The sequence below is a fragment of the Paenibacillus sp. ATY16 genome (assembly GCF_003399985.2).
Classification (GTDB): domain Bacteria; phylum Bacillota; class Bacilli; order Paenibacillales; family Paenibacillaceae; genus Pristimantibacillus; species Pristimantibacillus glycanilyticus.
Map to the genome: position 1 here is coordinate 1 of NZ_NMOK02000026.1, position 55,544 is coordinate 55,544.

59 protein-coding genes and 15 tRNA genes (1 of these 74 running past the window's edge) are annotated in these 55,544 nt (G+C 49.5%); 57 read left to right on the forward strand and 17 right to left on the reverse strand.

The annotated features are described in order from the left end of the window. The first annotated feature begins 34 nt into the window (after positions 1-34). The 25 genes from CFI03_RS16655 (at position 35) to CFI03_RS16775 (ending at position 10,005) form a co-directional block, all read left to right on the forward strand. Positions 35-125, forward strand: a tRNA-Ser gene (locus CFI03_RS16655). A 39-nt stretch (positions 126-164) separates the two neighbouring features. Continuing rightward, positions 165-239: transfer RNA gene (locus tag CFI03_RS16660), tRNA-Glu, on the forward strand. Between the two features lie 81 nt (positions 240-320). Then, positions 321-396, forward strand: a tRNA-Val gene (locus tag CFI03_RS16665). A gap of 17 nt (positions 397-413) precedes the next feature. Then, a tRNA-Met gene (locus CFI03_RS16670) sits at positions 414-490 on the forward strand. Between the two features lie 34 nt (positions 491-524). Continuing rightward, positions 525-601, forward strand: a tRNA-Asp gene (locus CFI03_RS16675). Positions 602-616: 15 nt separating this feature from the next. Further along, positions 617-692, forward strand: a tRNA-Phe gene (locus tag CFI03_RS16680). Between the two features lie 26 nt (positions 693-718). Then, positions 719-794 (forward strand) — tRNA-Thr (locus CFI03_RS16685). Positions 795-801: 7 nt separating this feature from the next. Next, positions 802-885, forward strand: a tRNA-Tyr gene (locus CFI03_RS16690). Positions 886-888: 3 nt separating this feature from the next. Continuing rightward, a tRNA-Trp gene (locus CFI03_RS16695) sits at positions 889-962 on the forward strand. A gap of 22 nt (positions 963-984) precedes the next feature. Then, a tRNA-His gene (locus tag CFI03_RS16700) sits at positions 985-1,060 on the forward strand. A gap of 29 nt (positions 1,061-1,089) precedes the next feature. Continuing rightward, a tRNA-Gln gene (locus tag CFI03_RS16705) sits at positions 1,090-1,164 on the forward strand. 5 nt (positions 1,165-1,169) lie between these two features. Further along, positions 1,170-1,244: transfer RNA gene (locus CFI03_RS16710), tRNA-Gly, on the forward strand. Positions 1,245-1,252: 8 nt separating this feature from the next. Further along, a tRNA-Cys gene (locus tag CFI03_RS16715) sits at positions 1,253-1,326 on the forward strand. Between the two features lie 18 nt (positions 1,327-1,344). Next, a tRNA-Arg gene (locus tag CFI03_RS16720) sits at positions 1,345-1,421 on the forward strand. Between the two features lie 12 nt (positions 1,422-1,433). Next, positions 1,434-1,515: transfer RNA gene (locus CFI03_RS16725), tRNA-Leu, on the forward strand. A gap of 167 nt (positions 1,516-1,682) precedes the next feature. Then, entirely contained in the window at positions 1,683-3,143 is a 1,461-nt protein-coding gene (locus tag CFI03_RS16730; protein WP_248758091.1) for a spore germination protein, read from the forward strand. A gap of 33 nt (positions 3,144-3,176) precedes the next feature. After that, positions 3,177-4,379, forward strand: coding sequence for a Ger(x)C family spore germination protein (locus CFI03_RS16735; RefSeq protein ID WP_248758092.1), 1,203 nt, complete (start codon positions 3,177-3,179; stop codon positions 4,377-4,379). A 16-nt stretch (positions 4,380-4,395) separates the two neighbouring features. Continuing rightward, a complete protein-coding gene (locus CFI03_RS16740; protein ID WP_248758093.1) occupies positions 4,396-4,635 on the forward strand; it encodes a hypothetical protein in 240 nt (79 codons plus the stop codon). 6 nt (positions 4,636-4,641) lie between these two features. Further along, positions 4,642-5,745, forward strand: a complete 1,104-nt coding sequence (locus CFI03_RS16745; RefSeq protein WP_248758094.1) for a GerAB/ArcD/ProY family transporter — start codon at positions 4,642-4,644, stop codon at positions 5,743-5,745. A gap of 216 nt (positions 5,746-5,961) precedes the next feature. Continuing rightward, complete coding sequence (locus tag CFI03_RS16750; protein ID WP_248758095.1) at positions 5,962-6,261, forward strand: LiaF transmembrane domain-containing protein; 300 nt, start codon at positions 5,962-5,964, stop codon at positions 6,259-6,261. Between the two features lie 24 nt (positions 6,262-6,285). After that, complete coding sequence (locus CFI03_RS16755) at positions 6,286-6,972, forward strand: PspA/IM30 family protein (RefSeq protein WP_248758096.1); 687 nt, start codon at positions 6,286-6,288, stop codon at positions 6,970-6,972. Beyond that, on the forward strand, positions 6,960-7,454 hold the full coding sequence (locus CFI03_RS16760) for a PspC domain-containing protein (protein ID WP_248758097.1): 495 nt from the start codon (positions 6,960-6,962) through the stop codon (positions 7,452-7,454). Before CFI03_RS16755 ends, CFI03_RS16760 begins: the two co-directional genes overlap by 13 nt. Before the next feature lie 2 nt (positions 7,455-7,456). Next, positions 7,457-8,158, forward strand: coding sequence for a PspA/IM30 family protein (locus CFI03_RS16765; protein ID WP_248758098.1), 702 nt, complete (start codon positions 7,457-7,459; stop codon positions 8,156-8,158). Positions 8,159-8,288: 130 nt separating this feature from the next. Further along, on the forward strand, positions 8,289-9,302 hold the full coding sequence (locus CFI03_RS16770; protein ID WP_127491057.1) for a sensor histidine kinase: 1,014 nt from the start codon (positions 8,289-8,291) through the stop codon (positions 9,300-9,302). Positions 9,303-9,354: 52 nt separating this feature from the next. Further along, complete coding sequence (locus tag CFI03_RS16775) at positions 9,355-10,005, forward strand: response regulator (protein ID WP_041613999.1); 651 nt, start codon at positions 9,355-9,357, stop codon at positions 10,003-10,005. A 106-nt stretch (positions 10,006-10,111) separates the two neighbouring features. Here CFI03_RS16775 and CFI03_RS16780 read toward each other — a convergent pair whose 3' ends face one another. Both CFI03_RS16780 and CFI03_RS16785 read right to left on the reverse strand, forming a co-directional pair. Beyond that, positions 10,112-10,777, reverse strand: a complete 666-nt coding sequence (locus CFI03_RS16780; RefSeq protein ID WP_248758099.1) for a hypothetical protein — start codon at positions 10,775-10,777, stop codon at positions 10,112-10,114. A gap of 75 nt (positions 10,778-10,852) precedes the next feature. After that, on the reverse strand, positions 10,853-11,236 hold the full coding sequence (locus CFI03_RS16785) for a hypothetical protein (RefSeq protein ID WP_248758100.1): 384 nt from the start codon (positions 11,234-11,236) through the stop codon (positions 10,853-10,855). Positions 11,237-11,421: 185 nt separating this feature from the next. Between CFI03_RS16785 and CFI03_RS16790 the strand changes: the two genes are divergently transcribed. From CFI03_RS16790 to CFI03_RS16805, 4 genes are all read left to right on the forward strand, one after another. Beyond that, on the forward strand, positions 11,422-12,099 hold the full coding sequence (locus CFI03_RS16790) for a YwmB family TATA-box binding protein (RefSeq protein ID WP_248758101.1): 678 nt from the start codon (positions 11,422-11,424) through the stop codon (positions 12,097-12,099). Between the two features lie 123 nt (positions 12,100-12,222). Next, positions 12,223-13,767, forward strand: coding sequence for a glucose-6-phosphate dehydrogenase (gene zwf / locus CFI03_RS16795; RefSeq protein ID WP_248758102.1), 1,545 nt, complete (start codon positions 12,223-12,225; stop codon positions 13,765-13,767). A 39-nt stretch (positions 13,768-13,806) separates the two neighbouring features. Beyond that, entirely contained in the window at positions 13,807-14,433 is a 627-nt protein-coding gene (locus CFI03_RS16800; protein WP_248758103.1) for a cyclase family protein, read from the forward strand. Between the two features lie 42 nt (positions 14,434-14,475). Then, positions 14,476-16,065: a peptide chain release factor 3 gene (locus CFI03_RS16805; protein WP_248758104.1), complete on the forward strand. Its 1,590-nt coding sequence runs from the start codon at positions 14,476-14,478 to the stop codon at positions 16,063-16,065. Positions 16,066-16,128: 63 nt separating this feature from the next. Here the strand turns inward: CFI03_RS16805 and CFI03_RS16810 are convergent, their stop codons facing one another. Further along, a complete protein-coding gene (locus tag CFI03_RS16810; protein WP_127491044.1) occupies positions 16,129-16,515 on the reverse strand; it encodes a TM2 domain-containing protein in 387 nt (128 codons plus the stop codon). Positions 16,516-16,524: 9 nt separating this feature from the next. Further along, positions 16,525-16,866, reverse strand: a complete 342-nt coding sequence (locus CFI03_RS16815) for a TM2 domain-containing protein (protein WP_248758105.1) — start codon at positions 16,864-16,866, stop codon at positions 16,525-16,527. A gap of 217 nt (positions 16,867-17,083) precedes the next feature. Between CFI03_RS16815 and CFI03_RS16820 the strand changes: the two genes are divergently transcribed. The 5 genes from CFI03_RS16820 to CFI03_RS16840 all read left to right on the forward strand — a co-directional run bounded on the left by CFI03_RS16820 (position 17,084) and on the right by CFI03_RS16840 (position 22,429). Further along, a complete protein-coding gene (locus tag CFI03_RS16820; RefSeq protein WP_248758248.1) occupies positions 17,084-18,088 on the forward strand; it encodes a LacI family DNA-binding transcriptional regulator in 1,005 nt (334 codons plus the stop codon). Positions 18,089-18,118: 30 nt separating this feature from the next. Then, positions 18,119-19,288: a Gfo/Idh/MocA family protein gene (locus tag CFI03_RS16825; protein WP_127491037.1), complete on the forward strand. Its 1,170-nt coding sequence runs from the start codon at positions 18,119-18,121 to the stop codon at positions 19,286-19,288. A gap of 30 nt (positions 19,289-19,318) precedes the next feature. After that, positions 19,319-20,020 carry a ThuA domain-containing protein gene (locus CFI03_RS16830; protein ID WP_248758106.1) on the forward strand — a complete coding sequence of 234 codons (702 nt, stop codon included), beginning with the start codon at positions 19,319-19,321 and terminating at the stop codon, positions 20,018-20,020. Continuing rightward, positions 20,007-21,107, forward strand: coding sequence for a Gfo/Idh/MocA family protein (locus tag CFI03_RS16835; RefSeq protein ID WP_248758107.1), 1,101 nt, complete (start codon positions 20,007-20,009; stop codon positions 21,105-21,107). Before CFI03_RS16830 ends, CFI03_RS16835 begins: the two co-directional genes overlap by 14 nt. 125 nt (positions 21,108-21,232) lie before the next feature. Beyond that, entirely contained in the window at positions 21,233-22,429 is a 1,197-nt protein-coding gene (locus CFI03_RS16840) for an alpha-D-ribose 1-methylphosphonate 5-triphosphate diphosphatase (RefSeq protein WP_248758108.1), read from the forward strand. On the opposite strand, the gene sspI is transcribed toward CFI03_RS16840, so the two are convergent. Continuing rightward, the gene (sspI, locus tag CFI03_RS16845) at positions 22,426-22,653 is read right to left on the reverse strand and encodes a small acid-soluble spore protein SspI (RefSeq protein ID WP_248758109.1); all 228 of its coding nucleotides are present in this window, start codon (positions 22,651-22,653) and stop codon (positions 22,426-22,428) included. The two genes, CFI03_RS16840 and sspI, sit on opposite strands and share 4 nt — an antisense overlap. Positions 22,654-22,808: 155 nt before the next feature. Here sspI and CFI03_RS16850 point away from each other — a divergent pair, with 155 nt between their 5' ends. Continuing rightward, complete coding sequence (locus CFI03_RS16850; protein ID WP_248758110.1) at positions 22,809-23,474, forward strand: potassium channel family protein; 666 nt, start codon at positions 22,809-22,811, stop codon at positions 23,472-23,474. A gap of 8 nt (positions 23,475-23,482) precedes the next feature. Beyond that, on the forward strand, positions 23,483-24,277 hold the full coding sequence (locus CFI03_RS16855; RefSeq protein ID WP_248758111.1) for a TrmH family RNA methyltransferase: 795 nt from the start codon (positions 23,483-23,485) through the stop codon (positions 24,275-24,277). A gap of 85 nt (positions 24,278-24,362) precedes the next feature. On the opposite strand, the gene CFI03_RS16860 is transcribed toward CFI03_RS16855, so the two are convergent. Together CFI03_RS16860 and CFI03_RS16865 are read right to left on the reverse strand one after the other, a co-directional pair. Further along, positions 24,363-25,610, reverse strand: a complete 1,248-nt coding sequence (locus CFI03_RS16860; protein WP_248758112.1) for an MFS transporter — start codon at positions 25,608-25,610, stop codon at positions 24,363-24,365. A 68-nt stretch (positions 25,611-25,678) separates the two neighbouring features. Further along, positions 25,679-26,818: a winged helix-turn-helix domain-containing protein gene (locus CFI03_RS16865; protein ID WP_248758113.1), complete on the reverse strand. Its 1,140-nt coding sequence runs from the start codon at positions 26,816-26,818 to the stop codon at positions 25,679-25,681. Positions 26,819-27,104: 286 nt separating this feature from the next. Between CFI03_RS16865 and CFI03_RS16870 the strand changes: the two genes are divergently transcribed. From CFI03_RS16870 to CFI03_RS16900, 7 genes are all read left to right on the forward strand, one after another. Further along, on the forward strand, positions 27,105-27,770 hold the full coding sequence (locus tag CFI03_RS16870) for a Crp/Fnr family transcriptional regulator (RefSeq protein ID WP_248758114.1): 666 nt from the start codon (positions 27,105-27,107) through the stop codon (positions 27,768-27,770). 30 nt (positions 27,771-27,800) lie between these two features. After that, the gene (locus tag CFI03_RS16875) at positions 27,801-28,640 is read left to right on the forward strand and encodes an ABC transporter ATP-binding protein (RefSeq protein WP_248758115.1); all 840 of its coding nucleotides are present in this window, start codon (positions 27,801-27,803) and stop codon (positions 28,638-28,640) included. Then, the gene (locus tag CFI03_RS16880) at positions 28,573-29,337 is read left to right on the forward strand and encodes an ABC transporter permease (RefSeq protein WP_201006031.1); all 765 of its coding nucleotides are present in this window, start codon (positions 28,573-28,575) and stop codon (positions 29,335-29,337) included. The genes CFI03_RS16875 and CFI03_RS16880 overlap by 68 nt, the downstream gene beginning before the upstream one ends. Before the next feature lie 31 nt (positions 29,338-29,368). Continuing rightward, the gene (locus CFI03_RS16885) at positions 29,369-30,430 is read left to right on the forward strand and encodes an ABC transporter substrate-binding protein (protein WP_248758116.1); all 1,062 of its coding nucleotides are present in this window, start codon (positions 29,369-29,371) and stop codon (positions 30,428-30,430) included. A 22-nt stretch (positions 30,431-30,452) separates the two neighbouring features. After that, the gene (locus CFI03_RS16890) at positions 30,453-31,370 is read left to right on the forward strand and encodes an MBL fold metallo-hydrolase (RefSeq protein WP_248758117.1); all 918 of its coding nucleotides are present in this window, start codon (positions 30,453-30,455) and stop codon (positions 31,368-31,370) included. A gap of 78 nt (positions 31,371-31,448) precedes the next feature. Beyond that, on the forward strand, positions 31,449-31,673 hold the full coding sequence (locus CFI03_RS16895; protein WP_015842751.1) for an alpha/beta-type small acid-soluble spore protein: 225 nt from the start codon (positions 31,449-31,451) through the stop codon (positions 31,671-31,673). A 96-nt stretch (positions 31,674-31,769) separates the two neighbouring features. Further along, positions 31,770-32,645 (forward strand): ATP-dependent DNA ligase, encoded by an 876-nt coding sequence (locus CFI03_RS16900; RefSeq protein ID WP_248758118.1) that lies wholly within the window; start codon positions 31,770-31,772, stop codon positions 32,643-32,645. 41 nt (positions 32,646-32,686) lie between these two features. Here CFI03_RS16900 and CFI03_RS16905 read toward each other — a convergent pair whose 3' ends face one another. The 4 genes from CFI03_RS16905 to CFI03_RS16920 all read right to left on the reverse strand — a co-directional run bounded on the left by CFI03_RS16905 (position 32,687) and on the right by CFI03_RS16920 (position 37,884). Continuing rightward, the gene (locus CFI03_RS16905) at positions 32,687-33,214 is read right to left on the reverse strand and encodes a PspA/IM30 family protein (protein ID WP_248758119.1); all 528 of its coding nucleotides are present in this window, start codon (positions 33,212-33,214) and stop codon (positions 32,687-32,689) included. A gap of 26 nt (positions 33,215-33,240) precedes the next feature. Continuing rightward, a complete protein-coding gene (locus CFI03_RS16910) occupies positions 33,241-34,335 on the reverse strand; it encodes a hypothetical protein (RefSeq protein WP_248758120.1) in 1,095 nt (364 codons plus the stop codon). A 205-nt stretch (positions 34,336-34,540) separates the two neighbouring features. Continuing rightward, the gene (locus CFI03_RS16915) at positions 34,541-36,688 is read right to left on the reverse strand and encodes a heavy metal translocating P-type ATPase (RefSeq protein WP_248758121.1); all 2,148 of its coding nucleotides are present in this window, start codon (positions 36,686-36,688) and stop codon (positions 34,541-34,543) included. A 116-nt stretch (positions 36,689-36,804) separates the two neighbouring features. Then, a complete protein-coding gene (locus CFI03_RS16920) occupies positions 36,805-37,884 on the reverse strand; it encodes a copper resistance D family protein (protein ID WP_248758122.1) in 1,080 nt (359 codons plus the stop codon). Positions 37,885-38,046: 162 nt separating this feature from the next. Here CFI03_RS16920 and CFI03_RS16925 point away from each other — a divergent pair, with 162 nt between their 5' ends. From CFI03_RS16925 to CFI03_RS16950, 6 genes are all read left to right on the forward strand, one after another. Continuing rightward, entirely contained in the window at positions 38,047-38,415 is a 369-nt protein-coding gene (locus tag CFI03_RS16925) for an ArsR/SmtB family transcription factor (RefSeq protein ID WP_248758123.1), read from the forward strand. Between the two features lie 22 nt (positions 38,416-38,437). After that, positions 38,438-38,854, forward strand: a complete 417-nt coding sequence (locus CFI03_RS16930) for a YkvA family protein (RefSeq protein WP_248758249.1) — start codon at positions 38,438-38,440, stop codon at positions 38,852-38,854. 229 nt (positions 38,855-39,083) lie between these two features. Next, positions 39,084-40,010 (forward strand): thioredoxin-disulfide reductase, encoded by a 927-nt coding sequence (gene trxB, locus CFI03_RS16935; protein WP_481857692.1) that lies wholly within the window; start codon positions 39,084-39,086, stop codon positions 40,008-40,010. A gap of 60 nt (positions 40,011-40,070) precedes the next feature. Then, positions 40,071-40,592 carry a thiol peroxidase gene (gene tpx / locus CFI03_RS16940; RefSeq protein ID WP_201006043.1) on the forward strand — a complete coding sequence of 174 codons (522 nt, stop codon included), beginning with the start codon at positions 40,071-40,073 and terminating at the stop codon, positions 40,590-40,592. Positions 40,593-40,727: 135 nt separating this feature from the next. After that, complete coding sequence (locus CFI03_RS16945) at positions 40,728-41,186, forward strand: MarR family winged helix-turn-helix transcriptional regulator (RefSeq protein WP_248758125.1); 459 nt, start codon at positions 40,728-40,730, stop codon at positions 41,184-41,186. Positions 41,187-41,329: 143 nt separating this feature from the next. Next, a complete protein-coding gene (locus CFI03_RS16950; protein WP_248758126.1) occupies positions 41,330-41,836 on the forward strand; it encodes a P-loop nucleotide/nucleoside kinase family protein in 507 nt (168 codons plus the stop codon). Positions 41,837-41,866: 30 nt separating this feature from the next. On the opposite strand, the gene CFI03_RS16955 is transcribed toward CFI03_RS16950, so the two are convergent. The 4 genes from CFI03_RS16955 to CFI03_RS16970 form a co-directional block, all read right to left on the reverse strand. Further along, positions 41,867-42,688 carry a DUF2935 domain-containing protein gene (locus CFI03_RS16955; protein WP_248758127.1) on the reverse strand — a complete coding sequence of 274 codons (822 nt, stop codon included), beginning with the start codon at positions 42,686-42,688 and terminating at the stop codon, positions 41,867-41,869. Positions 42,689-42,813: 125 nt separating this feature from the next. Next, positions 42,814-43,461, reverse strand: a complete 648-nt coding sequence (locus tag CFI03_RS16960; RefSeq protein WP_248758128.1) for a glycosyltransferase — start codon at positions 43,459-43,461, stop codon at positions 42,814-42,816. Positions 43,462-43,591: 130 nt separating this feature from the next. After that, positions 43,592-44,260, reverse strand: a complete 669-nt coding sequence (locus CFI03_RS16965) for an S-layer homology domain-containing protein (protein WP_201006052.1) — start codon at positions 44,258-44,260, stop codon at positions 43,592-43,594. A gap of 138 nt (positions 44,261-44,398) precedes the next feature. Then, positions 44,399-44,968: a TetR/AcrR family transcriptional regulator gene (locus CFI03_RS16970; protein WP_248758129.1), complete on the reverse strand. Its 570-nt coding sequence runs from the start codon at positions 44,966-44,968 to the stop codon at positions 44,399-44,401. A gap of 161 nt (positions 44,969-45,129) precedes the next feature. Here CFI03_RS16970 and lpdA point away from each other — a divergent pair, with 161 nt between their 5' ends. Then, complete coding sequence (gene lpdA / locus CFI03_RS16975) at positions 45,130-46,512, forward strand: dihydrolipoyl dehydrogenase (protein ID WP_248758130.1); 1,383 nt, start codon at positions 45,130-45,132, stop codon at positions 46,510-46,512. A 122-nt stretch (positions 46,513-46,634) separates the two neighbouring features. On the opposite strand, the gene CFI03_RS16980 is transcribed toward lpdA, so the two are convergent. After that, positions 46,635-47,519: an AraC family transcriptional regulator gene (locus CFI03_RS16980; protein WP_248758131.1), complete on the reverse strand. Its 885-nt coding sequence runs from the start codon at positions 47,517-47,519 to the stop codon at positions 46,635-46,637. A gap of 148 nt (positions 47,520-47,667) precedes the next feature. Between CFI03_RS16980 and CFI03_RS16985 the strand changes: the two genes are divergently transcribed. From CFI03_RS16985 to CFI03_RS17005, 5 genes are all read left to right on the forward strand, one after another. Then, positions 47,668-48,585 carry a DMT family transporter gene (locus tag CFI03_RS16985; protein WP_248758132.1) on the forward strand — a complete coding sequence of 306 codons (918 nt, stop codon included), beginning with the start codon at positions 47,668-47,670 and terminating at the stop codon, positions 48,583-48,585. A 109-nt stretch (positions 48,586-48,694) separates the two neighbouring features. Beyond that, positions 48,695-49,213 carry a spermidine/spermine N(1)-acetyltransferase gene (gene paiA / locus CFI03_RS16990; RefSeq protein ID WP_248758133.1) on the forward strand — a complete coding sequence of 173 codons (519 nt, stop codon included), beginning with the start codon at positions 48,695-48,697 and terminating at the stop codon, positions 49,211-49,213. A gap of 165 nt (positions 49,214-49,378) precedes the next feature. Next, positions 49,379-51,550 (forward strand): alpha-glucan family phosphorylase, encoded by a 2,172-nt coding sequence (gene glgP / locus CFI03_RS16995; RefSeq protein WP_248758134.1) that lies wholly within the window; start codon positions 49,379-49,381, stop codon positions 51,548-51,550. 161 nt (positions 51,551-51,711) lie between these two features. Beyond that, the gene (locus tag CFI03_RS17000; protein ID WP_248758135.1) at positions 51,712-52,644 is read left to right on the forward strand and encodes a glycoside hydrolase family 43 protein; all 933 of its coding nucleotides are present in this window, start codon (positions 51,712-51,714) and stop codon (positions 52,642-52,644) included. A 124-nt stretch (positions 52,645-52,768) separates the two neighbouring features. Then, positions 52,769-53,332, forward strand: coding sequence for a hypothetical protein (locus tag CFI03_RS17005; RefSeq protein WP_248758136.1), 564 nt, complete (start codon positions 52,769-52,771; stop codon positions 53,330-53,332). 291 nt (positions 53,333-53,623) lie between these two features. Here the strand turns inward: CFI03_RS17005 and CFI03_RS17010 are convergent, their stop codons facing one another. Next, on the reverse strand, positions 53,624-54,058 hold the full coding sequence (locus CFI03_RS17010) for a DUF2663 family protein (RefSeq protein WP_248758137.1): 435 nt from the start codon (positions 54,056-54,058) through the stop codon (positions 53,624-53,626). Between the two features lie 122 nt (positions 54,059-54,180). On the opposite strand from CFI03_RS17010, the gene CFI03_RS17015 reads away from it, so the two are divergent. Both CFI03_RS17015 and CFI03_RS17020 read left to right on the forward strand, forming a co-directional pair. Beyond that, a complete protein-coding gene (locus CFI03_RS17015; RefSeq protein ID WP_015842777.1) occupies positions 54,181-54,414 on the forward strand; it encodes an HPr family phosphocarrier protein in 234 nt (77 codons plus the stop codon). 171 nt (positions 54,415-54,585) lie between these two features. Continuing rightward, positions 54,586-55,544 carry the 5' portion of a response regulator transcription factor gene (locus CFI03_RS17020; RefSeq protein WP_248758138.1) on the forward strand. 673 nt of this gene lie beyond the right edge of the window, so only the first 959 of its 1,632 coding nucleotides appear in the window; the start codon lies at positions 54,586-54,588; its stop codon lies beyond the right edge, outside the window.

A 55,544-nucleotide genomic window follows, 5' to 3' on the forward strand; every position in this document is an offset into this window, starting at 1 on the left:
GTCACAGGTTCGAGTCCTGTTCGGGGAGCCATATAGAGAGGTGTCCGAGTGGTCGAAGGAGCACGATTGGAAATCGTGTAGGCTCTAACCGGGTCTCGAGGGTTCGAATCCCTTCCTCTCTGCCATAATATTTCTTACATAGCTGTTTGCTACGTAATGAGCAAGGCCCGTTGGTCAAGGGGTTAAGACACCTCCCTTTCACGGAGGTAACAGGGGTTCGAATCCCCTACGGGTCACCATCTTTACAAAAAAAGAATCAAAAAAGTTCTTGCTAAGCTGACTTGAATGTGATATATTATAAAAGTCGCTCGAGAAAATATGGAGGCTTAGCTCAGCTGGGAGAGCATCTGCCTTACAAGCAGAGGGTCGGGGGTTCGATCCCCTCAGCCTCCACCATATATGTTTTAAAATGACGCGGGGTGGAGCAGCTCGGTAGCTCGTCGGGCTCATAACCCGAAGGCCGCAGGTTCAAATCCTGCCCCCGCAACCAAAACTTTATCTTCGGTTTTTACCGAGAACGATGTGGAGCTGTGGTGTAGAGGCCTAACATGCCTGCCTGTCACGCAGGAGACCGCGGGTTCGAATCCCGTCAGCTCCGCCATTTAATCAAACATCAGGCTCGGTAGCTCAGTTGGTAGAGCAGAGGACTGAAAATCCTCGTGTCGGCGGTTCGATTCCGTCCCGAGCCACCATGTTAGATGGTTGGAAAAGTTAATATGCCGGTGTAGCTCAGTTGGTAGAGCAACTGACTTGTAATCAGTAGGTCGTGGGTTCGACTCCTATCGCCGGCACCATTTCTACGGAGGGTTAGCGAAGTGGCCAAACGCGGGAGACTGTAAATCTCTTCCTAACGGTTCGGTGGTTCGAATCCATCACCCTCCACCATTTAGGGGCATAGTTTAAAGGTAGAACAAAGGTCTCCAAAACCTTTGGTGTGGGTTCAATTCCTGCTGCCCCTGCCAGATAATTATTATAGTGAGTATGGCGGTCGTGGCGAAGGGGTTAACGCACCGGTCTGTGGCTCCGGCATTCGTGGGTTCAAGTCCCATCGATCGCCCCATTTTCACTAAGGTTAAAAAAGTTTTTCGTTGGGGATTAGCCAAGCGGTAAGGCAACGGACTTTGACTCCGTCACTCCAAGGTTCGAATCCTTGATCCCCAGCCATTTATGCGGAAGTGGCTCAGCGGTAGAGCATCGCCTTGCCAAGGCGAGGGTCGCGGGTTCGATTCCCGTCTTCCGCTCCATTTTAGGTGGCGCCATAGCCAAGTGGTAAGGCAGAGCTCTGCAAAAGCTTTACCCCCAGTTCGAGTCTGGGTGGCGCCTCCACAATTATTTCAATAAAATGTGCCCTTAGCTCAGCTGGATAGAGCGTTTGACTACGAATCAAAAGGTCAGGAGTTCGAATCTCTTAGGGCACGCCATATTTACCAAATGCCGGTGTGGCGGAATGGCAGACGCGCGCGACTCAAAATCGTGAGGGAAACCGTGGAGGTTCGAGTCCTCTCACCGGCACCAAATATTGAAATGATTGCGCTGATTGTACTTTGTACAGTCAGCGTTTTTTGCATGTTTATGAACTTTACGAGCACCTGGCGGACTAACCTCCGATGGGTGCTTTTTGTTTATATCGATTGGCGTATGACCATACTGATAATTATCAAATACGGGTGATGTGATGCAGCATGAGTCAGATCGATATTGCAACGATTAAAGAAAAACTCGGTAACAGTAACGATATTATTTTTAAAGAATTCCAAATCGAATATGGTGGCAAGTCTCGAAAAGTGAATTTGTTTTATGCGGATGGACTAGTAAACACGGACTCTGTTCAGGATTTTATATTGGAGACTCTGATGGTGGAGTTTCCGAAGCTTAATACGAATCAGCATCCTTTTCTGGACTTGCTGACCGCGGGAGAAATAGAAGAAGTGGCATCGACGGATACGATGTACTATAACCTGTTTTCCGGCCATGTCATTCTTATATGGGACAGCAATAAAATATTGTCCATTGCTATGAATGGAATTAAAGACCGTGCGGTTTCAGAGGCCATGACGGAAACGGTAAGCCGCGGCCCCAAAGAGTCGTTTACGGAATCCATTCGCACAAATACGGCACTGGTCAGAAGGAAAATTAAGAATCCCGATTTGTGGCTTGAGAATATGAGAATCGGGAAAATGACCCAGACTAGTGTTTCCATTATGTATATAAAAGGTATTGTGAGCGATAAGATCTTGGAAGAGGTACGTAACCGATTATCCAGAATAGATATTGACGGGATTCTGGAAAGCGGCTATATCGAAGAGTTGATTCAGGATTCCGCTTATAGTCCATTTCCGACCATGTACAACTCCGAACGGCCGGATGTTATAGCTGCAGAACTTCTTGAAGGCAAAGTGGCGATATTAGTGGATGGAACGCCTCATGTGCTTGTGGTTCCCGCTTTGTTCATTTCCTTCATGCATTCTGCGGAGGATTACTACCAACGCGCCGATATCAGCTCGCTGATAAGGATTCTCCGCTTTGTAGGCATCTTTATCGCTCTGTTAGGGCCATCGCTTTATATAGCCATCACGACCTTTCACCAGGAAATGCTCCCTACACAACTGCTCATTGGACTTGCGGCCCAACGGGAAGGGATACCTTTTCCCGCATTTATCGAGGCGTTGATTATGGAGATTACGTTCGAGATCCTGCGTGAAGCCGGGGTTCGGATGCCTAGAACAATGGGTCAGGCTATTTCGATTGTCGGCACCTTGGTTATCGGACAGGCAGCTGTGGATGCGGGGATTGTTTCCGCTGCGATGGTAATAGTGGTATCCATCACGGCTATATCAAGCTTTGTTGTGCCGGCCATGAATATGTCCATTTCCATCCGGATGATCCGATTCGCGTTAATGGGGCTGGCTGCGTCCTTTGGTTTATACGGGATTATTCTAGGCATTTTTGCGCTCGTGCTTCATTTATGCAGTCTCCGTACCTTCGGAGTACCGTATATGAGTCCATTTGGACCGTTTATTGCCGAGGATACGAAGGATACCTTATTCCGGCTGCCGCACTGGGCCATGCGAAAACGGCTGCGTCTAATTAGTCAGAATAATATTACCCGAGGCAATAACAAGCCTCCCGGTCCGAAGCGTTAATCGAGAATAAAGGCAACGAGATGAGGAATTGCGATGATGATGCGGAGAATATTTGTTCCCTTATTGTTTGTTCTAATAGCGATGACGCTGACTGGCTGCTGGAATCGCCGCGAGCTTAATGATTTGGCTATTGCCGTGGCAATCGGAATCGATAAGGATGGGGAGAATCAATATCAGGTGTCGGTTCAGGTCGTTGACCCGGGAGAGGTTGCCGCAAACAACAGAACGATGACGCGGACTCCCGTTACATTTTACCAAGCGAGGGGACGAACCATATTTGAAGCCATACGCAAAATGACTACGGTATCGCCGAGACCTATATATTCTGCCCACCTTCGGATGTTAGTCATAGGCGAGGAGTTAGCCAAAGAAGGGATTGCGGATGCTCTTGAATACATGTCCAGATATTATGAGCATCGCACCGATTTCTACATCACCATTGCAAGAGAGACTACCGCAGCAAGCACGCTGAAAATATTAACCCATTTGGAAGCTATCCCTGCCAACCAGATGTATTCTTCTTTGCTTAACTCGCAGAAGCAATGGGCGCCAACCGCATCGATAACGCTGGATCAGCTCATTATGGATATCGTTAGAAAAGGCAAACAACCGGTTGTCACCGGACTCCGCCTCAGAGGTGACCGCGAAAAAGGCGAAAGCAGGGAAAATGTTGAAAAAATTGCTTCACCCGCACACCTGCAGTATTCGGGCATGGCTGTTTTTAACGAGGATAAGCTTGTTGGATGGTTGAATGAAGGAGAAAGCAGAGGCTACTCTTTTATTCACAACGATGTACATAATACGGTCGGGGTTCTTAATTGTCCCGAGGGCGGGAGAATGACAATTGAGGTCATTCGTTCGAAAACAACAACTAAAGCCAGGTTTGTAAACGGAGAACCGGAAATACATATAGGGATTCGTACCGAGGGCAGCATTGGCGAAGTGTTGTGTAAAATCGATCTGACTCAAAAGTCGTCTATTTATGAGTTGGAGCACAAAAGCGCGGAAGCGATACGGGGGTTTGTACAGAAAACAATCCATCAGGTTCAGGAAAAATACAAAGTGGATATATTTGGCTTTGGAGATGTCGTTCATCGCGCGAATCCTTCCTATTGGAAAAGCGTTGAAAATGATTGGGATACCGTCTTTCAGAAGATGCCGGTCAAGTTAGACGTTGTGGTAAATATCCGGCAGACCGGTACGGTTAGTAACTCGTTTATGCAAGAAATGAAGTAAGAAGGAATTAGCAACTATGATGAAATATATATGGCTATTCGCAGCCGCAGCTGTAATTATTCTGATTGAAGTGCCGTCATTGAGGAAGAGAAAGCTGAAGAAGGATCTTTGGGTATTCTTTTGCCTGCTGGGGTTAGGTATCGTGCTGGTGATTATGAGGTTCCTCAATTTACATATTCCTAATCCGGTAACTGGGATCGATTATATGCTGCGGCCCCTAGCCGAGGCGATTTTTCATAATTTAAGTGGGGGATGATGGGGAATGCTTGAGAAGGGAAAAATAAGTCACCGGCAGCTGACCGTTCTAACGCTTCTGTATACGATTGGCACCTCCATCCTGATCGTTCCTTCCATTATGGCCGTATTCTCCAAACAAGACGGCTGGATTGCATGCCTTATAGGAACAGCGGCCAATCTTCTAAGCATATTCATTTATAGCGCGCTGGCCAGCCGCTATCCCACATTAACGCTTGCGGAGTTTAGCGAGAAGATATTGGGGAAGTGGCTAGGAAAGGTTATTTCGTTGTTTTTCCTTTCTTTTATCTTTTTGTTGTCTTCTTTCCTGCTTCGCGTCGTAGGGAATTTCATGACGACCCATATTATGCCGAATACGCCAATCGAAATAACGATTATTTTATTCATGGCTGTGGTGGTTTACGCGGTTCGGCTTGGTATTGAAACAACGGCTAGGGCAGCAGAGATTTTCTTGCCGTTTGTAATCGCATTGTTTCTATTCCTTACTTTCTTCCTGTTGCCCCAGATTAGAATAGATCGGGCTGAGCCTGTTTTCGAGAATGGAATAAAACCAATCCTGCTAGGCGCGTTTTATTATTTTAATCTTCAAGAACAGGTTATTCTCATGATGCTGGTTCCTTATACGAACAGGCCGAAAAAAGCAAGAAGCGCCTTGCTGGTGGGAACCTTGCTAAGCAGCGTGGTTATTATCGTTAGCGTACTGCTGTCGACGCTGGTACTGGGTACCGAATTCACGCAGAGGAATATGTATGCCAGCTATACCCTGGCGAAGCAAATCAGCGTGGGGAACTTTCTACAGAGAGTAGAGGCAATGTTGGCGATTATATGGTTGATCACGATTTTTTTCAAGACAGTGATTTGCGTGTACGCCGTAACGCTTGGGACAGCCCAGACGCTGAGACTGAAGGACCCCCGTACGCTGACTCTGCCGTTTGCCCTGCTGCTTGTTTTCTTGTCTCTTCTTGTCTATGACAATATCGTTAGCTTTATTGCGTTTACGCCTAAGGTATTCTCCTTGTATGCGACTATCTTTATGGTAATCATCCCGGTCGGGCTGCTTGGCATAGATGCTCTCCGTTCCAGCTTCAAGCAGAACCAATCATCATCATGAGGTGCTGACTCTTGCATAGGGTAAAGCGCCTTTTTTGCGTTTTAGGACAGGATTCGACCCTTAAGGCGGAAGAGCCACTCGACCTAGGTCTAGCATAGAAACCGTCGGTGGTCCGTTTTAGAAAGTACGGATTCGATCTACAATAGGAACATAAGCAAGAGAGATTCACAAGAAGAGAAAAAACAAAGCAATCTTTGAGAGGCGGTGGAAGAAGCAATGGATGGTAAAAAAGCGTTAGGCTTATTGCTTGCAGTTGCAGGCGGTATCATGGTACTTAAATTCTTCGGCATCCATCTTGGTGCACTGGTAGGTACCCTGTTCGCAATCGTATTAATCGGACTTGGGGTAGTTGCCTGGAGGAGCAATAAAAAAATCATCGGCGGGATCGTTGGCGCAATCGGTATCTTGATGCTGCTGCCGGCATTGTCGAAACTGATTATGCTGGGTATTGCGGTCGTGCTGATCCTGTTCGGTATTTCGATGGTGAAAAACAATAACAACAATCGACATTTCTAATAAAAAAAGTTGGGAGGGCCATACATGAGCATTATGCGGCGAGTGCGCGACATTACAGTGGCAAGTTTAAATGAAAGACTGGAGAAAGCAGAAGATCCGGTTCGCCTGATTGACCAGTTCCTCTGGTCGACACGCGAAGAGATTATTCAAGCGGAACGGCTGCACCAGCAATATCTGGGACATAGCAATCATCTGAAAGCGCAATGGCTGCAAGCAGAGCAACAGAAGGAAAAACGCGAGCAGCAAGCGCTGACCGCTCTGAAAGCCGGTGAAGAGCAGCTTGCGCGAATCGCTCTCCACGAGAAGACGACAAGCGAGGAGCGCTCCAATCAATACCGCGAGCTGTATGAGCAAAGCCGTCAGAATACGGTGGACCTGGAAGATCAGCTTCGCGAAATGCGGAGCGAATACCAGCTCGTCTATGACAAACGCGAATATTACGCGGCAAGAATGGAGTCGCTCAGACTTCAGCAGCGTATGAATGCTCGTTACACGGAAGGCGGCCAAGCGGGCGGCATTCAGCCAGGCTCGATGTTCCGCAGACTGGAAGACCGGATCGGCGATATGGAGATGGAGGCAAAAAGCCTGCATGATCTCCGCCGAATGGGCAAAGAGTTCATCAGCGAAGCAGGCAATCAAGTGCAATCCGTTATCGAACGCGAGCTGCAGCAATTAAAGAAGAAGCTTGAGAAGGAAGGATGGTCGTCTTGAAAAAACTGTACCGGTCTACCCGCGACAAGAAGCTGTTTGGTCTTTGCGGCGGACTCGCGGAAATGATCAATGTAGATGCGACTCTTATCCGTATCCTGCTCATCGTCGTTACCATCTTTACAAGCGGATTCGCAATTCCTGTCTATATCATAGCCGGCCTTATCGTTCCTAAGGAACCAACGTTTTATAACGGTCACGGCTTTGGACCTGGCGGGTTTGGAGGCGGCTACGGCGGCAGCGGGTACGGCAACGGTTATAACGGCGGTCAAGGCGGCCAAGGCGGCTTCGGTTCCTCCTTCGGCGGACCATACAAGAACCCGCCGCAAGGGCAATGGGACAGCTTCTCGCAAGCACGTTCCAGCCAGCCAGGCTCGTCGTCGCAATTCGATAGCATGATGGATGATCTGGAGAAAAAAGCACTTCGTAAAGAAATCGAAGAATTACGCGCCAAATTGGCTAAATACGAGAAGGGAGAGATTTAACAATGGGAATCTTTAAAAGAATGAAGGATCTGACTAAGGCATCGGTGAATGAGGTATTGGATAAAATGGAAGATCCGGTAGTCATGCTGAATCAATATTTGCGCGACATGGAATCGGAAATTCATCAAGCGGAAGTAACGGTAGCGAAACAAATGGCGAACGAACGCCGTCTGAAACAACGTCTGGATGAAGCGGTACGCAGCATTGCCGACCGCGAGTCGAAGGCAGAAGCAGCGCTTCGCGCCGGCCAGGAAGAGTTCGCTCGCAAGCTGCTCGAAGAGAAGCTTTATTTCGACCAGAAGGTGAACGAATACAGCGATCTTCATGCGCAAGCGAAAACGCAAGCCGAAGAGCTGATGCAGCAATTGCACGGCATGAAGGATGAGTTCTACCAGCTTCGCAATAAACGCAATGAGCTGGCATCCCGCGCTCAAATCGCTAAAGCGCAAAAGCAAATGGCTCAAATTTCTTCGAACCATACGATCGACAGCGGTACGGCTTCGAGAGGCTTCTACCGTATGGAAGAGAAAATCATGCAGCTTGAAGCGGAAGCGGATGTTCTTCGCACTCCTTACTCGGCAGCATACAGCGGTACAAGCAACAACGCAGGCTCCTTTAGCGCCGCTGATATGGAGAAAAAGCTGAAGGTTGACGAGCAGCTTGAAGCTTTGAAAAGCAAGCTGAACAAACCGGAAGAAGTATAATTAACCAGAAGTATGCAATAACGGGAGAGCGGACCGGGTAACCGCAATTTCATTAAGCTTTAACTTAATGAAATTGCCGGGGGGACCGGTCTGCTCTTCCCTGCGTACGTATTTGAAGGAGTGGACCTGGATGGCTGAAGGACAAGCGAATGAGCATCATCGTGCGGAGAGGCCCAATAAAGAAGCAAGACGCAAAAATGTGACCGAGACCGTATTATGGCTCATTATTATCGTGAGTCTTGTCATCATTGTGCTGCAAGCGATTGGTTACGTGCGACTGTATACTTTCCAAGGCAAGTGGGCTATCTTAGGACTTACCGTAATCGGAGCAGCAATGGCGGCAGCAGCGATCGTTGGTTTTCTGCAGAATTCCAAGCTCAAGCAGGCCGTTGAACGGCTCAGCGAGCAGCAACGCAGACGCAGCTATCGGGTAACGCTGAATTCGGCGGAGGAGGAAGGCGGTGTTCCGGTGTCCGAACAGGAGCAAAGCGATGCGATCTGGACGGAGAAGGTCAAGTTCTCGGCTGTTATCGAGGAACGCCAGCGGCTTGCAAGAGAGCTGCATGACGCGGTCAGTCAGCAGCTGTTCGCGATCTCGATGACGGCGACGGCTGTCAGCCGTACGATTGAGCGGGACTGGGAGCGGGCGAAGAGACAGGTACAGCTCATCGAAGAGATGGCTTCCGTAGCGCAATCCGAGATGCGCGCCCTGCTGCTGCATTTAAGACCCGTTCATCTGGACGGCAAAAATCTGGCTGCCGCATTAACAGCGCTGGTGGACGAGCTTAAGCAGAAGGTTCCGATGACGATTGATTTGGACGTTGATGACTCGATTACGATGAAGCCCGGGGCCGAGGACCATTTGTTCCGGATCGCGCAAGAAGCCTTGTCAAATACCCTTCGGCACGCAAAAGCGGAAAGTATGGAAATTAAGCTGCATCGGAAAGGCCCCGAAGTACGTATGTTATTAAAAGATACCGGCATCGGGTTCGACCTGGAAGCGAAGAAGCAAACCTCTTACGGATTATTAACGATGGAAGAGCGTGTGAATGAGCTTGGCGGCTATTTACATATGATCTCGAGACCGGGAGAGGGAACAAGCATCGATATCCGGGTTCCGATTGACGGCGAGATAGAGAAGTAAGGACCATGTACATGTGAAGGAAGCGGTGAATAAGGTGGAACCGATCGAGCAACTGAATGAACGGATTAAAGTATTGTTAGTGGATGATCATGAAATGGTGCGTATCGGGCTTGCTGCGGTGCTCGATACGGAAGAAGGTATCGAAGTCGTAGGGGAAGCTAGCAACGGTTATGACGGAATTCGTCTGGCTCAGGCCTACAAGCCTGACATTGTGCTTATGGATCTTGTTATGGATGGCATGGATGGCGTGGAAACAACGCAAAAGCTGCTTGAGCTGTATCCGGAGTGCAAGGTTATCGTATTAACCAGCTTTATCGATGATAGCAAGCTGTATCCGGTTATTGAAGCGGGTGCGTTCAGCTACCTGCTCAAGACGGCGAGAGCAACGGAGATTGCGGATGCGATTCGCGCAGCGGCACGCGGACAGTCGGTATTGGAATCGCAGGTTGCCGCCAAGATGATGAACCGTCTCCGCAAGCCGAAGCAGCCGGTACAGGCCGCGCTTCATGATGATTTGACGGAGCGCGAGATGGACGTGCTGAAGCGGGTAGCGCAAGGAATGTCCAATCAGGAAATAGCGGACGAGCTGTTTATCGGCGTAAAGACCGTGAAGTTCCACATTACGAACATCTTTAACAAGCTTGACGTCGAGGACCGTACGCAAGCGGCGATTTATGCGCATAAGCAAGGGATTGCGGAGTAGAATGCATGGTTTTTATCAGATTGGGGCTGGCCTGAAGTTGAACTTTAGGAGAGCCCCTTTTTTCGTCTTACGGCTGGAGGGAAAGACCTGTGTTTGTTAAAATAAGTTAAAGGCGGCGGTTAAGAAGCATTCCGCTAGCAGGAAAAGGCCAATACGTTGCCATGGTATTGTAATAACAGCTGTAGGGCTGCAGAAGCGGCATATCCTTACGCAGCAAATCGAGCACTCTTGCAGAAAGAGGTTCTTCCAGCGCTTTGTGAAGAGAGGTGATCCAGCCTCTTGGACCCGTAAGCAGTTGAACGGACGATTCGACCTTGCAGGGGTCGGAGAGCTGGATCCGCCAGGTACCGTTCACAAGCATCAGTCCATATTCAACCGCAGCAGGATGGGACATTGCTTGCTCGATAGAGAGCTTAAGCCGCGGATGAAGGAAGGGTTCAGCCTCCTCGAGGAAAGCAAGCAGTCCGTTTACGGCTGCTGCTACCTTCAGTAGTTCTTCCTCAATGACGGACAACGTTGGATTTTGTTTGATTTTACGGGCAGAGAGCCGGATTATTAGCTGGGCTTGTCTGCTGTGCAGAAGCCATCCTGCCGCCGTTTCGGCAGCATGACGGTAAGGGACGCCCCAATCGAAGCTGTCAAATAGATCGGATCCGGGAGGCAGCCTTATCGGCTCTTCTTCACGGAATGTATTTTTGCCGTAAGGGCGAACCGGAGAAATGGCTTGAAGCCGATCGGTTTGCCTGGCAGGCGTAATAGACAACATTGGCATTTAGACTGCCTCCTTTTGCGTCTGGTATGACCAGCATAGTATGCTTTTGCGGCAAAGGCTGGCGAATGGTGTCTGTCAGAACAAAAGAAATAAGAAGGCAACAAGCGCAAAATCAAGCGTGATCAAATCGCGGAACGGATAGTATGGGCGAGGCTCGTAGTAGTAGGGGTCAAACGGATAGGATTGCGTCTGGACGGGTTGTTCCGGCTTGCTTGATTTGGCTTGCTGCTGGAATTTGGATTTCGAGTTTTTTTTGCTCTTTTTCGAAGAAGATTTATCCGGAATAGCCTCCGGTTCATCCGCATCGGAAACGTTAGGATCTCCATTAAGCGTAAGCTTTCCGCCCTTGCATTTGCTCAGCATGCCGATATGCCTCGATCCATCTTTCATAATGATATACACGGGCATTCCGCAATATCTCGACACGATATCTTCCTCGAGAGGATAAATCTGTTCCATTCAAGCTCCTCCTTATGTTTACTTGCATTAGGCTTTGCAACCAGTGTATTCACCCAGAGGCGAATAGGTATGGTTAAACACCTAGCAGTAATAAACGGTCAAGGGAGGTTATTGTCATCGCAGCGAATCGATTTGTTCAAACGACAGCCGAGCAGTCCAACCGGCGGAAAGCACGGCGAGCGGTTATGTTGGCAGCCGCTGTACTGGCGGTCGGTATCATCTGGGCAGTCTTCAATAGGGATGAGCTCCGTCCCGACGAGAATCCGGGAATCGTTGCCCATGATCTCGCTCTGTTATGGCAGTGGACGGACAAGCTCTACAGCAAAGGCGCGGCGAATGCGGAATGGACAATAAGATGGGATCTTGAAGGGGAAGCAGCTGACCTGGAGCAAGCGGAACAACAGCTTCAGGCGGATGAAAAAGGGCTGAAGCAGGGAACACTGTCCATATTCCCGCTAAACTCGGATCATCAAGCGTTGCTTGTATTTACGACCGCCCAAAAGGCGGACAAGGAGCAGCTGCTTGCCGTTGTAAACCGTACGGAAGCCATCTTAAAGAAAGAGGGCGTTTCCTACTCCGGAGGTATGACGGTTCGGGGCAAGACGGAATATAATAACGCAGCGGAACGTCTGGCCCAGGTCGCGGGCGGCAAGCGGGTTGACCGGTATAAGGACGAGAGCGGAACGGTCAGCGAAGCCTACTACTCGGAAAGGCTGTTCTCTTCGGTGGAAGCGGGAGCGGGGAAGAAGGCGAATCTGCAAATTGCCGAGCATCGGGAAACGGAGTCCGGGACGTTGTCTCTGATCGTCGGAACCCCGCTAATTACGGGAGATTACACCGTTTCCGAAGCAGGAAACGATTAGAAGAAATATGATGGCCAATTAGTTTTTTTTATGATTGGATGAATAGCAGTTTAAGGATTAATATGCTAAACTACATAAATAAAAATAAAAAAATATATGGAAAGAATGAGGGAACTAACTGAAATGAACGTTGAATCATCAAATGCGCAAGGCGCTATTTATTATATCTTCGGGGCGACAGGCGATTTGGCGAAGCGCAAGTTGTTTCCTGCCTTGTTCAGCTTATATAAAGAAGGAAAGCTGTCTGAAAATTTCGCCGTTGTAGGCCTCGCACGCAGAGAGCGTACTAACGAGCAGTTCCGCGCCGACCTGTATGAGTCGATCGTGGAATTCTGCCGTTACAAAGCAGATGACGTAGAGCTCTGGAACCGTTTTGCGGAGCACTTCGAATATATGCCGCTTGATATTAACAATGTGGAAGCATTCCGCGGTCTGGCAACTCTGTCCGATCAACTGGATGCCAAATTCAATATTCCGGGCAACCGTCTGTTCTATCTGGCGCTTGCACCGTCGCTGTTCGGCCCCGTATCGTTCAGCCTGCGCGACGGCGGGCTGCTCGAATCCAAGGGCTGGCACCGCGTCGTAATCGAGAAGCCGTTCGGCTATGATCTGGAATCGGCCCAAAAGCTGAATGACCAAATCACGCAAGTCTTCAAAGAAGAAGAAATTTACCGCATTGACCACTACCTCGGCAAAGAGATGGTGCAAAATATTCAAGTGATCCGTTTCGCGAATGCGTTTTTTGAGCCGCTCTGGAACAATAACCATATCGCAAACGTGCAAATCACGCTCTCCGAAACGGTTGGAGTAGAAGAACGCGGCGGTTATTACGACAAGTCTGGCGCCCTTCGCGACATGGGCCAAAACCATATGCTTCAAATGCTGACGATGATCGCAATGGAGCCGCCTAGCCGTCTGCATGGCGAAGATATCCGCGACGAGAAGGTTAAGGTGCTTCGCTCCCTTCGTCCGTACAAATCGAGCGACGAAGTGCGCAATCTGGTTGTACGCGGCCAATACAGCGAAGGTTCCCTCAATGGAAAAGAGCTTCCCGGTTACCGCCAAGAGGACTCGGTTGGGGAGAACTCTACAACGGAAACTTATTTTGCTGCCAAGCTGGCGGTTGACAACTTCCGCTGGGCGGGAGTACCGTTCTACATCCGTACAGGCAAACGCCTTCCGGTAAAAACAACGGAAGTGGTTATCGAGTTCAAATCGATGCCACAAAACGTATTGTTCGCGCAGCGTCATGACCTGCAGCCGAACCTGCTCGTTATCCGAGTTAACCCGATGGAAGGCATCTACATTAAAGTGAATGCCAAAACTCCAGGCGAAGACAATTCGGTGCAGCCCGTAAACATGGAATTCTGCCAAAGCTGCCAAATCGGCATTAATACGCCGGAAGCTTACGAGCGCCTGATTCATGATGCGGTACGCGGCGATTCGACGTACTTCACCCGCTGGGATGAGGTTGCGCAAGCTTGGGAATTCGTTGACCGCATTGCGGCCGCATGGCGTGAAGATTCGTCTGATCTGCAGCATTATCCTGCAGGCTCGTGGGGCCCTGAAAAGGTAGATCAGCTGCTTGCGCAAGACGGCTTCAAATGGTGGCCGGTTAACGGGCAAGAAGAAGACAATGTGATTTGGGTATCGAATAGCGGCAAATAATTTATTTCTAGCACACCGCTGACGGAGGGATATGCCTTTATGTTTAAGGTTTACGATATTTCGATGACAATCGAAAAGGGCATGCCGGTATGGGGCAACCATGAAGGCAAGCAGCCCGAAATCAACTCCCAGCCTACCTCTCCAGACGGCGTTAACGAATCGCGCATCGATATGGATGTCCATTGCGGCACCCATGTCGATGCGCCTCTGCATATGTTGCCGGAGGATGGCTCAACGATCGAAACAATTGGTCTCGAGGAGCTCGTCGGGAATGCCCGGGTTCTGGACTTCACGGACGTGAACGACAGTATCACAAGAGAAGACCTGGAGAAGCATGGCCTGCAAAAGGGCGAGTTCATTCTCGTAAAAACGAAGAACTCATTTACGGATTCCTTTGAATCCGATTTCGTATTCTTGCGGGAGGATGGCGCCCGTTACCTCGTTGAGGTAGGGGTTCGCGGGATTGGTACGGACGGACTTGGGATTGAACGCTCCCAGGCGGAGTATCCAACCCACCGGACATTGTTCCGCAACAATGTCATTATTGTAGAAGGGCTTCGCCTGAAGGAAGTGCCCCCTGGCTCTTATTTCATGGTGATTGCGCCTTTGAAATTGACCGGTATCGAAGCGGCGCCGGCACGCGCGCTGCTGATCGGGAATGGATAAAGGAGCGTTGCCTCGCGGTAACGCCATGAAGGGAAGACAAGCATGAGCCAAACGTTAAGTAATGAAATTACACAGGAAGTAGATAAGCGCCGTACCTTTGCGATTATCTCTCACCCTGACGCCGGTAAAACCACATTAACGGAGAAGCTCCTCTTATTCGGGGGAGCTATTCGTCTTGCAGGGTCGGTAAAAGCCCGCAAAGCGAGCCGCCACGCTACATCCGACTGGATGGAAATCGAGAAGCAGCGCGGTATCTCCGTTACGTCCAGCGTGATGCAGTTCGATTACCTGGGACATCGGGTCAACATTCTGGATACGCCCGGTCACCAGGATTTCTCCGAAGATACGTACCGTACGCTGACTGCAGCGGACAGCGCGGTCATGCTGATTGACGTTGCGAAAGGCGTCGAGGCCCAGACGATCAAGCTGTTCCAGGTCTGCCGCAAACGCGGTATTCCGATCTTCACCTTTATTAACAAGCTGGACCGCGAAGGCCAAAGCCCATTCGAGCTGATGGAAGAGCTGGAGCGGGTTCTCGGCATTCGTTCGGTGCCAATGAACTGGCCAATCGGCATGGGCCGCGAGCTGTGCGGCGTATACGACCGGATGAAAAATCAGGTTGAGCTGTTCCAAGGCAATGACCACAGCACGATCGAGGTTCGCAAAGTCGAGGATTACAATGATCCGGTTATCCGCGAAATGGCTGGCGACTACCTGCATGATCAGCTTATTCAGGACTTGGAGCTGCTTGACGTAGCGGGCGATCCGTTTGATTTCGATAAGGTTCGCGCTGGCGAATTGACACCGATCTTCTTCGGAAGCGCCGTGAACAACTTCGGCGTTCAAACCTTCCTGGAGAACTTCCTGGAGCTGGCTCCAAAGCCGGCTCCGCGGATGAGCACAAACGGCTCCGTTGACCCGACAAACGAGAAGTTCTCCGGTTACGTGTTCAAGATTCAAGCGAATATGAATCCGGCGCACCGCGACCGTATCGCTTTCCTTCGGATTTGCTCCGGTCGTTTCGAACGCGGCATGAGCGTCCGCCATGTCCGCGCGGGCAAAGACATTAAGCTGTCCCAGCCGCAGCAATTCCTGGCGCAGGACCGCGATATTGTCGAGACGGCTTATCCGGGCGATATTATCGGTCTGTTCGACCCGGGTATTTTCCGGATTGGCGATTCCTTGTCGCAAGGCTCCGAGGTCGTATTCGACGAGCTTCCAACGTTCTCTCCGGAGATCTTCGCCAAGGTTACCGTGAAGAACGCTTTGAAGCATAAGCAGTATCAGAAGGGGATAGACCAACTGACCGAGGAAGGCACCATTCAGGTATTCTACTCGGCAAGCGGCTTTGCTGACGAAACGATTCTTGGCGTAGTCGGCCACCTGCAGTTCGAGGTATTCGAGTACCGGATGAAGGGTGAATACGGCGTTGATATTCAGCTGCACCGTATGCCGTTCCAATTCGCGCGCTGGATCATTGACGATAAGATCGATCCTTCGAAGTTCCGGATCAACTCTACCCTTGTGAAGGACAAAAAAGGCAATTACGTTGTTCTCTTCGAGAATGAATATGCGATGCGCACCGCGATGGATAAGAATCCAACCATGAAATTTCTGGAGACTGCTCCATAAGCTTAAAACGAATAAGAAAATCCCCTGATCGGATGAGATCAGGGGATTTTTTGCATTGCGTTGCTATTGCCGGTATCGAATAATTTGCTCAATCAAATCCCGTTCGACTTCCTTGTTGTACGCTTTGACCATGCGGGAGATTAAGAAGAGATCCACGATAACCCAGATGAACAAGGCGGCAGCAGGAAGAGCGAATAGGATGGTGCTGATAATTAACAAAGCCTTTTGTTCAGCTGCGGAAGCAATACTGAGTAATATATAGGCTAGAGTTGCGATGAGGAAAAGAATCAGCTGGATAATGGCCGTTTTCTTGCGCTTCAGATAAAAGCGGTGTACGCCGAGGTGACCGCCAAGAAGCATCAGATAAGCGATAGCCGCCGATTTTTCGCTACTCCGCATCTCGGAGTTGAATACCATCAGTTCATTCAGCGTGAGGTCTTGCCGATTCATGATGACCTCCTAGAATGAGCCACCGTGAAAATGCTTGTGAGCCATAATTTCGTCAATAAGCTGGCCCTCGACTGCGCGGTTGCGGTCTCTCACCCATGTGTGCAGGAGGAAAGCATCCACGATCCACCAGATGGAAGTCACAATCAAGCCGATAACGGAAATGGAAAGAATAAGCTGTGCAATCGCGGAGCCTGTACGCCCGAGATAGAAGCGGTGACCGCCAAACATGCCGAGGAAATACCAGAGAACGTAAGCGATGACCATATTCTTGCCACGATCCTTCACCTCTTGCTCCAGCAGAAGTAGCTCCCTGGCGTCTAGTTGGCTTTTTTGCGCGATGTTAAATGACATGTATTGCTCCCCTTTATCTAAATTGTAGTCTACCAGCTAAAGTATAGGGGTTATGTAAAAATCATACAACCCAAATTTTCATAATAATAATGGAAATCTTTATTGGCTTATCCGGTTGACGGAATAGCGCTTTCATGACATAATGTACGCGTGTACATTACAGCTAAACAGCAGCAAAAGACTTAAGTAATACATGCAATAACGGGAGGCGCCGACTATCAGCAGGAAAGAAGTAGCGAAGCTGGCCGGTGTATCGGAAGCAACGGTATCCCGGGTACTTAACAATGTAGGGCCTATTAAGGAAGAGACACGAATTCGCGTGCTGGAGGCGGCCAAAGAGCTGGGGTATGTGCCTAATGCGCTTGCTCAGCGCTTTGCCAGGAGGAAAAGCGGGAACGTTGGCGTCATTCTGCCGTTTGTGCCGAAGGTTCATTTGTTCTCGACTTATTACTTTGCGGAAATATTAAGCGGGATCGGCGAGGCGGCGAAGGCCTGCAACTATGATCTGCTGCTAATCTTCCGGGAGCCGGACAGTCCGCGTGATTACGCAAAGCTGTTCCGGACGCAGAAGGTGGATGCCTGTATCGTGCTGGGCGCTCAAAATGTTGCCGAGGAACGAGCCGCGCTAGCCGAGCTTCAGGAGGAAGGTTATCCATTCTGCCTCGTGAACCAGCGGTTTGACGAGAAAGGATACCTGACCGTCGATGCGGACCATGAGTCGGGAAGCTACGAAGCGGTTCAGCATCTGATTGCAAACGGCTTCAAGCAGATTGCCTTCCTGAACGGGCCGGATGCTTTCTCGAGCAGCGGGGACAGGCTTGCCGGCTATAAGCGTGCGCTGGAGGAATCGGGGATCCGGCACGAGGATGAGCGGATATTCACCGGTAATTACAGCAGGAAGAGCGGGTATGAAGCGGCCTCACGGCTATCCGAGGGAATCAGGAGCAAGCGGATTGACGCTGTTTTCGCGGCTAATGACCGGATGGCGATTGGCTTGATGGACGGTCTTCGGGAGTACGGCATTGAAGCGGGCAAGGATATCGGCCTGATCGGTTACGATGATTCGGACAGCTCCAGAATCGTAACGCCGAAGCTGTCGACGGTATCGGTTCCTTTTTACGAGATGGGACGACGAGCCGCCATGAAGCTGCTGGCAGCGGAAACCGAAGAGCCGGGGAATACGATTCTTCCCGTTCAACTCATTAAGCGAGAAACAACCTAAAATACGTTATCGAGAGGCGGTAGTTTAAGAATGAGCAAACTTCGTGTCGGAATGGTTGGTTATAAATTTATGGGTAAGGCACACAGCAACGCGTACCGCGCGCTGCCGATGTTTTTCCCGGAAACCGCTGTACTGCCGGAAATGACCGCGATTTGCGGCCGTGATCCGGTAGGTCTCGAGAAGGCGCGGACGCAATTCGGCTGGCAGAGCGGCGAGACGGATTGGCGCAAGCTGGTCGCGCGCGAGGATATTGATCTGATCGACATTAATGCGCCAAGCGACGCTCATAAGGAGATTACGATTGCGGCTGCCGAAGCGGGCAAGCATCTGTTCTGCGAGAAACCGCTCGCGCTGACGCTGGAAGATGCGAACGAAATGCTGGCTGCTGCCGAGAAAGCAGGCGTGAAGCATATGGTTGGCTTTAACTACCGCTTTGCTCCGGCTGTCCAGTTGGCGAAAAAGCTGATCTCGGAAGGACGTATCGGTAAAATCCATCATTTCCGCGCCGTCTTCCTCCAGGACTGGATTCTTGATCCGGAGTTCCCGCTGGTATGGCGCCTGAAGAAGGAAATCGCCGGTTCCGGCTCGCATGGCGACCTTGGCGCGCACTTGATCGATATGGCCCGTTTCCTCGTTGGCGAGTTCCAGGAAGTTATCGGGATGGAAGAGACCTTCGTCAAGGAACGTCCGGTTTCCGAATCGATGACGGGCCTTAGCGCAACAAAAAGCGGCGCGGACGCGCCGCGCGGGGAAGTAACGGTTGACGATGCAACGCTGTTCCTGACAAGGTTCGAGAATGGCGCGCTGGGCAGCTTTGAAGCTACCCGCTTTGCGGCAGGACACCGTTGCACGAATGCGTTCGAGATTAACGGCAGCAAAGGCAGCATCAAATTCGACTTCGAACGGATGAACGAGCTTGAGGTTTACTTCACGGAGGATGCCGACGATGTGCAAGGCTTCCGCCGCGTACTCGCAACCGATGCTTCCCATGCTTACATGGATGCCTGGTGGCCAGCCGGTCATACCATCGGATACGAGCATACGTTCACTCATGAAGTGCATGAGCTGATGACGGCAATCGCGGAAGACCGCCAGCCGGTGCCGAACTTCCATGACGGCGTGAGATGCCAAGAGGTGCTTGTTGCGGTGGAACGCTCGATTGCGGAACGTCGCTGGGTTGCTTTGAAAGAGTTCCAATAATTCTGCGGGCAGAGGAGACTAACGAAGACGATGAGAAAAGCACTGATCGTATGGGGCGGCTGGGACGGTCATCAGCCGAAGGAAGTTGCGGGTATTTTTGAAGACGTGCTGGTGAAGGAAGGCTTCGAGGTTGAAGTATCGGATACGCTGGACGCGTTTGCGGACGTGGAAAAACTGAAGGGCCTCGATCTGATCGTACCGATCTGGACGATGGATAAGATTAAGCCGGAGTATGTGCAAAACGTATCGGAAGCCGTTCAAAGCGGCGTTGGCCTTGCCGGCTGTCATGGCGGCATGTGCGACGCTTTCCGGGAAAACGTAGACTGGCAGTTCATGACCGGCGGCCAATGGGTAGCGCATCCGGGCAATGACGGCACGGATTACGTCGTGAACATCAAGCATAGCTCCAGCCCGCTGACGGAAGGCATCGAGGACTTTGAAGTCAGCTCGGAGCAGTATTACCTGCATGTCGATCCGGCCGTTGAAGTACTCGCAACAACCCGGTTCCCGGTGACCGAAGGGCCTCACTCCCTGAACAAGGCAGTTGATATGCCGGTAGCCTGGACGAAGCGCTGGGGCGTTGGACGCGTCTATTATAACTCGCTTGGCCATCAAGCCAACATTATCGATATTCCCGTGGTCAAAGAAATGATGCGCCGGGGCTTCAACTGGTGCGCGGAAGGCAAAACGGCAGCGGTAAACGGAGGGACTCACGCTCATGCACAAGCTTAAGGTCGGCGTTATCGGAACAGGCAATATCAGCAGCGCGTATTTGAACAACGGCAAGAAATTCGATTCGATGGAAATTGTCGCTTGCGCGGATTTGGACGTAGACCGGGCGAAGGCGAAAGCCGAGGAATTCGGCATCCGGGGCTGCTCGGTGGAAGCGCTGCTCGCCGATCCGGAAATCGGTATGGTCATCAACCTGACGATTCCGCAGGCGCATGCGGCGGTATGCCTGCAGGCGCTTGAAGCCGGCAAGCATGTATACGTAGAGAAGCCATTTGCGGTTACCCGCGAAGAAGCGCAGGCCGTGCTTGAGCTTGCGGCACGCAAAGGGCTGCTTGTGGGCAGCGCGCCGGATACGTTCCTTGGCGGCGGTATTCAAACGAGCATCAAGCTGATCGAAGACGGCTGGATCGGTACGCCAATCGGCGCAACGGCCTTTATGATGTCGGGCGGTCATGAGACTTGGCATCCGGCACCGGAGTTTTATTATCAGAAAGGCGGCGGCCCGATGTTCGATATGGGTCCGTACTATCTGACGGCTATGGTAGCCATGCTTGGACCTATCAGCCGCGTAACCGGCATGGCCCGCGCTTCGTTCCCGGAACGGACGATTACAAGCCAGCCGAAGTTCGGTCAAAAAATTCAGGTTGAGGTTCCGACGCATGTCGCCGGCATTATCGAGTTTGCATCCGGTCCGATTGGAACGATTCTGCAAACCTTTGACGTGAGAGGCGGATCCACTTTGCCTCGAATCGAGGTATACGGATCTGCGGGAACGCTGCTTGTTCCGGATCCGAATACGTTTGGCGGTCCTATCCAATTCAAACGCGCGGGTTCGCACGAGTGGTCGGAGATTCCGCTCGTGTATCCGAACACGGATAACGTACGAGGCCTAGGCGCTGCCGATCTTGCGAAAGCGGCGCTTACCGGACGCAAGGCGCGTCCAAGCGGCGAGCTTGCTTATCACGTGCTGGAAGCGATGCATGGCTTCTTCGATGCGGCCGAGCAAGGCGCGCATTATATCATGAAGAGCAGCTGCGAGAAGCCGGCGCCGTTTACGCTTGGTCTTCAACCGAACAGCTTGGACTAATTTGTCAAATATAAGCCATTCTAGGTCGGCGGGTATCCCGCCGGCTTTTTTTCGATTAAACCCTCTTATGGCTGGAGTTAAATTATGGTATCTTTTGAGTAGAAGCCTGAAAGGGGTTATGCCTGATGACTGCTCAAACGCAGAATTGCGTGCTCATCCGTAATGGGATTGTTGTGCTTGAGGACCAGCTTGTCGCTTCAACTATCGTCGTCAAGGACGGTATCATTGACGCGCTTCTGACTGATGAAGAGGCTATTCGGCAGTATGAGCATAGCTGCGGAGATGAGGCGAATCGGATTGATGCAGCAGGGCGATATATTCTCCCCGGATTAATTGATATTCATAACGACGCGATAGAGAAAGAAGTGCAGCCACGGCCCAATACTTTATTTCCGCTCGAGATGTCGTTCCTGGAATTCGAACGCAAAATGCCGCTTCACGGCATTACAACGATGTACCATTCTTTGTCGCTTGGCGTTGGCTTAAGCTTGCGGGGGGATCATCTGTTGACCGGGATGGTTGAGTGTATTGACCAGTACAGGAGAGAGCGCTCGGTTATCCGGAACCGAATCCATTTGCGTTACGAAGTCTCTTACTTGGCGGGGTATCCAATCGTTGAGCAGTATATCAAAGACCGGAAGATTGACTATTTGTCCTTTATGGATCATTCCCCGGGCCAGGGACAATACAGGGCGCCGGGATCTTTTGAACGATATGTCATGAAAAATCAAGGGGTTGGCATCGAGGAAGTACAGGTTATCGTCGAAGAGCTGCTTTTGTGCAGAAACCAGATCGATTGGGAGAATCTCCGCGAGCTCAGCCGTTTGGCTGGACAGCAGGGTATTCGGCTTGCTTCCCATGACGATGATTCGGTTGAACAGGTGGAGCGTTCAAGAGGATTTGGCGTTTCGGTAACGGAATTCCCCATTAACATGGAAACCGCCCAATATGCCGCAAGATCGGGTCTTTTCGTATGCGTCGGCGCGCCGAATCTCGTTAGAGGAGGATCCCATGATCATAACCTGCGCGCATTGGATGTTATCAAGGAAGGCGAAGCCACTATTATTTGCTCCGATTATCATCCGTCTTCATTATTAAAGGCTATCTTTATGCTTGCAGAGCAGGAAGTGCTGGATTTGCCGGCGGCTGTTCGTTTGGGGACTCTTTACCCGGCGCAGGCGCTTGGCATTGCCGATCAATACGGCGCGATTGCGCCGGGTAAAGCCGCAGATTTAATTCTTGTTGATCAATACCAAGGCCATCCTTGGGTTACGCATACCATTGTCGGCGGTAAAACCGTCTATACAGCGGATGCGCGTTAGGTAGCAGCAGGCTTCAATTTCTGAAGCTTCGCATGCAGGGCATCAACAAGCTTTGACTGCTCCTCGGCGGATATTTCTTTCCAGATCAGCTCGAATAATACGCCAAGTCCGGGGAGCGTTTTTTCCTCATTGCCGACGGAGTCCTCGATAACGTCTTTCATTTGTTCTTTTGTGTTATTTCTGACGTTGTTGATAATGGCTTGACGCAAATCCAGATTAATCAATCGGATTCCCTCCAAGTCTTCATGAAATCGTGCTTCATTACTGTTTCCGAATCGGGCGATTTTCATCCGGGCGCGGTGGATATGCTATAATAATCAGGATTAGGCAATGTCGTAAACGCATCTTGCAGGCTTTGAAGGGAGTAGGATGAAACGAAATGGCCAAGAAACAATTTGCAGTTATCGGGATGGGGCGATTCGGCTCCAGTATCGCCAATTCGCTAACGGAAATGGGCTTTGAGGTGCTGGCTATCGATTCGAGCGAAGACAAAATCCAGGACGCCATTAATAAAGTTACCCATGCCGTATCCGCGGATTCAACGGATGAAGAGGCGCTTCGCTCGCTTGGCATCCGCAACTTCGATGTTGTCGTGGTGGCCATCGGGGAAGATATTCAGGCAAGCATTCTCACTACGCTGATTCTGAAGGATCTCGGCGTCAAAATGATTGTCGTCAAAGCGCAAAACGAATTGCATGGCAAAGTATTAACCAAGATCGGTGCGGATAAAGTGGTTTATCCGGAGCGGGATATGGGCATGCGCGTCGCCCATCATTTGATTTCCCCTAATATCCTGGAGTATATCGAGATCTCGGAGGATCACAGCATTATCGATCTGAAAGCGCCGGAAGCGATGATCGGGAAGAGCCTCAAGCAGCTGGACATCCGGGCGAAATTCAAATGCAACGTAATGGCGATCAAGACGAATGGACAAATGAACATCGCTCCTTATCCGGATGATCTAATCCGTCCGGAGGATGTCCTTGTTATCGTTGGAAGAAACGCTGATTTATCCAATTTGGAAATAGCTTATTCGGAAGGCTGATCGGAATTATGAGTCATTTATTATTAACCTCTATTCAAAATGAACGGGTGAAGCAGTGGGCTTCCTTGCTGGATAAAAAGTACCGGGACCGGACAAGCCTCTTCATTATTGAAGGCGTTCATCTGGTGCTGGAAGCCTTCAAATCCTCCGCTGCCGTGCAATGCGTCGTGTATAATACGGAGCGCGGCATTCCGCATGAGCTGGAGCAGCTTGCCCGGGAGGGCGGAACGGAATGGGTGCAGGCAACGCCGCAAGTCATGGCGAAATGCACGGGAACCGATACGCCGCCGCCGGTGTTCGCCGTACTGGAGAAGCTGAAGCGGGACGATACCGCCTTGTTCCGGAACAACAGCCTTGTTGTTGTCCTAGATGGGGTACGCGATCCGGGTAACGTTGGCACGATTATCCGCAGCGCGGATGCGGTTGGAGCGGATGCGGTTGTGCTGGGCAAAGGCAGCGTAGATCTGTATAATCCGAAGACGGTGCGTTCCACGATGGGCTCGCTATTCCATCTGCCGATTATTGAGGCGGATCTCGCGGAGCTGCTGCCCGAGGCGCAAAGCAAAGGAATCAAGCTTGTCGGGACAAGCCTGCAGGCGGCTCACACTTGCTATACATACGACTGGACGTCCGGCACCTGGCTTCTGATGGGCAATGAATCGGAAGGACTGTCCGATGCGGTACGGCAGACGGTTGACGAATCGGTTATTATTCCGATGCAAGGCGAAGCGGAATCGCTCAACGTCGCGATGGCTGCGACCGTGCTGTTGTACGAGGCTTTGAGACAGCGGAAATATAAATAGGTTATGAACATTCGAATTCGATAACGAGCAAGGAGGAGCTTTGCCCCTATAAGCCGGGGAAGGCTCCTCCTTGCTCGTTTTTTTGTTAAGCGTTGCTTGAAATCTCAGGCTTCATCGTATCTTTGTTCGACTTTCCCCATATCTGCCGACGCAGCATAATCCCGGCGATACCGATTATCCCCACCGCCAGCCCGACAAGCAAGAACGTGCGGCTTGCTCCCATTAGACCGATCAGCGCGCCGCCGCTGAGCGGAGCAATGACGAAGATGACGCTGCTCAAGGAGTCAAATATGCCGCTGACACGGCCAACGGCTTCGGGCGGCGTTTCCTTCTGCAGAATGTAGTTCATTCCCGAGGAGGTGAAGCCGGTACCGATCCCTCCGATAAAAAATACGAGCAGCATAAGCCACAGCGGACTGTCTTGACGGAAAGCGCCGGCTGCCGCGAACATCAGGCCGATCAGCGCCACGCCTCCACCAAGCAACCTGCCATACGCCGTAAGCTCCTGGTATCGGCGAAGCCACGTCACACTCGCAAGTCCGCCGGCGCCGATTGCCGTTACGAGCCAGCCCATCAAATCGGGCTGTTCCGGGGCAATCTCGCGGAAGAGGACGGCGAATTGGGCATCGATCATTTGGATGCCGGCCAGCCCGATTAAGCTGAAGAGAAGACTGATGCGCAAGATGCGGCTGTGCCATAGAAGGCGCCAACCATCGCGCCATTCGCCCCGCAGGCTCCCTTTCTTCCCGGTTGCGGAGGCGGCAGCCGGCATCCGCCCATCGACGGCGGGGACAAGAAGGAGCAAGAAGGCGGACACGACGTAGCAGACCGCGTTCACCGCCATGCTGACGGAAGGGGAAAATGCGGACGCCGCGGAGGCGCCAAGCAGAGGCCCTAGTATTTTGGACAGCTGGAAGACCGCTCCGTTAAGAGAGGTAGCCTGCAAGAGCTGATCCGGCGCAACAACGGCCCGAGTCATCGACTGTTGTGCGGGAAAGTGGAAGACGCGGGCGGTCGAGCGGATTGCGATCAATCCGAGAAGAACTCCCGCGTTAGGGGCGAAGATAAGCAGGACGGTTAATCCCGAGCGCAGAAGATCTGTGGCGATCATCAGGTTGCGTTTGTTCCAGCGGTCCGCCCAAATTCCTGCCAGTTGGCTGAACGCAATGCCTGGCACGGCAAAACATAGAGGCAGCAGCGCGATCGTCATCGCGTCCGCCTTCCAAATGAATCCGAGAAGAATCATGACAGCCATAAAGTCGAAATAATCGCCAAAAGCCGAAAGGCCGTAGGCGGCGAACATTTTCGCAAACGAGCGGTTTTTTCTTAACATTAGTAGGCTATCCCCCGTGAATGGAATCGTAATGATTCCAATGGTATCAGGGGAATGTCAGAGAATGATCAGAGATGCTTTTTAAGCAACTGCTCCGTTTGAGGCAGCAGCTCTTCAAAGCGGTAACGGACAGCAAGCTGGTCCCATTGCCGTTGGTAGGCTAGCCGATACGTTTCATCGCATTGGTGGATCGCGAGAAATCGCAGCAATGTACTTAAGCTAAAGAGAAGATGGGGAAGGAACTCCGTATGGCGGAGTGTCTGAAGCCCTTCATCCAGCGCAAGTCTCGCGGCCGGAATGCTGCTTCGCCGGTATAGGAGCATTGCCATGGCCACGAGATAAGCTCCCCGCTCGCGCTTGATCGGATGGCGCAGCAGCAGCTCGTCGCATTCGCGCAGCTTGGCATCCGCAGCCTCGAGCTTCCCCGTCCATATCGCCAGATACGTCTCCTTCAGCAGAAAGAGTGCCGTGAAGCTAGGGGAGTCGAGCCCTTCAATCTCCTGCCTGATTGTTTCAAGACCCTCCCGGGCAAGATCCGGCTTTCCGACTTCCGTATAGAGGAGAACGAGGCTGAGCTGCAAGTCATACCGCCATGCCAGTGCATTGGCGTTGTCTTGGGCAAGAAGCTTTTCGATATAAGGGAGCGTAGCTGCAGGCTCCGGTTGAATGATGGAGTGGATATACACGGCATACGTCAGCTTCTGCCAGAGGGAAACCCCGTCCGCTGTCAGGAGCCATTCGAAATCGCCGCGAATAAAACGCAGATAGGCGTCATTATAAGGGTCGCCTGGCAGGCTTAATACTTCACGGTTCTCCGATAGCAGCTGCATGGCCGCTCCCATGCCAAGGCTGTGATATCTGGAGAATAATCGCTTCACGTCCACCGCGAACTGTTCGTCAAAGCTTAGCGGGTTAACGTTCGGCTCCGGAGCGCGGCGCACGAGCTTGTAGCCCTGGCCCCGGACGGTTTCCACGCGCACCAGATGGCTCCAGCCGGCTAATTTTCTTCGGACGCGGTAGATATGGTCGTCTACGGTCCGGTCGGTTGGGGCTTCCATCGGCCAAACGGCATCAAGCAAGGCCTCGCGAGTAAACGAGCGTCCGGCATGCTCGTAAAGAAAGCGAAAGAGCGCAAACTCCTTCGGCAAGAAACTTACGCGCTCGCCCGCGTACGCGACTTGATAAGTATCCGGATTGAAATGAAACATGCGAAACTCCCTGCCCTTCCCCCTTGCGCTTGCAATACTTCTTTTCTTTGATGATGGCATGGCGGATCGTAGAAAGCAAGCGAACATCTTGATCTGCCAAACTTAGTTCAGACTTTTTCCGGGGCCTTTTACTCCCGATGGTTTTCTAAAATTTTGTTCGTTTTGTCGGATACCCGACATTTTTATAGCAGTGAAATATGTTATTATCCGTATATCACATGCGAAAAGTCGGATTAATTCTCATGCCTGATTCTAAAAGCTAACCGAATTCGAGGTGAATACGAATATGGATGAAATCGTCGCTGGCAAGGATTATCAGGAGAAGGACGACGTCAAGCAAACAATCCTGAGCGTGTTCCGCGAATACGGCACGGAGCGGACCTACAGCAAGCAAGAATTTATATTTCAGGAGCACGATCCGCCTTCGGCTGCTCATTACGTGGCATCGGGCCTTGTCAAAATCTCGCAAACCTCACAGGAGGGGCAAGGCATTACCTTATTCCTTCGTTACCCCGGCGAGATGTTCGGCAACGCGGAGCTGCTTACCCAGCTTGACCGCAGGCGTTACGCCCAGTGCTTGGCGGAAAGTCAAATCATGACGCTGGAATCGCAGCTGTATCAGGAGCTGGCTCGATCCAATGCTTCGTTCGCTTATGCGCTGGCCGTGATTACCGCGCGGAGGCTGCTGCAGACGCAAAATATGGTGGAAACGCTGATCAGTCGTCCGGTCGCTTGGCGGTTAGCTTGGTTCCTGATGCAGATGGGCAGGGAGCGCGAGGATCGGATTGAGGTGCAGCTTCAATTGAGCCACGAGGAAATTTCCTATGTGATCGGCTGCAGCAGGCAGACGGTAACCGAGATTTTGAACAAATGGCGGGACAGACAGCTCATTACTTACAGCAAAAAGAACATTATTATTCATCATCCAAGCCGATTCTTCTCGGTTATTTGATCTTAAACGGCTTGGAAGGAAGGGACCGGCATGATTGAAATTGAGAAGGTCAGTAAAGCATTCGAACAGAAGCAAAAAAAATCCTACCAGGTTCTCGATGACGTATCGTTCACGATTAAACAGGGGGAATTCGTCTCCCTGCTTGGTCCTTCTGGCTGCGGGAAATCGACGCTTCTAAATTTGATTGCCGGCTTCGAGAGGAGCTACTCCGGCATGATTCGAGTCAACGGAGAGCCTGTCAAGGGACCGGGTGCCGGCAAGGTCGTCGTGTTTCAGGAGCACGGCCTATTCCCGTGGATGAACGTTCTGGACAACGTGGCGTTTGGCTTGAAGCAGCAAGGCATACCCAAGAAAAAAAGATACGAGCGGGCTTTGGAGGGCATCAAATCGGTGCATCTCAGCAAATTCATAGACCGCTACCCGCATGAATTGTCAGGGGGCATGAAGCAGCGAGTTGCCATTGCGAGAGCGCTCGTTATGGAGCCGGACATCTTGCTGATGGATGAGCCGTTTGCGGCGCTTGACGAACAAACAAGGTATATTCTGCAAAAGGATCTGGAGGACATCTGGCTGAAAACGCGCAAAACCGTGCTGTTCATCACGCATAACATCAGGGAAGCCGTACTCTTGTCCGACCGCGTTCTCGTTATGGCGACGCAGCCCGGCCGGATCAAGAAGGAATTTGTTATTCAGGCGGCACGGCCGCATCAGGCGGGCGATCCGTTGATTCATCATTACGAGAACAAAATCATGGAGACGCTCACCGAGGAGCTGGAGAAGGTTGTAAGAGAGGAGATGGGCCATGACTATCGCTTGGAGAAGAACGCTATTCCTAGTCTTCCTGATCGCGATTTGGGAATTGGGATATAGGGTTTTCGATTGGGGCTGGAAATTTCCTTCTCCGCTCCAGACGGCGGAAGCCTTTGTTGACGGGTTTGCGAACGGCCATCTATTCGGCTCGATTCTAGCCAGTATGCGAAGACTGCTTATCTCCTTCGTCATCTCCATTCTCCTCGGCACCGGGCTTGGTTTCTTGTTCGCTCGCTTTCGGTTCCTGGACGAAACCTTCGGCTTCCTTGTAGTCGCCCTGCAGACCGTGCCAAGCATTGCCTGGCTGCCCTTCGCCATCATTTGGTTTGGACTAAACGACACCTCGGTCATTTTCATTACGGCCATTGGCGCAACCTGGACGATGTCGATGGCGAGCCGAACCGGCATTGCTCAAATTTCGAAAATTCATTTGCGGGCCGCCCGGATGATGGGCACAGGCAATGGGCTGAAGCTGTTCTATCAAGTAATGCTGCCGGCCGCTTTTCCCCATTTAATTACGGGTGTTCGCGTGGCATGGGCATTCGCCTGGCGCGCCCTGACGGCTGGGGAGCTGATTGGACGCGGACTAGGTCTCGGCCAGACCCTTCAAGACAGCCGGGACATCGGGGATACGGCAACCCTTCTATGCGTCGTCATTATCATAGCGCTTATTGGAACGATCTCCGACCATTTTTGTTTTAAGCGGCTGGAGGATGGCATTATGGTGCGCTTTGGTCTGCACGCGGCCAAAAATTAAAACATGATTTTTATGAATACGGGGGAGAACGATGAAGATTAGAATTGGTTTGAAACCAGGTACAAAAAGCATTCTGCTGGGAGCCGTGCTCCTGCTGACGAGCATGCTGGCTGCCTGCGGCTCGAACGGCGGCCAGGCTGCTTCTTCGGAGGGACAAGTTACCGTAAAAATCGGCCTTTTGAAAAACGTAACGCACGCTCCTGGCTTTGTGGCCCTTAAGAACGGATACTTCCAGGAGCAATTCGGCAAAAATGCGAAGATTGAAGTTACGGCCTTTGACAATGGCTCCGACTTCTCCACGGCTATCGCTACGAATCAGATCGATCTAGGCTACGTTGGGCCTGGCCCGGCTATCAATCAATATTTGAAAAGCAAAAACTTCCGAATCATCTCGGGCTCTAACAATGGCGGTGCGGTATTGATCGCGGGCAAGGACGCCGGCATCAAATCCGTTAAGGATCTTACCGGCAAGACGGTGTCGATTCCGACCAAAGGCAGCACGAACGAAATTTCCCTGCGCCTTCTGCTGCAGCAGGAAGGGCTCAAGGTTGCGACGGACAAATCAGGCGTTCAGATCATCACGCGCGCTCCAGCCGATACGCTTGTCGCTATGCGGCAAAAGGAGGTTGACGCGACTCTTATTCCGGAGCCATGGGGTACGCAGATGGTCGAAGAGGGAACCGGCGTGGTGCTGGTGGATTGGGATAAAATCCCTCCAAACGACGGCGATTATCCGCTCACCATCTTGATGGCCAGCGATAAATTTCTGAAGGAACATCGGGATTTGGCCAAGGGCGCCATTAAGGCCAATAAGCAGGGAATCGACTTTATTAACGAACACCCGGACGAAGCCTATACGCTTATTAGCGACGAGCTGAAAGAGCTAAGCGGTAAAGGCATGGATGCGAAGCTGATCAAGGCGGCGCTGGACCATTTGCATTTGACCGAGAACGTGGATCTGAACGTCATCAAGACGATGGCCAAGGTTTCGTTTGACGCGGGCTATTTGAAAGGCATAAAGGACGAGAGTCAGGTGGATCTGTCCCAATTCTACGATCCTTCGCTGCTGGATGAAGGGAAGAAAGGGAAGTAACGAAATAAGTGGAGGTATCGGTATGTTGATTCAAACGCAAGACAATATCGTTTCCGATTATCATGAGCGCATGAAGGTCGTACTACTCGGAACGGGGACGCCGCGCGCATTCGGAAACCGGGCTAAATCCTCCGTTGCGATTCTGGCAGGCAGCAAAGTGTTCGTCGTGGATTGCGGGGGGGCCGTCGTGGACCAGCTGATCAGAGCCGGCATCATGCCGCAGCGCGTATCGGATGTGCTGTTCACTCATCATCACAGCGATCATAACTCGGGCTTCTTCGACTTATTCATCTCCAGCTGGCGAACGCATGTTGTGCCGGGACGCGTGTTCGAAGGCAGGTCGGTGCCCATGAGCGTGTATGGACCAACAACAACGCGAGAGATTATCGGGAAGATGCGGGAATCCTTCGATTTCGACGCAAACCTGCGGATCCACTACAACTTGTCCGCGGAAGACGCTTCCAGGATTGAATATTTTGAAAACAATGAAGGTGTCGTCTACGACAAGGAAGGTATTCGGATTACCGCATTTGAAGTGGATCATAGGCCCGTCTATCCCGCGATTGCATACAAGGTTGAGTATAATGGCAAAGCGGTGGTTATCTCGGGCGATACGATACCGGTAGCGAATATGATCAAGTATAGCAAAGGAGCCGATCTGCTTATTCACGAGTCATACAATAAAACTTGGCTTGACGCTCTGATTGCGGAATTCCCGGAACAGGCACAGTCCTTAAGCAATCCGGCTAAGTATCATTCCACCACCTTGGAGGTGGCGGAGCTCGCGAGGCAGGCGGGCGTGCCCCATCTTGTGCTGACGCATCATATCCCGGCGCCTTTCCCAACGGAGGAAGCGGAAGCGGAATATACGCAGGGAATGCGGCAGATCTACCAAGGAACAATTACGATGGGCCGTGATTTGATGGCGTTTGAGTTATAAAAATATTTTTTATTCCAGGCGTATAATTTTCCAGTCATTCCACAAAATAACCTCACATCCAAGAAGGAGTTGACTATTATGGCTAACCAATCCAACAATTTAGTTGTACCGCAAGCGAAAGAAGCTTTGAACCGCATGAAATACGAAATTGCTACTGAGCATGGCATTCCGCTCTCCGAAGGTTACAACGGCAATCTGATGACTCGCGAAGCGGGCACGATTGGCGGCAACATTACGAGACGCCTTGTTCAAATGGCAGAACAGTCTTTAAGCGGAGCACAATTCTCCAATACAAGAAGATAGCAAGCAAAACAGTCATTCCCCTCCATCTTGCACATCACTTACCATCGGCTAGCGATCATGACGATGTTATAATGGTGAGATGAGAGGGGAATGTTTATGTTTATCTCACCTATGCAGCCTATGAAAGCTGAGGAACCCTTCAACTCAGAGGAGTATTTATTCGAACCCAAATTGAATGGTCATCGTCTAATCGTTTCGTTTATTAACGGACAAGTGAATATGTATACCAGGAACAACAATGAAGTTGCAAGACAGTACCCCGAGCTGTTTAACGTTCCCGTTGACAGCGGAATAGATGTCGTTTTCGACGGAGAGGTTGTAAGATTGCGGGACGACGGAACGAATGATTTCGAAGAACTTATCCAAAGATACCGAATGGGCAAAGCAACAAAAATAAAAGAAGCCTCCAGAACTCATCCCGTGCAATATTACGTCTTCGACATCTTGTATCTGAACGGAAAAAGCTTGGCGCATCTGCCTCTTGTCAAACGGAAAGAGCTTCTTGCCCAGATTCTTAAACCAAGCGGATACTATCATGTAACCATGTCCATTGAGCAAGAGGGAAAAGCCTTGTTTAAAGTAATGGAAGATAAAGGCCTGGAAGGCATTGTAGCAAAGAAAAAGAACTCTAAGTATATGAGCAAAAGATCCGAGAATTGGCTCAAGGTCATCAATTATCACTACCTTGAGGTTTCCATTTGCGCCTACAGACGCAGAGAATTCGGTTGGCTTGTCGAGCATGAGGGAAGAACGGTCGGCTGCATCGAATGGACGATTCCGACGGAGGACAGGAAAGCTTTTTACAACTGTGCTCAATCCCTTATTACCGGACAAGACAAACATTTTGTCTATGTAAAACCTATACTTAAAGTCATCGTAAGGTTCCGTGACTGGACCTCAAATCATATGCTTCGGACCCCCGAATATGTGGGATTTAGCGGAGAAAAAGCCTCTAAGATGATGATATCTTAGAGGCTTTGCATTATTCCGGACGTGATTTCATTAATTCGGCCCTAGTCCTCGGCTAAAAAAGTTTCCTCTTTTAATCTTTCCATTGCGGAAGCGGAGAACGATTCATTTAATGCTGTATTCATTTTCAATTGCGAATGGGCTGCTTCCGTGCGAAGAATGAATTGTTGACGCATGTCTTTGGCTGTTTGAAGTTTGTTTTCAAGTTGGGCTAAAGTATCTTTTAATTGTTCCGTGGCCCGCTCTAATTTATCCACCTCGGGCTCCAGCTTCTCGGAATAAGCTTCCTGCGAATGTGCCAGCGTGAGCCAGTGTCTGGCCATATCGGCATCGCCTTCTTTAGCTGCTAGTTCGGCCTTGTCCCGATGCATGGACAAGCTGACCCGGTATGTTTTCAATTTCCCTTTTAAAAGCAACCATTCTGATTCCGATTTATTTACGGTAACGGTTAGTTCTCGCAGTTTTTCTGAGTAGGACTCGATAAAAGCGTTCAGAACTCGCACGGGATGCTCATCTTGAGGGCTGTTGACCCTGGATAAGAATAGATCTTTCATGCGGCTAAAGATCCCCATCGAATACCCTCCTCAAACTAGTGTAATCAATCTTCGCAATATTTACGATCTACGCCGGATTGGAAAGAAGCTGCCGTAATGAAGTTTCCCGAAGCTCCATCATCCCCATATTCGTAAACAAAAACATGGCCTCGAGGAAGCACTCTTCCAAGCACATGAACCGAATCGCCTGTTACCCGGTAGACCGGAGGGAACGGACAGCAATACCAGTAGCCGTCTTCTTTAACAAGACCTTGTTTCATAAGCTCTTCAACCGTGGTCTCATACTCACGTTCGAGCGGAGTTATTACGCAAGCGGACCAATGTTCTTCCAAGTCTTCAACTGCTTGTGCCCATTCGCCGGCTTCTATAATATCATTTCTTGCTTCCGACGAAGTTACTTTCCAAATGTCCGAAGAATCCAGTTTGCAGCGAGATTTAACGAAGAAATGACCTGAGGAGCCTGTATTGGAACGTTTAACCAGCTCAGGGACCTTTAATCCCTGTGCGACAAGCAAATAATCCGATAGCGCCATCCAATATTGTTCCTCGGCATCTTCATGGCTTTCTGCCGATACCTTGCGTCCGTTCGAGATGTTTCCTACGATCGCATCGCCTGCTTGTTTCCTCGTTTTAGCCGATTCGTACAAAAGAATAACTTCCTTGAACCTCTCACCTTGATCCCGTATTAATTCAACTGCTTGCGCTGTCATATCATCCATTGCTTCTGCCGAACGTCTTAAGCCTGCCAGATGCTCCACGGGACAAGGGGAAGGGCCTTCTTCCTGTTGACCGAGCTGGATCGGCAATGCGATGGAGGCGGCATTCGCGAATGCCGCTTCTTGCCTAGTTGCTACCATTAAGTCGGGAATTTTGCCATACCAGATATCGGCTTGGTTGTGGGTAATGACGGGTACGGATTTTGGTTCGCTCAAGAGTGCGTCTCCCAATAGCGCATCTGCCATCAGTTGCATGCTTCGCGTAACCTGCAGAAACGCAAGAGCTCTTGGCATTTCGCTGTTCACGAGCTCAACATGCAAGCCGTACACCTGCTCTCCAAGGCGCTTATAGCTCTCCAGATGTTCGGGAGGGCAAATTTTTTGACCGGTAATACTTTCTCGAATCCAATCAAAAAGTCCCATTAGATCCACCTCCATGCGATTTATTGGTTTCATTTATCAATACGATTCATACCTTGTAGATCCGTATTCCATGTACGTATTCCATATAACGGCAGTTTCAAAGCTGTCATTACTCATTATATAGGTTTTATATTTTCTAGACATCCTTAAGGTTTGCATCAAAAAAAGCAGCCCCAATTTTGATCCAATTAGGGCTGCCTCCATGCTACATCTTTTCTTTCCTGCCTTCAATGAGGATGGTCAAGCTTACAAGCGTAACAAATATAGTAGCGCCCATATCCGAGAGAATAGCGATCCATAAGGTCAACCAGCCCGGAATGGTCAGCAATAACGCAATGATTTTTAACCCAAGGGCAACGACGATGTTGAAACGAATAATACGATTAACCCGCTTGGCGACTGCAACAGCAGCCGGCAGCTTGCCTAAGTGATCCTGCATCAGTACAATGTCGGCCGTCTCGATTGCGCTGTCCGTGCCTTTCCCCATAGCAATACCCAGCTGTGCGGAAGCGAGAGCAGGAGCATCGTTAATGCCATCCCCGATCATAGCCACAATTCCCTTTGAAGAGAGCTCCTTGATGCGATTGACTTTGTCTTCCGGCAGCAAGCCTCCATGGAACTTCGTGACGCCAACCGCTGAAGCTACCTTCTCTGCCGTTTTCTGATGATCACCGGTAAGCATGACGGTATTTTTAATCCCTAATCTGTGCAGGGAGGCAATGACCGTTTTGCTTTCTTGACGGATCTCATCGGCAATTCCGAATATCCCAAGCACTTGGAGCTCGTCAGCTACCAAAACAAGCGTTAGACCATCTTCTTTAAAGAGATTGATTTGCTTTTGAACATGTTCAGGAATCGTAATATGCCCAATGCTTTTTTCATTTCCAAGCCAATAAGCCTGGCCATTTACTTTTGCTTTTATCCCGCGTCCTGTGATGGTTTCAATTTCATCCGGGTCAGGCGCCGCAATGTTTCTATCGGCCAGCTCCTTCATGATTGCTTTTGCCAACGGGTGAGAAGAGGATTTCTCGATGGCGCCGGCTACTGCCAGGAAACGTTCTTCATCATAAATCTCTAATTGCGCGACATGCGGCTCGCCTTTTGTTAACGTACCGGTTTTGTCAAAAGCAAGGGTGTCGATCTTTCCAAGCTGCTCGAGGAAAACGCCGCCTTTAACGAGAATACCGTTCCTCGCGTTACGAGTAATGCCGGACACGATCGCAATCGGCGAGGATAGGATTAGGGCGCATGGACAACCAACGATTAGAACCGACAGCCCCTGATAAAGCCATGTGATCCAGCTGCCCTGAAAGAAAAGGGGAGGGACCACGGTTACCAGCGCCGCAGCAATCATAATAAGCGGTGTATAGTATTTGGCAAATTTATTGATGAACAACTCCGTAGGGGTTTTCGTCTCCTGAGCTTCTTGAACGAGGTGAAGGATCTTGGCCAAAGAAGAATCGTTATAGGCCTTTTCGATCTTAACAATAAGCAGGCCTTCGTTGTTGATACTGCCTCCAAAAACAGGTTCACCCGTCTCCTTCTCAATCGGGAGAGACTCGCCCGTAATAGCCGCTTCGTTAACGGAGCTTTTCCCTTCTAACACAACGCCGTCAGACGGGATTTTTTCGCCGGGTTTGATTTTTACGAGATCTCCAACTTGCAGGGAGGAAATAGGGACGATGCTTTCTTGGCCATTTTCCAGCCTTATGGCTTCCTTAGGGGCCACTTGCAGCAAGGTTTCCATCGAACGGCGGGCCTTTTCCATGCCATAGCCTTCAAGAAGTTCGTTCAAGCCAAATAAGATCGCAACTAACGTAGCTTCTTTCCACTCGCCAATCGCAACCGCGCCAACTAATGCGATGGTCATAAGCGTATCGATATTAAACTTGAGCTTGGCAAGGTTTTTTAATCCGCGGAAAAAAGTCGTGTAACCGCTAATAACGGCGGCTATTAAATAAAGGATAATAACGAACCAATTCGGCAGAACGCCATCCAAAAAGATAGCCGCAACATAAATGATACCGGAGGCAATAAGGAGCTTTAACATTTTGTTTCCATTGCCATGCTCATGAGCATGATCATGTTCGCCATGACTATGACCATTGTGTATGTCATCTTCGTTAACGTGATCGTGACTTTCCGCTAGCTTGTTAAGCTGCTCGGAGATATACGCCCCATCCGACTTTAAGATGCGATTGACTTCGGGCATGGAGATATCCTGACTGACCTTTAATTTCCCCGAGTTATAGCTAAGAGTCGCTTCTTCACCGTGATCGAGCTGCTTTATTTCATCTTCGATTCTTTGCGCGCAGCCGGCGCAGGACAGTCCTTTAATGCGATATTCATTCATAGGAACTTCCTTCTTTCAGTATATGAATACTTGCTCATATATTATGTTGCAGACCGGGAATTGTCAAACCTATTTTGCCCAAAAGAAGGAAAGCTGTCTCTCGAATCGGACTTTTTCTAACTTACGGATTGAAGCAAGCCTAAGAAAGGGAATATTACAGCAGCCGCCGTGCAGGCAGTGAATAACCCCATTTTGTTTTTTCTGTAGGCAGCAAATAAAAGAAAGAACGAGATAAGGCCCATTGCCATGCAAAGGGTGCCAGCCATATTCCACTGCCATTGAAGCGATAAGTCATTTAGATCAGCATGCAGCAATTTGAACAAATTAGATGGCACGGGTTCCTCCGATTCTGTCTCGTGAGGTGGTTCCTGGTTCCCCATGAATGCCGTAGTGATTAGAATAAATAAAGCAACCAAACTTTCTGCTTTAAGCCAGGATTGCAATCCACGTTTATTCTGGCCGTTTGCATATATTTTGGTTAGAAATCCATTCATGAATGCTAACAGGATAAGAGGAATGAACAATAAATGCTTCAATAGGAGTGCCTCTCCATAATTTATTCCCCATGAGCTGATATACCCAACCTCGATGATGATTGACATCATTACAAAACCCGCGATTACGATTAGCGCCATACAAGCGATCGACAACGGCGTGTACCAGCGGGTAAAGGCTTTCCAATTCCAGCTTCCTTTTCGAAACCAAGCGACAAGAATAAGAATGCCAAGCCAGACAGAGACAGCACCAACATGTATGGTTTGAGCTGGTAGTCCCCAAATCTTGGAGAGTGCGGCGGGATGACTCGCATATCCATGAACCAGAACCAAACAAGCCCAAATACCGGCTGCGACCCCTTTCGAAGATTTATGCTTTAAGCCATTAAAAGAAATAACCATAAATAAAGCGCTGCCAAGAATAAAACTCATGATCCATGCCCGTCCGAAGGAGTAGTCGTTCAAAACGATCAGGAGAACTTCCGCGAAAGATATTTGCGGGGCAAAATCCATTAAAATAACGGATGTTCTTACGATTGAAGCAAAAGAGAATACCGGAATTCCGATAGCGGCTAACTGGATCATGCGAGCGGGCACATGGACTTCCGGTTTGAATCGGCTGGGGATAAACTCAAGTACCAGATAGCCTGCGGTGATGGCAAACGAGAGGTAAAGAAGAGTTTCAAAAAAGTAAATATACAAAAAATCAACTCCAAGGAAAAATTGGACTACCGGGATCTATCTTATCATGAATTAATAATTGAAAATATGTTCATGCGTAACTCATGACCGCTCCATAGTTAACTTATATCATCTATGTTATAATGATCATCACGTTAGAAGACAAATAACGGCGAGGTACTTATGACGGATAAAACATTAGTTGATGCATGTGATGAGACTTGCAACGGAACAGCGGTTGATATCACTAAAATACAAGAAAAACTGTTGCCTGATTCCGCAGCAACGGATTTAGCTGATTTATTTAAGGCATTAGGGGATCCGACTCGGGTTAGAATTATCCATACCTTATTACAATCCGAATTATGCGTTCATGATTTATGCGAGGTGCTGGGAATGGGGCAGTCGGCCATTTCCCATCAATTGCGCTCCTTGCGCAATATGCGGATTGTGAAGCGACGCAAAGTGGGAAAGACCGTGTTCTATTCGCTTGATGACGAACACGTTGAGCAAATTTTCGTTCAAACGCTGCAGCATTTGAAACATGTTTGAAAGTAAAGAGTGTGATTACACAATGGACGCCAAAGCGAGTGAAACCAGGCCGTCATTGCTAAATAAATTAAAAACGATGGCGAGGAAACTTAAAGCAAACCTAATGGTCATGTATTTAGCTTATCGTGATCCTAGACTACCGTTGTTTGCGAAAATATTTGCTATTTGCGTTGTTGCTTATGCTTTTAGCCCTGTCGATTTGATTCCGGATTTTATACCTGTTCTCGGATATTTGGATGATATTATTCTCGTTCCATTTGGTGTTTACATAGCTCTCCGGTTATTTCCAAAAGAAGTGCTTGAAGAATACCGAGCCAAGGCAGAGGAACAAAGAAAATTAGGCAAACCAAAAAATTGGATTACAGGCACATTTATTATTGCCGTTTGGATTGCATTAGCGGTGCTGTGCGGCTGGTACATCATTCGGCTTGTTAAATAGTCACCTCTGCACTCTTCATACACTAAAAAACCGCCGAAATTCGGCGGTTTTTTTAGTATATGCAATCATACCGATAAGTGAAATGGCGAGCGACAGCGTTAAATAACCGCAGCTATTTAGATTGTTTAAAATTAATTTGTTGACAAACTAATTTGCGGCGAGTATGATTGGTTCATAAAGTTTGTATGCAAATTAATTGTTTGCAAATGAAACTGAGGGGGAAAACATGATGCATCAACAAACGGTTATTATCGGAACGGGTCCTGCGGGATTAACGGCAGCCATTTACTTGGCTAGGGCGAATCTGACTCCGCTAGTTATTGAAGGAACGCAGCCTGGCGGACAATTAACAACAACGACGGAGGTCGAGAACTTTCCCGGTTTTCCCGATGGAATCACGGGACTGGAGCTTATGGACAATATGCGCAAGCAAGCCGAGCGATTCGGCACGAGATTTCAATCCGGCTTCGTAACCCGCGTGGATGCATCGAAACGTCCTTTCACGTTATACCTGGAAGGCGGCACCGAAATAACGGCGGACGCGGTAATCTTATCGACCGGTGCTTCCGCGAAAATGGTCGGCATACCCGGAGAAGTCGAAAATATCGGCCAAGGGGTTAGCACATGCGCAACCTGCGACGGATTCTTTTTCCGCAACAAAAAAATTATCGTGATCGGAGGCGGCGACACCGCGATGGAGGAGGCGTTGTTCTTAACGCGATTCGCTTCCGAGGTCCGCGTTGTGCATCGCAGAGAGGAGCTTCGGGCTTCCCAGATCATGCAGGATCGCGCGCGCGGAAATGCCAAAATCTCTTGGAGCCTTAACTCGGCACCGCTGGAAGTATTGTCCGGCGACAAAGGAGTGACCGGTCTCAAAGTTCGCAACAACGCGACGGGAGAGGAAGAAGTGCTGGAAACCGACGGAATCTTCCTTGCGATCGGGCATCGTCCGAACACCGGGTTCTTAGGCGGCCAGATCCAAACCGACGAGCAAGGTTATGTGGAAGTTGTTCCGGGAACTTCCCGCACGAACGTTCCCGGCGTATTCGCTTGCGGAGACGTCATGGATCCGATCTACCGTCAGGCGATCACGTCGGCGGGCAGCGGCGCCAAAGCGGCATTGGATTGCGAAAGCTTCTTGTTCGAGCAGCACTAATTCGAATCGATTTTATAACAGCGCATTATAAAACTAATCATTTAATGGAGGTTATTTATCATGACACAAGAACGTACAGGTAAAGCAACAGTAGGCGGACAACCGATTACGCTGGTAGGCCCGGAGTTGAAAGTCGGCGACAAGGCCCCGGCATTCACCATCAACAAAGATCTAATGACCGAAGCAAGCCTTTCCGACTATACAGGCCAGATCAAGCTTATTTCCGTCGTGCCTTCGCTGGACACCGACGTATGCGACGCGCAAACGCGCCGCTTCAATCAAGAGGCGTCGAAGCTGGGTGATGGCGTGGTCGTATTGACGATCTCTGTTGATTTGCCATTCGCGCAAAGCCGGTTCTGCGCGACAGCCGGCATCGAGCGCGTCATCACCTTGTCGGATTATAAACACCGCAGCTTCGGCGAGGCATATGGCGTGCTGATTAAAGAACTGCAGCTGGATCAACGCGCGATCTTTATCGTCGACGCCAACGACACCATCCGATACGTCGAATATTTGGGCGAGATGTCCGATCATCCGAATTACGAAGCCGCGTTGGCTGCTTTGCGCGAGCTCGCGGAGTAAGCGGCCCCTTAAGCTGAAGATGAAGAGCCCTTTGACCAGCTTTCGCTCAAAGGGCTTTCTTTAGCTGCATTGTTTTTTTAGAAAAAGGATTGTAATATGAAGGGCAGCGAAGAAACGTCAGAGGAGGGATGATCGATGAATCAAGATAAACAGGGGCCTCATATACCGTTGGATGCTCATTTGTGTTTTTCGTTATATGCGTGCTCGAGAGCTATTTTTCGCATGTACCGGCCGCTCTTGGACGATTTGGACTTAACCTATCCTCAATACCTGGTCTTGCTTGCATTATGGGAGCATGAGACGATGTCGGTCAAAGATATCAGCGAGCAGTTGGTCCTGGATTCCGGTACGTTGACGCCGATGCTGAAGAGAATGGAAGCCGCGGGACTTGTCCGGCGGGAACGTTCGAAGGAAGACGAGCGGGTTCTGCATATCCGGATTACCGACAAAGGTATTGCGCTCAAAGATCAATCGATGTGCGTGCCGAATTCGCTTCTTGAAGCAAGCGGGATGAGCGAATCGGAGATCGGCGTATTGAACGGTACCATTCAGAAGCTGCTTAATCAAATTAATGAAAATTCTTCAGCAAAATAAAATCCCTCGCGGAAGACAACGCAGTCAGGTTTCAATATGGCCTGAATGTCGGCTTGTCGCCGGAGGGATTAAGTTATTTTACGGAGTTGCTTTTCGGAATCGCCGTAAAAATCAACTATCGGGTTGCGAGGGAGGCGGATGAAATGCTCTATATATTTAGCGGGCTGCCGGGTACCGGGAAGACAACTTTATCCTCGGCTTTGGCTGGGGAGTTACGGGGTGTGTATCTCCGGGTTGATGCGGTGGAGCAGGCAATGAAGGAGGCCGGAATGTTGGTCGATGGACCTGAGGGTTACATGGTATGTTACGCTATTGCATCGCAGAATCTCAGGTTAGGTCTTGACGTGATAGCGGATACGGTTAATCCCATTCCAATCACGCGTGAGGCTTGGCGCAATGTGGCGGAATCGCTTGAAGTCCCGTTTGTGGAAATCGAAGTGGTGTGCTCTGACGAACGCGAGCATAGGCATCGGGTCGAAACACGCAAAGCCGATATTTCCGGCTTTGTTCTACCTACGTGGGAGCAGGTCAGGAACAGGCAGTACGACCCTTGGGACCGAGATCGCATCGTTATCGATACCGCTCATCAAACAGTGTCCGAAAGTTTAACGACATTATATGAACAGCTAAACAACAGCCGGTCACAGTGACCGGCTGTTGTGTTACTAACTAAAGGAAACTCAATGCAGTGAATTATAATCAAAATCCGGCGGCCGATTCCCTTTTAAATGATTTTCGAACATATCGATAATTTCCAGGAATCGCTCGGCTTCCCTATAAACATGATCAGCAAGCAAAGGGTGAATGATGCTCTTAATGCGACAGGCCTCGATAAGGTCCCTTGCAGTCTTTTTGAAATCGCGAAGGCTGACCACGGAAACACGATTTTGATCCAAAAATTGAGTCAATAAGGGTTGGGTCTGTGACTGGGGCCTCATGGAGCTTAAATCTTGGGCTTGCCAAAGCAAGGTATCAAAATCATTGCTGAAATCCCTTGCTTGCTCCACTAATTTCCGTTCTGAAGGATCAAGCAGATGCCCAATGAATTTGGCGTGGTCAGCCATGATTTTTAAGAAGAATACATTCTCATCAATAATAGCATCATGCAGCGGTTCCAACTGACCGTTATTAAGTTCGGCGAGACGATTTCTAAAGTAGTTGGCTTCTCTGCTAGTATGGTCTACCAAGAGGGGGAAGTTGTTTCCGCCTGGGAGCTTGCAGCTTATGATTAAACCAAGCACCTTGCGTTTAAAAACATATATATGAACGGCGGCATTATATACCTCTACATTAAATGCCCGGATGGTTTGAGGGTCAGTATTAGCATTATATTGATGCGCTTTTGTTTCAATCTGTTCAAACACGGAGTAATATCCGTTAGCTTCTTGAATGAGCTGGGTGTCATCGCAGCGAAATCCAAGTTTCAAGAATAGGGAATGCTCTTTCATAATTCTGGACCAGAATCGAATTTCATCTAACGAACGAGTTACAAATTCATTCAATTGTAACCACCCTCCCATATTTGTCGCCTTTTGATGCTTATGTCAGGTCGGTATTGTCCGATAACGTAAAATTCGAAAATAAAAAAGAGGCTTTAGACAAGATGAGCCTCAATTTATATTCAGGTCTAAAACTTATTAGGGAACTGCTTAATGATTCCTTCCGTTAGCATGTCCGCCAGATGGATCATGTGTGTCTCATTTTGATCCGTCGTTGCAATATCTGCCTTCCAATCTCCTTTAATATAGTTCAGTACTATCTCTGTAATATACTGAAGGTGAGTGTACATCATATCTTGCAAGGCTTTAAACTGCCAGTTTGGATTTGCAGAGCTTAAAAAGGTGACTATATCATCCGCGTTTTTATGCCAATCCGCCTCTAACTTCTTTACTTCGTCCGGTTTATTTGCTTTGGCAGCCGCTACGATTTTTCCAGCGATCACAATATGTTCTCTAAATAAATCTGCAAGCTTATTTCCGGCTGCTTCCCCATAGTAAGATTTAATTGAATTGCCGATGTCCTGCTGGTTTCTCAAAAGTCGGTCCAAAACGTCCTGTTGATCTTTAAGATCCGATAGCGCGCTTACAATATAGCTTCTCGTCCAGATGGTATGGTCGATGAAAAGTCTCTGCATATCCGCTTTCAGTTGTGCCATTTTGGGAGTTATGCATTCCGCTTTCTGTTCCTTTGCCGCCTGAGCGGATACACCTGCCGGATTCATGGTAATAACGAGCCCGAAGGTTAAAAGTAATGCCAGCATCCATTTGATTTTCACGTATATCTGCTCCTTGTGCGTTTCAATTCATATCACCTGTATTATTATGGATATTCTATCCACCATTATGCACAAGGTCATTCGCAAAAAAAATAGCTGGCCATGTGGGCCAGCTGTTTTTTTATAATTATTATTCAGCCGATGGAGCCGGAGCTTCACCGATATAGGCGAGTGCATTGTAGATGAGTACGGCTGCATCCGCGCGAGTAATATCATCGGTAGGATTGAAGTTGCCATCCTGGTCAAGCTCGGCGATTTTCAGAACAAGCGCTCTTTGGACGGAACCATCGTACGAAATGGATACCTCGTCTTGATCGTTGAATTCCACCGGAGCAATCTTAATCATCGGTAGATTGCTGTGCTGCTCAATAGCAAGGATAAGCTGGTGGGTGAACTCTTCTTTGGTCCATGTTTTGTTAGGATCCAGATCATTCGGCAAGCCAATGTTATTGTTAGCCGCAATGATAAGCGCATCCGCATACCAAGCATTATCGTCTGCTTTCGGGAAATAGTCCGTAGCGTGAGGCTCTTTGAAGAAACGAAGCGTATCGATGTTCAGATCAAGAGCATTAACAATAAGCTGAATGCCTTGTGCAGCCGTCAGCGTTGCGTTAGGGAAGTAGCGATCTTCGCCAACGCCTTGCACCAGGCCTTTATTTTGCAAAGCCGCAATTTTATCCTTAGCGGGTACATTGGCAATATCCGAGAACGGATTTGTTGCCGCAAAGCTCTGTCCGGCAATGGACAGGGTAAGTACGGCTGTAGCTGCTAAAGTAACGAATTTGGATTTTTTCGTCATGCTGGAATCACCTCATCAAGTTTTTGGAACGTTCCTTCCTCATAGACGGGCTTTTCCATAAAAGGTTGCAACACTACTTACCTTTTTTTATAAACTTAACAATACATTAATATAACGTCCTCGAGCTGCTTGAATGACTTATTGCAAGGCAGCCATTTCTTTGGCATATCGCTTGCTGGCATCCAAGATATTCTGGCTTAATTCGGGATCGTTAACCGAACGGGCTAGTAACAAGGCGCCAACCATAGAGCTTACAATGGCCATGCTTTTTTCATTGTTTTTTCCGATCATTCCCGCTATGAAGCTGAAAAATCGGGTGACCTCCAAAGTAAACGCTTCTCTAATTTCTTCCGAAGAACGGGAGATTTCGCTGGACAGCGTAGGGAGGATACAGCTGATTTCCCGTTGATCCCGATGCGTGGTGCTGAGGTAATAATCGATGACGGTTTGTAATTTGGCAGCCTCTTCTTTCCGGACCGTAGCTCCTTGCAGAACATTAATCGTCTCTTCGATGGCTTTCCGGCAAGCTTCGGCCACGAGTTGATCTTTATTCGCGAAATGGGCATAGAAACCGCCATGCGTTAAGCCGGCCCCCTTCATGATCTGAGGAACGCTAACTTCCTTGATACCCTTCCGGCGGAATTCATTGGAAGCATTTTGTACGATTTTCTCGCGGATATTTAGTTTATGGGCTTTGGTATAGGGCATCCCAACACTCCTGTAAATATGATGGTCTTAATATTATTATAGGGATTTTTAACGTTTATGCAATTTTAATTCGCCAGATATCCGAAATATTGACTCCATCTAAATATGATGATAATAATATATTACGGTCATCATATTTAGAGTTTGGGAGGTTATCGAAAATGGACAGACCAATAGAAGCAGATGTTTTAGTCATTGGCTCAGGGCCGGGAGGTTATGCGGCGGCTGTACGGTCAGCGCAGCTTGGAATGAAGACAATCGTGGTTGAACGCGGCCAAATAGGCGGTATATGCACGAATGTGGGCTGTATCCCTTCCAAAGCGTTAATCGCGGAGGCGCATCGCTATCATTCGCGCAGGTTATGGAGCCGTTCCAGCTCCGTGGATTCTTTTGAGGAGGCCCAGGCTTTTAAAGAAGCGATCGTCAACAAGCAATCCGGAGGCGTTCAATATCTCTTAAAGAGTGCCGGCGTAACGGTTCTGGAAGGTGAGGCGAGCTTTATGGATGAGCATACGGCCAGGATCACACAATTGGAGACGGAGCGGGTAGTAGCTTTCAAATACGCAATCTTGGCGACGGGATCTCGTCCGATTGAGCTTCAGGCCATTCCCTTTGGCAGCCGTGTCTTGTCTTCGACGGAAGCTTTGTCGCTTGCTGGCATACCGGAGAGCCTGATTGTGATCGGGGGCGGTTACATCGGGGTTGAACTGGGACAGATGTACGCGAAATTCGGCAGCAAGGTCACTATTTTGGAGGGGGGACAACAAGTCTTGCCGGGGTTCGAAGCAGATCTGGTTGCTCCGGTTACGAAGCAAATGAATGCCGACGGGATGACCATCGTAACCGAAGCCACAGCTGTTAGAGCGGAGCAGGATTCGGAAGGGATTACGCTTCATTACGTCAGAAATGACGTCCGCCACTCCATTAGAGCCGATTATGCGTTGGTAACGGTCGGAAGAAGACCAAATACGGATGGAAGCCTAGGGCTTGACCGAATCGGATTGCGGACAACAAGCAAAGGATTATTGGAGACGGATAAGCAATGCAGGACCGAAGTTCCTCATGTTTTTGCAATCGGGGATATTACCGCAGGACCGGCGCTTGCCCATAAAGCTTCTTACGAAGCTATAGTTGCAGCCGAGGCTATTGCCGGATTGCCAACAATGGTTGATTACAAAGTGATCCCGCTTGTCGTATTCTCCGGGCCGGAGCTGGCAAGCGTCGGATTAAGCGAAACGGAGTGCAAAGCAAAAGCGATCCCGACGATTGCCGGAAGGTCTTCATTTGGCATAAACGGAAGGGCTTTGGCAGTCAGAGAGCCGGAAGGCTTCGTAAAAGTGATCGCCCATGCGGAAACGGGATTGATTATGGGAGCCCAAGTGGTTGGAGCAGAGGCTTCCACCCTTGTATCGGAGCTTAGCCTTGCCATCGAGATGGGAGCGACTGTCGAAGATCTGGCGTTAACCATCCATCCTCATCCTACATTGGGTGAAGCGATTATGGAGGCAGCGCAGAACGCCGTGAAGAGGTTGGCGAAAAAGTAGCGTTATGCCGCGTCGCATCGGCTGCAGCCGTTTTCGTTTTACCGAAGCCGAATTGGCCAGCCTGACTTTGCAGGACGAATAGAGACAAGAAAACCGCCAAGCTTGGCGGTTTTCTTGTCTAACTATTCCGTTCTCATTTTACGAAACTCCTTAGGCGTAAGCTCGAGATCCTTTTTAAAGGCCTGGATAAAATGGTTCACGTGATTGAAGCCCACTCTGCTGGCTATTTCGGTTATCGTATATTCCGTCGATTGCAGCAGCTCGCAGCTTTTGTTAATCCGGTACTTAACCAGGTAGGAGTATGGAGTCATATGAATGCTGGTTTTGAAGCTGCGCGTACATTCCGACACGCTTAAATGCGCGGCATCGGCAATCTCCTTCAACGTTACCGGATTTGAATAGTTCTGATGGATAAAGCTAAGCATCAATTGCAGCCGCTCTTGCTTCAACCGGTTATGCTTGGAGGATTCTTCCGACGGCAGGGAGATATTCGAGATCAGAATTAACCAGAGCTGAACGGTTTTGATCGACACCTCATACTGCCATCCCCAGCTTTTTTTAATTTCGAATTCCTTTTTCATGGACCAGAGAATGTTCAAAATCAGCTTTTGCCATTCCGTATCGCCTTTAATCTCGCAGGATAACAGATAGGAGTTGGTAAACGGAAGGACATAGTTTTTTTCCATGGCACTGTCGGAATAGAAGGCAAGCAGCTTCTCCGGGAAGTTAAAGCTGACATATTCGCCTTCGGCAGTCAGGTGAGTCACGATGTGAAGGACGCTTTTGTTGATGAATATAGCCTGACCCGTATGCAAATGATAGTCGATTCCGTTAATCTGGATCGTTAAATTCCCTTTGGTCGCTAGCGTAATCTGCAATTCCTCATGCCAATGCAAATCGTTAAAGCCTCTGCCTTCTGGAATCGAGCGATGGATCGTATGCTTGTACATGATGTACGGAAAGGTCTCGTCCGGAAATTGTATGGCCTCGTATAATTGTTTCCCCACAGTCATGCTCCTTAGTTGACGATATATCGATATAAATGAAAGATATTATTGCACAAAATAAACAACCGCGATGATATTATTATATCCAGCTTAGGCTTACCCTTACAATTCCCGTGCACGGGTAATTGTCTATTTGCTTGGAGGAACCATGCTTAAATTAACGAAAGCTTCTTTGCCCTCTCATCCGTTCGTATTGTTATTTATCAGTATTTTGTCTGTCTCGGTTTCATCGATCCTCATTAAATTCTCGGATACGCCAACTTCCGTGGCGGGGATGTACCGCCTGTTTATTACCGTTATAATCATGCTGCCTTTTGTGCCGTGGAGGCGGCTTCGCTCCATAAAGCTGAATAGGAAAGACTGGAGTATCGTGGTCCTGGCCGGCATATTGTTAGGCCTCCACTTTTTGTTCTGGATGGAATCCCTGGTGCATACCTCGGTCGCAAGCTCCATGGTCATCTTGGCCTTACAGCCCTTGTTTGTCATGATTGGTTCATACTTATTGTTTAAAGAACAGGCTAACGTACTTACGGTATCATGCTTGATTGCGGCGCTGTTCGGTTCCATCCTTATCGCATGGGGAGATATAGGCGTATCGAGAGAAGCGTTGATTGGGGACGGTTTATCGTTAATCGGCACGCTAGCCGTGTCCGGTTACTTGCTCGCGGGGCAGAAAGTAAGCAGCAAAATCGATGCCAATATTTACAGCATTATCGTATTTTTCATCGGCGGCGTCGTGTTGCTTATCCATAATTTGCTGAACCGTTACTCTCTCGCGGATTATAACTCGTCCGATTGGATTTACTTCTTGCTGCTTTCGATTATCCCGACCATTTTTGGTCAATTTTTATTTAACGTACTGTTGAAATCCATCGGAGCCACTACCGTATCGGTAGGCATTATTGGCGAACCGGTTCTTGCTATTATTCTTGCGTATCTGCTGCTCGGAGAAAACATCTCTTTATTTCAGCTTGCAGGCGGCATGATTACTTTATTCGGCATGGGCATGTATTTCTGGGCGAAATCATTCATCGGAGGGCGAAAAGTTGCAGCCATGGATGAGTAGAGGATCAGCTTATGGGTTATTTTTTTGTTGCAAATACAACAAAAATAAGATAACATTTAGGATAACAACAGGGCTGCATAAGCCTTATTCCTAAAGGAGCCATTCTGAAATGACCGTTATCATCAACAGATGCGGCCGTGAGGAGCTGCCGTTACTCCAGCGGATAAGCATTGAAACCTTTAACGATACCTTTAAAGAACAGAATTCGCCCGAACAGATGCAGGCTTATTTGGAGCGGGCCTTTAACACGGAGAAGCTGGAAGCGGAACTGTCCAATCCGTCTTCGGAATTTTATTTTATTTATTGCGATGAAGAAGCCGCCGGTTATTTAAAGGTAAACGAAGACGATGCCCAAACGGAAGCGATGGGTGACGAAGCGCTTGAGATCGAAAGGATTTATATTCGTTCCGGCTTCCAGAGAAAAGGACTGGGCAAGCATCTTTTTGACAAAGCATTGGAAATCGCTATTGGTTATGGCAAAAAGAAGCTCTGGCTTGGGGTTTGGGAGAAGAACGAAAACGCCATAACGTTTTATGAGAAGGCGGGATTCGTTCGGACGGGAGCCCACTCGTTTTATATGGGCGATGAGGAGCAGATTGATTATATAATGAGCAAGACGTTGGCATAACCTTATATACCAGAGCGGCTAATCCGAATGATTAGCCGCTTTTTTGTTGCGTTGCTCTCAACAAAATGTATAGGCACGAGTACCATAAATCGGCATATAGTAGTAAGGCATCAAGTTTTTTAAGGCGCTTTCATAGCGCAAATTGGCGAAAAACGAGGTGGAAACATGCAAAACAGCAGGATTGCGTATTTCTCGGCGGAGTTTGGACTTGATGAATCCTTACCGATTTATTCGGGTGGTCTTGGCATATTGGCTGGCGACCATATCAAGGCGGCAGCAGACTTGAATATTCCGCTTACGGGCGTAGGCATATTTTACGGTAAAGGTTATTTTCAGCAGCATATTGACGAAGGCGGCTCGCAGCATCATTGGTATCCCGAAGTCGACCTGGAGGCGAGCGTTTACCCGGTTGAGCTTGTGCGGGACGACAATGGCCATCCTGTCATTATCGAGGTTCCGCTGGAGGGCAGAAGGGTCTACGCAAAAGCGTTTTCCGTGCAGGTGGGCTCTGTCACCCTGTATTTGCTGAATACCGACGTTGAATCGAACAGTGATGCGGACCGCCGCTTGACTGACACGCTGTATCCCGGCGCACAGGATATTCGCATAAGCCAGGAGATTCTTCTCGGCATTGGCGGTACGAGATTGCTTACCGCGCTTGGCATTCAGCCGGAGGTCTGGCATATGAACGAAGGGCATTGCGCATTCCTGACCCTGGAGCGAATCCGCATGCTGTCCGCGGAAGGCGTACCATTCGAGACGGCGCTTGAAGTCGTCAAGGCAAGTACCGTCTTTACGACGCATACGCCGGTCCCGGCGGGGCACGATGTGTTCTCCATCGAGATGATGGACCGTTATTTTGGCGATTTTTACTGGCAGCTCGGAGCGGACAGGGATCGGGTATTATCGCTTGGCAGCATGAACGGCGTGTTTAACATGACGCGCCTTGCCGTCAGCGCATCGTCGAAGGTGAATGGAGTAAGCAAGCTGCACGGCGAAGTTACCCGGGAAATGTTCCACCGGTGGATGCCGTATATTCCGGCAAAGGATATTCCCGTCGATTCGGTCACGAACGGCATCCACACGGGGACATGGCTGGCTCCCAGCCTAAAAGAACTGTTCGACCGGCATCTCCCGTCCGACTGGTCCCTGAAAGCAGCGGAGCCGGAAGCATGGGCTGCCGTTCGGGAGATTCCAAGCATCGAGCTGTGGGAGGAGCATCAGCGGGCGAAAGCCAAGATGCTGCAAGCTTTCGGACTGCCGATATCCCCTTCGGACGGAGTACCGTTAATCATTGGTTTTGCCAGACGGTTTGCCACGTATAAGCGGGCGCTGCTTATCTTTAACGACCCGGATCGGATCGCGCGCATCCTGGGCAATCCTAATTGTCCGGTGGTTCTTGTATTCGCCGGCAAGGCGCATCCCTCGGATGGTCCGGGGCAGGACTTGATCCGCAAAATCGTAGAGTTGTCTGAGGATGAAAGGTTCAAAAACCGTGTTTACATGATAGAGAACTACGCGATGGATAAAGCAAAGCTGCTTGTTCAAGGCGTGGACGTATGGCTCAATACGCCGCTCAAGCCAATGGAAGCCAGCGGTACAAGCGGGCAAAAGGCCGCCCTGAATGGCGTGCTGAACTGCAGCGTACTTGACGGCTGGTGGGTGGAAGGCTATAACGGGCGAAACGGCTGGGCTATCGAGAGCACGATCGATGGCGATCCTTGGCTGCAGGCGAAGCAGGATACCGAATCGCTTTACCGGCTGCTCGAGGAAGAGATTATTCCGCTGTACTACAAGCGGGGGGAGCGGAATGTCCCCGAGGAATGGGTCAGCTTGATGAAGGAGTCGATCTGCTCGCTTGCGCCGGTCTACAACACCCACAGAATGGTGACCGATTATTGGAATAAGATGTACGTTCCAACAAGCGCGAGAGGGAAGCGGTACGCTGCGGATAACTATGAGGTTGCGTCTAGGGTTGCGGCTTACAAGCAATTCATTCGCAGCAATTGGTCGGCCGTTCAGGTCAGGAACGTGAATATTCAAGAGGACAATTGCAGCAGGAACGGACTGAAAAAATTCCGTGCCGAAATTCAACTAGGCACCATATGGCGCGGGGACGTCCGCGTGGAAGCGGTTGGCTCCGATGGTCATCGAGGTATCTGGAAGGTGAAGCTGGAGCCGGTGCAGCAGCAGGAGAAGGGACTATACGTGTTTGAAGGAGCTTCCGCAGACATCCCGACAGATAACATCTGGAAGGCTGACGTCAACGTGCGGGTTACTCCAATCAGCCCGGATTTCGCTAACGAATTCGAGCTGGAGCTGGCTGCTTGGGGGTGAGAAGAGCAGGGGAACATTCTAAATAAAGCAAAAAGCCGGGTCTCTCCAGGGATCCGGCATTTTGCTATTCTTAAAGGAAGTTGCGCTGATCAGAAGCTTTTCCGTTATAATAATATCCAGGCAAACGGAGTAAAAACTTCATTCCTCGAGGTGACGAATTCATGTTGGATACTAGCAATGATCTTAAACCTTGGATTGTAAACCGGGCGGATCCTTATGTGCTTAAGCATACGGATGGTCTCTATTTCTTTACCGCTTCCGTGCCGGAGTATGACCGGCTTGTGCTGCGCAAAGCAGCTACGTTGGACGGGCTTGTTAACGCGCAGGAAACGGTCATTTGGCGGAAGCATGAAACAGGCGAGATGGGCAACCATATTTGGGCGCCCGAGCTTCATTTTATCGATGGCAAGTGGTACGTCTATTTCGCGGCAGGTACGGCGGAGGATCAATGGGCGATTCGGCCGTATGTGCTGGAATGCAGCGATGAAGATCCCATTACAGGCACATGGGTGGAAAAAGGCAAAATCGTGCTCGACTTCGAAAGCTTCTCCCTGGATGCGACAACGTTCCAGCACAACGGGGAACGGTATCTGATTTGGGCACAGTATAAAGAGTCCGACAGCAATCTGTACATAGCGAAGCTCGCTAACCCGTGGACGATTATCGGGCCGCAAGTATTGATCTCCACGCCGGAATACGACTGGGAGATTCAAGGCTACAGGGTGAATGAGGGACCGGCCGTATTGCTGCGCAACGGGCGGATTTTCGTAACCTTTTCCGCAAGCGCGACCGATCACCGGTATTGCATGGGCCTATTGGAGGCGCCTCTGGATGCGAATCTGCTCGATCCGGGCAGCTGGACTAAGCATCCCAAGCCTGTGTTCGAGACCAATGAGGAGACGGAGAATTACGGGCCGGGGCATAACAGCTTCACCGTTAGCGAGGACGGGTCAACCGATCTTATCGTATATCATGCCAGACCTTATAAAGAGCTTATCGGCAGTCCGCTTTCCGATCCTAACCGCCATGCCCGCATTCAGGCATTCAATTGGAAGGAAGACGGGACGCCCGACTTTGGGGTGCCGGGGAAATAATGCAAAAAAAGACGTATGGGCGCCCATACGTCTTTTTGCTTTTAAATCGGATAATAGAAACAAATCTCCCTTATTAACCGTCTCTATTTTTAACTATTCCGAATGACCTAAGGGGCGGCAGAACATGAACAACTTAAGACTTACACTCATATTGTTTGGAATGCTGATGGTTACGGCTTGCAGCAACGTTATGGCGGAGTCTCCGAAGAAAGCAGCATACAAAGACGACTCTGTTCTAGCCTTCCAAAAAGAGGTTATACCCGTCCAGGAAGAAATCTATCATAGATATTTTCCTGATGCATCTGCTGAGGAGAGATTCTTTTCTCAAGCCGTAAGTTATTTCGATAACGACAATCTGAAGCTGGTTTATATGGTCTACGCAATGGATACGGTAGAACTAAAAGATTATTTTAAGGAGCTAAAAGTGAAGCTTGGTGATAAAGTGGTAATCAAACAAGCCCGATACAGTCCTAAATATCTTCAAGATACGGCTAATGAGGTTGCGGAATATGTTCATTTGATTTGCGAGAAAGGCCACTCCTTCTCGGTAAGTTATAACCCGATAGATGAGGTTATCGATATTGAAATGTTGTTAACCAATCAGCAAATTGCAGATCTGAATAACAAGTTTGGTGCGGACATCCTAAGAATTACAAACAAGGAACCGGAGCCCGTGATCCCATTCTAGGTTGCCGAAAAACTTGCTTCTTAACTTACTTACAATGGATTCTCTCCAGTCAAATCAGACTTAAAGGCAAACATTTTTCGCTACGTTGGATTCACTCCAGAATAAAGGCCCAGAATGAACCACTGTCGTCCAAAATGGACTTATATAATGGAGGCGATCCAACGTAGCTCGATTCAGTAGTCAAAACTGGCCCGTTACGCTGTACGAAATCCAACGTAGCAGCGTTGCTACCATTACAGGTTAAGCTAAATACACCGCAAGGGGCTTTCTCATCGAGACAGCCCCTATTATTTAACCTTTATAATCGATATTAATATCGTAGCTGTTCATCTCGATGGAGATTTCGCTTCTTGTCTCGAAGTTGATGCTCTTTAGCCAGGTTGTGTCGAATTTATCAACGGTCTCGATCCGAAGAGTCTCATACTTTTTCTTCGCTTTATCGATTTCCTTGGCCAGCCAGTACAGGTAAACAAAGCTGACGATAAAGACCGCGAGCAGGAAGATGAGGAAGGAACTGCTCATAATGCTCTCATACAATTTCGCAAAGCTGCCGTGAATGGTGCCGATATTGCGGAAGTAGACAATGCCAAACATCAAAAAACAAAACAAGCATAGCAGTGCACAAAAAACAGCTCTTGATTTGCAATTTTCCCACTTTCTCTTACGGTCGATGAGTGTCTCGAACGTTTTCCTTGCATCGTTTGGTACGAGTTCACGCCAAGCCATGCCAGCCAGCCCCCTCCCTTCAAACTTACCTGTCCAATACATGTTATGCCTGTACGCATAAAGCAATGTCTGCCGGCAAACAACTAATAAGAAAAAATTGGATGAAGGAAGGGGATTGCCCGATGATTACTCCCATTAAAGTAAGAGACGTGAAGGACATTGAACAAATCAACCATATCGTGTCGCGTTACGACTTCGATATCTGGATTCACGGCAAAAGCGGAATGGCCGACGCCAAGTCGATTCTTGGCCTGTTTGTACTAAAGCTGAACGAGCCGTTAACGCTTGTCATCCCGGATGACGTGAACTACAAGAAGCTTTTCAAAGAGCTGGAGCCGTTTCTCGTCATTGGTTAGAAAGAACGGTAAGCGCAGCAGCATTCCTCAACAATTTAATACAACCCCATAAAGTTTGCTTTTACCCCCGTGCAATCCAAAATCGGGTCGTTTAGTATGGAGGTAGGCTTATACAGGCGGACAGGATATAATGGTCGCATTGCAACATAGATCATGGGGAAGGGTGAGCGGATGCTGCGTGTGTTAATCGTAGATGACGAGTTCGAGATTCGCGAAGGTTTACGTAACCGCTTTCCGTGGAGCACGTTTGGGATCGAAGAAGTGCTGGTTGCCGATGACGGCGACACGGCTCTTATGCTGGCGAAGGATGCACGTCCGGACCTCATCGTAACGGATATAAAAATGAACCGCATGTCCGGGCTGGAATTTCTGAATGCCTTGCAGCCGATGAAGGATTATGATCCGGAAGCCATTGTGGTGAGCGGTTATGACGATTTTGATCTGGTGAAGCAGGCGATGAAGACCGGAGCGATCGATTATGTTCTTAAACCAATTAATATAAGCGAGCTCGAGCAAATTGTCCGCAAAGCGGTAGAAAATATTCAGCGGAAGCGGCTCGAGCAGCATAATGAGCAGCAGCTGATGAACCAGGTAAAGTTCGCGATTCCGAAAATGCGCGAAGAGCTGCTTCGGGAGATGGTGGAGCAGGAGCATGACCCGTATAAGGAAACAAGACGGCGCCACCGGCTCACGACGTTAAACATGGAATGGATTACAGTGGAGCATATGACGGTAATGGTCATTGTCGCAGATGATCTGAAAGCCATTGAGAACCGGCGCGGGCAGGAGAAGGACCTGATCCTGTTCGGGATCGGCAATGTCGTGAATCAGACGCTGGAGGAGGATTATCCTTATCCGTACGCGATCTGCATGGACAGCTCTAACAGATGGCTTGTTCTGTTAAGCTGCCTGCGTTCGGAACAGGCCGAGCTGACTAGCGGAATCGCGCATCTATGCATTAAACGAATCAATGATTTCGTGAAGGTGAAGGCAAGCGTTGGACTCCGGACGAACCCTTGCACTTTCGAGCATCTGCACGAAATGTATACGGAAGCGCTTAGCGTTCTCGAGCAGAAGGCCGTCTACGGCGGCAACCGCGTATTTACGCTGCAAGGCGGTTTTGAAGAAAG

What these genes read in the sequence shown, in the direction of transcription:
- CFI03_RS16730 (WP_248758091.1), top strand. Translation starts at nt 1,683, where the DNA reads ATGAGTCAGATCGATATTGCAACGATTAAAGAAAAACTCGGTAACAGT.
- CFI03_RS16735 (WP_248758092.1), top strand. Translation starts at nt 3,177, where the DNA reads ATGATGATGCGGAGAATATTTGTTCCCTTATTGTTTGTTCTAATAGCG.
- CFI03_RS16740 (WP_248758093.1), top strand. Translation starts at nt 4,396, where the DNA reads ATGATGAAATATATATGGCTATTCGCAGCCGCAGCTGTAATTATTCTG.
- CFI03_RS16745 (WP_248758094.1), top strand. Translation starts at nt 4,642, where the DNA reads ATGCTTGAGAAGGGAAAAATAAGTCACCGGCAGCTGACCGTTCTAACG.
- CFI03_RS16750 (WP_248758095.1), top strand. Translation starts at nt 5,962, where the DNA reads ATGGATGGTAAAAAAGCGTTAGGCTTATTGCTTGCAGTTGCAGGCGGT.
- CFI03_RS16755 (WP_248758096.1), top strand. Translation starts at nt 6,286, where the DNA reads ATGAGCATTATGCGGCGAGTGCGCGACATTACAGTGGCAAGTTTAAAT.
- CFI03_RS16760 (WP_248758097.1), top strand. Translation starts at nt 6,960, where the DNA reads ATGGTCGTCTTGAAAAAACTGTACCGGTCTACCCGCGACAAGAAGCTG.
- CFI03_RS16765 (WP_248758098.1), top strand. Translation starts at nt 7,457, where the DNA reads ATGGGAATCTTTAAAAGAATGAAGGATCTGACTAAGGCATCGGTGAAT.
- CFI03_RS16770 (WP_127491057.1), top strand. Translation starts at nt 8,289, where the DNA reads ATGGCTGAAGGACAAGCGAATGAGCATCATCGTGCGGAGAGGCCCAAT.
- CFI03_RS16780 (WP_248758099.1), bottom strand. Translation starts at nt 10,777, where the DNA reads ATGCCAATGTTGTCTATTACGCCTGCCAGGCAAACCGATCGGCTTCAA.
- CFI03_RS16785 (WP_248758100.1), bottom strand. Translation starts at nt 11,236, where the DNA reads ATGGAACAGATTTATCCTCTCGAGGAAGATATCGTGTCGAGATATTGC.
- CFI03_RS16790 (WP_248758101.1), top strand. Translation starts at nt 11,422, where the DNA reads ATGTTGGCAGCCGCTGTACTGGCGGTCGGTATCATCTGGGCAGTCTTC.
- zwf (WP_248758102.1), top strand. Translation starts at nt 12,223, where the DNA reads ATGAACGTTGAATCATCAAATGCGCAAGGCGCTATTTATTATATCTTC.
- CFI03_RS16800 (WP_248758103.1), top strand. Translation starts at nt 13,807, where the DNA reads ATGTTTAAGGTTTACGATATTTCGATGACAATCGAAAAGGGCATGCCG.
- CFI03_RS16805 (WP_248758104.1), top strand. Translation starts at nt 14,476, where the DNA reads ATGAGCCAAACGTTAAGTAATGAAATTACACAGGAAGTAGATAAGCGC.
- CFI03_RS16810 (WP_127491044.1), bottom strand. Translation starts at nt 16,515, where the DNA reads ATGAATCGGCAAGACCTCACGCTGAATGAACTGATGGTATTCAACTCC.
- CFI03_RS16815 (WP_248758105.1), bottom strand. Translation starts at nt 16,866, where the DNA reads ATGTCATTTAACATCGCGCAAAAAAGCCAACTAGACGCCAGGGAGCTA.
- CFI03_RS16825 (WP_127491037.1), top strand. Translation starts at nt 18,119, where the DNA reads ATGAGCAAACTTCGTGTCGGAATGGTTGGTTATAAATTTATGGGTAAG.
- CFI03_RS16830 (WP_248758106.1), top strand. Translation starts at nt 19,319, where the DNA reads ATGAGAAAAGCACTGATCGTATGGGGCGGCTGGGACGGTCATCAGCCG.
- CFI03_RS16835 (WP_248758107.1), top strand. Translation starts at nt 20,007, where the DNA reads ATGCACAAGCTTAAGGTCGGCGTTATCGGAACAGGCAATATCAGCAGC.
- CFI03_RS16840 (WP_248758108.1), top strand. Translation starts at nt 21,233, where the DNA reads ATGACTGCTCAAACGCAGAATTGCGTGCTCATCCGTAATGGGATTGTT.
- CFI03_RS16850 (WP_248758110.1), top strand. Translation starts at nt 22,809, where the DNA reads ATGGCCAAGAAACAATTTGCAGTTATCGGGATGGGGCGATTCGGCTCC.
- CFI03_RS16855 (WP_248758111.1), top strand. Translation starts at nt 23,483, where the DNA reads ATGAGTCATTTATTATTAACCTCTATTCAAAATGAACGGGTGAAGCAG.
- CFI03_RS16860 (WP_248758112.1), bottom strand. Translation starts at nt 25,610, where the DNA reads ATGTTAAGAAAAAACCGCTCGTTTGCGAAAATGTTCGCCGCCTACGGC.
- CFI03_RS16865 (WP_248758113.1), bottom strand. Translation starts at nt 26,818, where the DNA reads ATGTTTCATTTCAATCCGGATACTTATCAAGTCGCGTACGCGGGCGAG.
- CFI03_RS16870 (WP_248758114.1), top strand. Translation starts at nt 27,105, where the DNA reads ATGGATGAAATCGTCGCTGGCAAGGATTATCAGGAGAAGGACGACGTC.
- CFI03_RS16875 (WP_248758115.1), top strand. Translation starts at nt 27,801, where the DNA reads ATGATTGAAATTGAGAAGGTCAGTAAAGCATTCGAACAGAAGCAAAAA.
- CFI03_RS16880 (WP_201006031.1), top strand. Translation starts at nt 28,573, where the DNA reads ATGACTATCGCTTGGAGAAGAACGCTATTCCTAGTCTTCCTGATCGCG.
- CFI03_RS16885 (WP_248758116.1), top strand. Translation starts at nt 29,369, where the DNA reads ATGAAGATTAGAATTGGTTTGAAACCAGGTACAAAAAGCATTCTGCTG.
- CFI03_RS16890 (WP_248758117.1), top strand. Translation starts at nt 30,453, where the DNA reads ATGTTGATTCAAACGCAAGACAATATCGTTTCCGATTATCATGAGCGC.
- CFI03_RS16895 (WP_015842751.1), top strand. Translation starts at nt 31,449, where the DNA reads ATGGCTAACCAATCCAACAATTTAGTTGTACCGCAAGCGAAAGAAGCT.
- CFI03_RS16900 (WP_248758118.1), top strand. Translation starts at nt 31,770, where the DNA reads ATGTTTATCTCACCTATGCAGCCTATGAAAGCTGAGGAACCCTTCAAC.
- CFI03_RS16905 (WP_248758119.1), bottom strand. Translation starts at nt 33,214, where the DNA reads ATGGGGATCTTTAGCCGCATGAAAGATCTATTCTTATCCAGGGTCAAC.
- CFI03_RS16910 (WP_248758120.1), bottom strand. Translation starts at nt 34,335, where the DNA reads ATGGGACTTTTTGATTGGATTCGAGAAAGTATTACCGGTCAAAAAATT.
- CFI03_RS16915 (WP_248758121.1), bottom strand. Translation starts at nt 36,688, where the DNA reads ATGAATGAATATCGCATTAAAGGACTGTCCTGCGCCGGCTGCGCGCAA.
- CFI03_RS16925 (WP_248758123.1), top strand. Translation starts at nt 38,047, where the DNA reads ATGACGGATAAAACATTAGTTGATGCATGTGATGAGACTTGCAACGGA.
- CFI03_RS16930 (WP_248758249.1), top strand. Translation starts at nt 38,438, where the DNA reads ATGGACGCCAAAGCGAGTGAAACCAGGCCGTCATTGCTAAATAAATTA.
- trxB (WP_481857692.1), top strand. Translation starts at nt 39,084, where the DNA reads ATGCATCAACAAACGGTTATTATCGGAACGGGTCCTGCGGGATTAACG.
- tpx (WP_201006043.1), top strand. Translation starts at nt 40,071, where the DNA reads ATGACACAAGAACGTACAGGTAAAGCAACAGTAGGCGGACAACCGATT.
- CFI03_RS16945 (WP_248758125.1), top strand. Translation starts at nt 40,728, where the DNA reads ATGAATCAAGATAAACAGGGGCCTCATATACCGTTGGATGCTCATTTG.
- CFI03_RS16950 (WP_248758126.1), top strand. Translation starts at nt 41,330, where the DNA reads ATGCTCTATATATTTAGCGGGCTGCCGGGTACCGGGAAGACAACTTTA.
- CFI03_RS16965 (WP_201006052.1), bottom strand. Translation starts at nt 44,260, where the DNA reads ATGACGAAAAAATCCAAATTCGTTACTTTAGCAGCTACAGCCGTACTT.
- CFI03_RS16970 (WP_248758129.1), bottom strand. Translation starts at nt 44,968, where the DNA reads ATGCCCTATACCAAAGCCCATAAACTAAATATCCGCGAGAAAATCGTA.
- lpdA (WP_248758130.1), top strand. Translation starts at nt 45,130, where the DNA reads ATGGACAGACCAATAGAAGCAGATGTTTTAGTCATTGGCTCAGGGCCG.
- CFI03_RS16985 (WP_248758132.1), top strand. Translation starts at nt 47,668, where the DNA reads ATGCTTAAATTAACGAAAGCTTCTTTGCCCTCTCATCCGTTCGTATTG.
- paiA (WP_248758133.1), top strand. Translation starts at nt 48,695, where the DNA reads ATGACCGTTATCATCAACAGATGCGGCCGTGAGGAGCTGCCGTTACTC.
- glgP (WP_248758134.1), top strand. Translation starts at nt 49,379, where the DNA reads ATGCAAAACAGCAGGATTGCGTATTTCTCGGCGGAGTTTGGACTTGAT.
- CFI03_RS17000 (WP_248758135.1), top strand. Translation starts at nt 51,712, where the DNA reads ATGTTGGATACTAGCAATGATCTTAAACCTTGGATTGTAAACCGGGCG.
- CFI03_RS17005 (WP_248758136.1), top strand. Translation starts at nt 52,769, where the DNA reads ATGAACAACTTAAGACTTACACTCATATTGTTTGGAATGCTGATGGTT.
- CFI03_RS17010 (WP_248758137.1), bottom strand. Translation starts at nt 54,058, where the DNA reads ATGGCTTGGCGTGAACTCGTACCAAACGATGCAAGGAAAACGTTCGAG.
- CFI03_RS17015 (WP_015842777.1), top strand. Translation starts at nt 54,181, where the DNA reads ATGATTACTCCCATTAAAGTAAGAGACGTGAAGGACATTGAACAAATC.